This window comes from Aromatoleum buckelii (assembly GCF_012910785.2).
GTDB lineage: Bacteria > Pseudomonadota > Gammaproteobacteria > Burkholderiales > Rhodocyclaceae > Aromatoleum > Aromatoleum buckelii.
The window spans coordinates 57041-113779 of the sequence record NZ_WTVH02000001.1 but is presented as its reverse complement, the minus strand read 5'-3'; the positions used below and the strand labels follow the sequence as shown (position 1 = coordinate 113779).

The window sequence follows — 56739 nt, the reverse complement described above, 5'->3', positions numbered from 1 at the left end:
CCTGAAAATCGACGATGGCTGCTACGAGATTCGCGGCACCGATGCCGGAGGGCGGCGCTTCAAGGCCAAAATCAACCCCCAGACGCTGGAGCCGGTCGAGATGAAAGTCCGCGATCATGACCCTAACCGCGATCGTCATCGTGAACGCTCGCGCTCGAACGAGACCGGTGCTGCACCGCCGCCCGCGGATGCCGCCACTTCAGGCGCCAATCCCTCCATTACCCCTGGCACCGCCCCGGGCGGCCGGACCGAGTGAATTTTCCAAGGAGAACGACCATGTCAAAAGCATTGATGACCGCCCTGCTTGCCGCCACCGTGCTCACCGTCCCCGCGCTGGCTCACAGTCGCCCGCTGACGATATCGACGACGCTGAAGAACTACGGCGGCGATGGTGCCTATCTGGCGGTGTACGTCACCGACCCCAAAGGCGTTCATGTCAGGACCTTGTGGGTCTCCGGGGGCAAGACCAAGTACTACAAGCACCTGAGCGACTGGAACCGCCTGTCAGCCGGCAAGGCCCGGGCGCTGGACGGTATCACCGGGGCCAGCGTCGCGGCCGGAAGCACGCTCAAGGTCACCGCCGACGTGGCCGATACACTGCTGGACGCCGGGTACGAAATCCGTGTCGATGCGGCGGTGGAGAAGATGCGCGACAGCCCCTCGGAAATCCGGGCCCCGCTGACCACGGAGAATGCCGGCAAATCCCATGCCGGTCGCCAGTACATCCAGTCCTTCATCTACGAACTGAAATAAAGGGTCGGAGCGGTCATGTTCTGGAGAGTACTCCACCGCTGGTTGGGTCTTGGGGCGGGCGCCGTGGCGCTTGTGCTGGGCGTCACGGGCATGATCCTGGCGCTCGACCCGATCGTCGATGCCGCCAAATCGGTGCCGGCGCCGGTCAGCCTACCCGTGTCCACCTTGGTCGAGCGAGTCTCGGCCACGATCCCGGGCGCCGAGGAGATTCGCCGTCTGCCCGCGGGCGATGTCGTTGTCTACGGCTTCGATGGCGATCGCGCGCGCGCGTTCTACGTGAATCCGTCCGATGGACGTGTAATCGGGGAATACCAACCTTCGGCGGCATTGCGCTGGATCAGGAACCTGCACCGCTCCTTTCTGCTCGATGACGTCGGCCGCATTGCCGCCGCCGGTATCGCGCTTTCAATGTTGCTGATGTCGATGTCCGGGCTGGTGCTGCTGACGCGCCGCATGGGCGGCTGGCGGCACCTGGCGGGGCGGGTACGCGGCTCTCCGCTGCAGCGCATTCATGTGATCAGCGGGCGGATCCTGGTCGCGGCGCTGCTGCTGAGTTCGATCACCGCCTTGTACATGAGCGCGGCCACCTTCAGCCTAGTACCCGTGGAGCGCGAGCTCGATCCGGATGTGATGTCAAACGTGCAAGTCCAGGCCGAGTTGCCGGGACACGAGTTGCCCCTGCTGCAGAGCCTGCCAGTCGCGGAGCTGCGCAAGCTGAACTTCCCTTACCGCGACGACCCCGAAGACACTTGGAAGGTCACCACGGATCGGGGCGAGGGCTGGATCGATCGGCACACCGGCCAGACGCTGGCCTGGGAAGACGCCCCGGCGACGCAGCGCATCCACGAATGGGCGGTGCTGTTGCACACCGGCGAGGGGACGGTGGTGTGGGCGCTGGTGCTGGCGGTCCTGGGCGCCAGCATCCCGGTGTTCTGGGTGTCGGGTCTGATGCTCTGGCAGCAGGCACGCCGACAGATGCCGAGGATAGAGGACAACAGCGCGCTGCCCCAGGCCGACGTCCTGATCTTCGTCGCCAGCGAAAACGGCTCCACCTGGGGTTTTGCCCAAGCTCTGCATCGGGCCTTGGTGCGTAACGGGCACCGCGTGTACACGAGTGGTCTTGAGCATTTCCAAGCGGGCGCATCGACCCGCCACATCCTCGTGCTGGCGGCGACCTACGGCGACGGGCAGGCGCCCACCCACGCGGCGCGAGCCCTCGAGCGGATCGCCCGCCAACCGGCGGGCTCGGCGCCGGTCGCCGTGCTCGGCTTCGGCGACCGCCAGTTCACCGCCTTCTGCGCCTTTGCCGAAGCGCTCGATCAGGCGCTGCGCTCCCGCGGCTGGCCGCAATTGCTGCCGCTCGAGCGGATCCATCAACAGTCGGTCCAGCAGTTCATGCGCTGGGGCGAAGTCCTGGGGCAGGCGTTGAACGAATCCCTGACGCTGGACTACGTGCCGCAGGTGCCGCCGACCGCTTCGCTGACGCTCGTTTCCCGCCAGGAGTTCGCTGGCGAGATCGGTCAGCCGGCGACGATCCTGCGCTTCACCTGGCCTGCGCAGCACTGGCTGGATCGCCTGCGGGGGCGCGGCCTGCCGCACTTTGAGGGCGGCGACCTGGTCGGCGTTCTGCCGCCGGGTTCCAGCGTGCCACGCTATTACTCGCTGGCCTCCCGCTACCGAGACGGATTCCTGGAGATCTGCGTGCGCAGGTTGCCGGAGGGCCTGTGTTCCACGTATCTGCATGCGCTGCAACCCGGCGACACGATCCGGGCCTTCATCAAGTCCAATCCGGGGTTTGCTCTCGACGGTTCGCGTAAGCCGGTCTTGCTGGTCGGTGCGGGAACGGGTGTCGCACCGCTGGCGGGTCTCATCCGCGGCAATCGCAAGCACCAGCCGATGCATCTGTATTTCGGTATGCGCGATCCGGCCAGGGACTTCTACTTCGGCAGGGAAATTCACGATTGGCTGGCCGACCATCGGCTGTCGACCCTGAACACGGCGTTCTCGCGCACGCCCGACGGTGGAGGGTATGTGCAGGATGCGCTGCGCCGTGACGCCGCGCGAGTGCGGGATCTCGTTTCCAAGGGCGCCATCATTAGGGTCTGCGGCAGCCGGTCCATGGCGCAAGGAGTGGTTGAAACACTCAACGACATTCTGCGCAGCGTCAGCCTGAACGTTCAACAACTCAAAGCTGGGGGGCGTTATGCCGAAGACGTGTTCTAAGTCTATCCCCATCGATGCGGCACAAACTGCATCAGGTCGGCACCCACGACTGATACAGCAGCGGCTGGACATTGAAGTCGAGCGGGTTTGTTTGTAGCTTCCGGCAGCGCCGCTTGAGCAGGCGCTCGGACGGCACCTCCTTGCCGGCTGACAGCCGTGCCAGGGCCGACTCGATCTCGCGGGCCGCACTGCGTGATCTGCTTCTGGTAGAAGTCGTAGAGCGCCACGGGCTGCTTGAGCACGAAGAGATGCTCGGGCGGGTAATTGCCCACCAGTGCGGCTTCGATGGTCTCGATGCTGGAATGGCAGCGCCCATCGCGCAGCGCGGCAAGTACTTTCGGGTCGCGTTCGCCGCCTAGGATGGCCCGGATGATGCGCATCCCGGTTGCGCCGATGATGTCGCTCACCACAGGGTGCAGTTGCAGGTTCATGAAGGTGAGCGCTTTCTGCATGTGCTGGATGTACGAAGCAGCGTACCCGACAGGCCGTTCGCGCAATCGCAGATACTCGCGCAGCGCGGCGATCTCGCGCCCCGGACGGAAAGCTTGCACGCAACAGGCCGCAGGCATGCAGCCGCTGCAGCCACTGGGCATCATTCACATCGCTCTTTCGCCCGGGGACCATGCGCGCATCGCGGGCGTTGCACAGCACCGCTTCAATGCCATGGCTCTCGAGCACCTCATAGGCCGGTACTCAGTAGACACCCGTGGACTCCATCGCTACCGTCACCACGCCGATCGTTTTCAGCCAGTTCGCCATCCGCTCCAGATCTGCCGTAAAGGCCTGGAAGCTCTGCACCGGTTCATCGCTCAGATCGGGTGGCACCGCCACGACGTGGAACCGGGACCCGACGACATCACCTGGGCCCACCATCGGCTGCACAATCAGCAGACCCGCGGCGTTTTGCCGTCGCTTGGCCATGATTTCCTCCATGGTTGAGGTCGTCGATGTGCCGGACGGGGGACTCGGATTCGATCACTTTCCTAAACGGGGTCACATTCGTGCCACCACAACCTGGTCCGCAGCATTCCCTGAACCATGTTTTTTACGGACTCGCGAGCTTCCAAAAATTTGACGGTCACTGTCGGCACAAGGTCACGATGCACGCGCGGGCTGTTTCTGTCCAGAAAGGAGACGGCGCGCCGGATAGATGGTTTTTTAGCAGGCCCCGCTCCAGCTTGACCTCGGCCAGTTCCTTTCTCACGCGGGCCAGTTCCATCTCCAGATCCGTCAGCGGCTTCTGCGCCTGGCCAACCTCGTTGAGCTTGCCCGCCCGGGCCGCATTCACCCAGTTCTTCATGCTGCCAATCGGGATCGACAGCCGCCGGGCGACCTCTCTCATCGACAGACCTTCGCTCTCGACCAGCTTGACCGCCTGCTCTCGAAATTCCTGCGTAGAGACCCCGCGGGGCATCCGTTCCATCTGTGTCCTCCGTTCGGGTAATTCTAAGAAACGTCGGACTCCATTTTTTCCAGCCTACCTCACTGCGCCCCAGGGCGATCGCCTTGGGGCGCGCCAGCGAAAGGCGAAAGCGTGCCTGACGCGCCTCACCGCACTGCCCGAGTCCGTTCGTGCTTCGGCCAGACCTCGGTTCGCACCAAGACCCGTCCGTCACGCCCGTCAGGTATCAGTGGCTGAGTGGCGTGGTCTTGAGGTGAGGGTCCACAGCGGGCACGATGCTGACTCCCACCGTTAGCGGAAGACGCGGCATGGCCTGCGCGGGAAAAGTCCCGCCAAGACTTGTCAGGAAGGCGACTACATCCTTGACTTGCGCGGGGGTCACGTCCTTGTTCAGCTGTGTCTTCGCCATCACCAACACTGCTTCATCGAGCGTCTGCGCCTTGCCGTTGTGGAGATAGGGTGCCGTCAGCGCAATATTGCGCAATGTAGGCACCCGCCACAGATGTCTGTCCGACTCCTGCTTGGTGACTGCGTGGCGTCCCGTATCCAACAACAAGTCATACTGATTGTCATACTTGCTGCCGGCAAAGGTGGGAAATTTCATGAAAAACCCCTGACCGGCTTGCGACGACGGGCCGCTGAAGTTCGCGCCGGAATGACAGGCGGTGCAGCCAAGCTCTGCGAACGTTTGCATGCCGCGGGCCTGTTGTTCGGTAAGTGCCGATTTATCGCCCTTGACGTAACGATCATAAGGCGTGTCCGGAGTGATCAAAGTGCGCTCGTACGACGCGATCGCCTTCGCCAGGTTATCCATATTGATGGGGTCCGGCGAGCCAGGAAAAGCTGCTTTGAACAATGGAAGATACCCGGGAATGCTTTTCAAGCGTTCCATCACCACCTCGGCGCTGCCCATGCCCATTTCGATGGGATTGGTGATGGGTCCCTTGGCCTGCGCTTCCAGCGAGTCCGCGCGACCATCCCAAAACTGCGCCGATTGGAACGCTGCATTCCAAACGGTGGGCGCGCTGCGTCCGCCGCGGGCATCGTGCATGCCGATCGAGTTCGGCCGATTGTCATCCCCGCTCCCCATCACGTTGTGGCAGGAGTTGCACGAAAGCGTGCCGTGCTCGGACAGGCGCGGATCGAAAAACAGAATCTTGCCGAGTTCAACCTTTTGTTCGGTTTGCGGGTTGTCGGCTGGAATTGGCGGTTGTGCGGGCAGAGGCTCCCACTGCTGAGCCTCCGCGGATGCCGTTACACCGATCATCCCGACGAATAAGAGCGATTGAATGGCCTGCTTCATAGTTGATCTCCCGAAGACGCAGAGAATGCCCAGCAGTTGCATTAGTGACGAGCGATTCACACGGGCAACGACTTCAGCGGGGGCGAAAATTTGCTCTGCATACTTGAATTAAGCATATCTCGGGTGGGTTTGCCACGAATGCGTCTCCCTGCAGAAGGCATGACCGAGGAAAGCCTTCAACTTCTTAGGGGGATAGCTCAGATGTAATCGTTTGCAAAATGCGGCGGTTGATAGATGCGCAGGGCAATTCCCCATGATCGTTGCCTTGACGGTGAGGCCCGCCCTGCCCAGCACCGACGGCAGCCCTCAAGGCACGACCTTGATCGGCGTCCAGCCGGCATGATCGAAACGGCGACCGTAGCTATCCAGGGCAGCGATGATGTAACTGACGCCGTGGGTGCGCTGGTTCTCAGCCGTCTTCGCGGTGACCCGGTCGATGCCACTCGACACCTCCCCCAGAACGTCGTGCAATACGCCATCTGCCGCAGGCTCGAGTTTGCAGTTTTTCACGATGTATGCCACCTGCGTTTCGATCGCCTTGCCCAGGGCGTTGTAGCGTTCATCGCCGAATTGGTCTGCCCGAATCTGCGGGAGACTCTGTTCCACGATTGCCCGGATATTCAGCATGCCTTGCTCGAGCGCCGTGTCGGTTTGCAATTTGGCCTCGGCCTGCACGAGCGGTGCCTGAACGTTTCCAGCCACTGCTCCCGTGGTTACGCCGGCAATGCCAGTCAGCGCGAGCGCACAGGCGATAGCCAGTTTTCTTGCAGAGTTCGCTTTCATTTCCTGTCTCCTTTCTGTTGTCACTGAAGGCGGTCCCGCAATTTGGGTCAGCCTCGAAGCGGTCCGGGATGACACGGGCGAGCCGGCGGCCGCAAACCGACCCCCCATTCCTGCCTTTACAGGCGGGTTCATGAGGTTCTCAAATTGGGTGGAATCAGGTTTGAACGTTACGCTGCGCACGCTGAACGCAAAATGAACGGTGAGCACCGGTGCGTGCGCAGGTTTATGCGCCTTCGCGCGCGCTGCGGCTTGCCGCCCTCCAGCAAGCCATACGTGGAGAAATCGGCAAGAATTCAGGAGACGGTTCGATCGTGCGGCGGCTGGTGGGCTACGGCAAGCTGCGGGGACTGCAAGCGACGGAAACGCTGGCGTCCTTGTATCGGGTCTCCCGGCTGTACATCAACTACTTCCAGCCGTCATTCAAGCTGAAGTCGAAGACACGCCAGGGGGCCCGGGTAACGAAGCACTACGAGACGCCGCTGACGCCGCTCGAGCGCGTGCTGCGCTCAACATCGGTGTCGGAGGCGACCCGGCAGCGCCTGCAGGAGGAGTTTCACGCGCTCGATCCGGTCGACCTCCTGCGCCGTATGCGCGAGGCTCAGCGGCAGGTGGCCGAATGCTCGGCGACGGGCTCTGGGGTGACAGGCGTCAGGACGGACAGTGAGGTACCGATTGCGGAGTTCCTGACCAGTTTGAGTACGGCGTGGCAAGCCGGTGAGGTACGCCCGACCCATGGTCGGAAAGCTCGCGCGGTGCATGATTGGCGCTCGCGCCCGGATCCTTTCGCGCACACGTGGCCGAAAATACAGCAGTGGCTCGAAACGGAACCCGGCGGCAGCGCGCAAGATCTGCAGAAACGGCTCACCGAGATGATGCCCGAGCTCTATTCCGGCGCCCAACTGCGCACCCTGCAGCGGCGTGTTAAAGAATGGCGGGCAAATCGCGCCAGGGAACTCGTAACCCGAATACTCGGCGTCAGCCTCCACCGCAGCACAATCCCGAGGCGACGATTACGCCGGAGTAACATCCTTCCGTGAGGCAACACGACCGGAAAAACTAATTGTCGCCAGACACCCGTCACCTTGTGCTGTGGATGACATACGAGGATGTCGTTCGTGTTGCTGAACTGAAACCTCGTCGTTCGCGGATCGATCAGATGCGTGCTGAAGTAGGTGCACGGCCGGGCGAGCCGGTACATGTCACGGAGTTTCTGAAGCCGCGGCTGGAGGAAATCTGCGCGGTGCTGCCAGCGGGCCTTGGGCAGTGGATCGAGCCGATGTTGAAGAGCTCGCGCCTTGCCACTGGCATGGCCTTCCGATTGCGGACAGACGCTTTGTCCAGTTTCGCTCTCTTGGCCCTGCTGCGCTGCTAGAAACCCTTACGGCCGCGAAGCCTGCGCTCTGCCCAGGAGCAGCAGGTAATGGAGCGCTGGCTGGCGGCTGTAGAGCGAGACGCAGATCGTAGTCCATCGTTGGCGCTGGAACTCGTACGCTGCGGCCAATTGATCAAGGGCTACGGCGACACTGCCGAGCGTGGCCAGCGCAGCATGCGCTTGGTCCTCGAACTGCTGGAGCAGAACGGGGGCGACGCCGAGCGGCTGGCCGTTGTCCGTGTCGCCGCACTCACGGACTCGGAAGGTCGCGACCTTGCCCTTGCGCTGGACAAGCCCGTACCGCAACCGCGGGCGGTGCCGGTACGGATCGTCCGCGGTAATATGGCCAGGGGCTTCGTTCCCATATAATCTGTTGTGCGTCAAAATGTTTTATATAAACCTATAACTATTCACCAAAGTGAGGAGACAAGACATGAACAAGCACACATTCGTCTACGGTATCGCCATGGCGTTCGGCGTGGCTGCCGCACTACCGGCGTCGCCGCGGACAAGCAAGTGGAGCTGCGTTTCGCACACTGGTTGCCGGCGCAGCATGCGCTCGTGAAAACCGGCTTTGCGCCCTGGGCGAAATCCGTGGAAGCCGCGTCGGGCGGCAGCATCAAGGTGATGCTCTTTCCCGCCCAGCAACTCGGCAAGGCGGCGGACCACTACGACATCGCGCGCGACGGCATCGCCGACATGAGCTGGGTCAGCCCCGGCTACCAGGTCGGCCGTTTCCCGATCTTCGCCGCAAGCGAACTGCCTTTCATGGCGAGTGCGCCGGGTGCGGGGTCCGCGGCGCTCGACGCCTGGTATCGCAAGTACGCCGCCAAGGAGATGGCCGACGTCAAGCTCTGTTTCGCCCACATGCACATTGGTACGCTGCATTCCAAGGCCCCGATCACCGACCCCGATCAGATCCGCGGCATGAAGATCCGTCCGGCCAACGGCACGGTGGCGCAGATGGTGACGCTGCTCGGCGGCAGCAACGTGCAGGTGTCGGCGCCGGAGTCGCGTGACGCGCTCGACAAAGGGGTGGCCGACGCCATCACCTTCCCGTGGAATTCGCTGATTACCTTCAACGTGCACAAAGCGGCCAAATTCCACACCGACATGCGGCTTTACAACGCTTCCTTTGTGTGGGTGATGAACAAGGGCTGGTACGACCAGCTCTCGACCGCGCAGCGCAAGGTGATCGACGACCACTGCAACAACGAGTGGGCGGCCAAGGTCGGCACCGCGTGGGGCGACGAGGAGGATTCCGGCGCGGCCAAGCTTGCCGAGATGGGGGGTGGCCAGACCATCGTCAAGCTCACCCCGGCCCAACTGGACAAATGGAAGAAGGCAGTGATGCCGGTGTACGACATGTGGGCCAAGGCGACGCCTGCTGGAAGCGCCGATCCGGTCGAAGTGCTCGACGAATATCGGCGGGAGCTGAACGCCCGTAATGCCGCATACTGAGCCGAGGCAGCCATGAAAGCGCTGCTCGCGACGACTGAAACGGTGGCTGCGGTCTTCCTGCTGCTGATCGCGCTACTCACCACCACCAACGTGCTCAGCCGGGAACTGCTGGGCGTGACGATCCCCGACTGGTTCGACGGTTCCCAGCTGTTGCTGGGCATCGCGCTGTTCTGGGGGATGGCGATCCCCAGCTACCGCGGCGGGCACATCTGTGTCGATATCCTCTGGGAGCACCTAGGGCCCGCTAACCGGCGCCGGCTGGACGTTCTCGCCGCTGCGGTCTGTGCGGCGTTCCTGCTACCGCTGGCATGGATGGTATGGGTCAAGGTCGGCGGCGTTGGTACGCAGTCGACCTCGGACCTGCGTCTTCCGCTGCTGGGCCCCTATGCGATCGCCGCCGCTGGCATAAGCTGCGGCGCCCTGCTGGCCTGTGCACGTCTTGTCGAATTGCTGATGAATCACGTTCGTCGCGAGGAGGAACAGCATGGATCGTGATCTCGTCGCCCTCGGGGGGTTCGTTCTGATGTTCGTGCTGATGGTGCTGCGCATCCCCGTCGGCATTGCGATGGGCGTGGTCGGCGTACTCGGCTTTGGCGTCCTGTCTGGCGTGGGGCCGGCACTCAACCTGCTCGCCAACGTGCCGCTGTCCGTCGTGACGGACTACAACCTGTCGGTGATTCCGATGTTCATCCTGATGGGCGCATTTGCGTCGAGTTCGGGCATGAGCCAGGAACTGTTTCATTCTGGCGGAATGTGGTTCGGACACCGCCGCGGCGGCTTGGCGTACACGTCCATTGCCGCTTGCGGCGGGTTCGCGGCGATCAACGGCTCGTCGGTGGCGACCGCCGCGACCATGACTCAGGTTGCTTTGCCCGAGATGCGCAAGGCCGGTTATGCACCAGGCTTCGCTGCAGGACTCATCGCTGCCGGGGGCACATTGGGCATCATGATTCCGCCTTCGGTCATCTTCGTACTGTATGGGATCATGACCGATACCGACATTACGCAGCTCTTCGCGGCCGGGGTCGTGCCAGGCTTGCTGGGCGTCCTCTTCTACTTCCTTCTGGTGCAATACCTCGGTTGGCGCAGTCCGGCCAGCATGCCGGTCGGTGAGCGTCATGGCTGGGGCGAGCGCGTGGGCACTTCAGTCGGCCTGTGGCCCGTGATCCTGCTCTTCGTGTTGGTGCTTGGCGGCATCTACGCGGGCTACTTCACGGTGCAGGAAGGGGCAGGCGTGGGCGCGATGGGCACGTTGGCAATCGGGCTGGCGCGGCGGCGGCTCGGCTGGAGGACGATTCGGCAGTCCCTGATTGATTCGCAACGGATCTCGTCATCGATCATGTTCATCGTCGTCGGCGCCTTCCTGTTCGGCTACTTCCTCACCGTTACGCAGTTCACTCAGAACGCCGTAAAGTTTCTGGTCAATCCGCCGATTGGCGCTTACGGAGTGCTCGCGGTCGTGCTGATCGGCTATTTTCTGCTCGGTGCGGTGATGGATGAACTGGCCATGATCCTGCTCACGGTCCCTATCGTGTTTCCGGCGATGATCGAGCTCGGCTTCGACCCGGTGTGGTTCGGCGTGATCACGGTGATGGCCGTGACCTTCGGGATGATCTGTCCGCCCGTGGGGATCAACGTCTTTGTCATCAATTCGATCGCGCGCGACATTCCGCTGGGCAAGGTTTATTCGGGAGTGATGCCGTTCGCGGCGGTCGATGTGGCAAGGCTGGCCATCCTGTGTGCGTTCCCGGTGCTGTCGCTGTGGCTGCCGCATTTGATTGCATGAGGAGTCCCGCCGGAGCCGTCCGGCGGATCATCCGTCGACTCGGGAAAGCAGATGAAGCTGAATGTTGAAAATCACCGTCGCGCAGCTCGGCGGGCGCTGCCCCGTTTCGCCTTTGATTACGTGGACGGCGCGGCTGAGCGCAACGACTGCCTGCGCCGCAATGCCGACGATCTGTCCCGTCTTGCGCTGCTCCCACGAGTTCTGCGCGACACGGCGACACTCGATACGCGCATCGAAGTCTTCGGCGAGATCTGGCGCCGGCCTTTCGGCATCGCGCCGATGGGGTTAAACGGGCTCACCCGCCCGGGCGGCGACTGCATGCTCGCGCGTGCGGCGGCTGAGGCGGGCGTTCCTTTCGTGCTCTCGACCGCATCGAATGAGCGATTGGAGAAGGTTGCCGAGCCGCAGCGCGCGTTGAACTGGATGCAGCTCTATGTCATGCGCGAACGCAGTATCGCCGAACAGATGGTACGCAGGGCTAAGGCGAGCGGTTATGGCGCCCTGGTGCTCACGGTTGATGTGCCGGTCAGCGGGTACCGCGAGCGCGACGTGCGCAACGGTTTCCAGCTGCCGTTCCGACCGACTCCGGCCACGCTCGCGGACTTGGCCATGCACCCGCGGTGGTTGTGGCGCTTCTTGCGCAGCGGCATGCCGGCTTTCGTCAATCTCGCCGAGCGCGAAGGCGAAGATTCGCTGGCGCTGCAGGCGGCGCTCCTGAGCCGCGAGATGGACCGCAGCCTGTCGTGGGACTGTCTCGGCTGGCTGCGCCGGCTGTGGGACGGCCCGGTGGTGCTGAAGGGCATCTTGCATCCCGAGGATGCGCGAGAAGCGGTCGCACGCGGTATCGACGGAGTGATCGTTTCCAACCATGGCGGCCGACAGCTCGACGGAGCAGCATCGACAATTGGCGCCGTGACACGCGTGCTCGATGCGGTGGAAGGACGCATTCCGGTTTTCGTCGACAGCGGTTTTCGCAGCGGCCTCGATGTCGCGAAGGCCCTTGCGATGGGGGCACGAGCCGTCTTTCTCGGACGCCCATTGTTGTATGGATTGGCCAATGATGGCGAAGCGGGCGCAAGCACCATACTGAGACTGATCGGCACGGAGCTGGAGCGGGCGATGATTCTGTCGGGCGCGAGCCGGGTTGAGGGGCTGGATCGGGGGTGCTTGGTTCGGGTTGATGACTATTGGTGTAACGCGGGATTGTCGCATCCGAACGGAGCAAAGGAGACATGATGATGGAATTTGCGTCACTTCAAGGAGCGGCCAGGGTGGAGCGAGTCGTCGCGTGCACTGATCCACGGGGATATGAGTGGCCCGACCCGATTCGTCTGCTAGGCGGTGACGATCTCAGTGAGAACGAGCTGGCGCTGGTGGACAAACCGGCGCACCGTGAGGATCTCGCCAAGCATATATAAGCATCCGCGAGTCGATCCATACGGCCAGCAGAACCGCTATGCGGCATACTGACACCGTGGGTAAAGTCTTCATGAGTACAGCTATACTTATGCAGTCAGTCAAAGACTTTTAGCGGCTAAAATTAAGAATACGCAGATAAGAGGCCGGAAGCCCTTGTACAACTACATTTTTTTCACGAATATGCTGCGCGTCCTTGACGAACTGCACATGACTAAACAGGAGCTGGCGGATAAGTCGGGCGTGTCCATTTCTTTCCTCTCTGATATCACCACAGGCAAGGGCAACCCTTCATTGAAGGTGATGGAGGACATTGCCAAGGCGCTGCAAACGCCACTTCCCCTGCTGTTGGAGTCGACAGACTTGGACCCGGCTTCCCTGGAAGCCCTGGCCGGTGAAAAGATGCCCAGCAGTCTCCCACCAGGCTATGTGCGGGTAGCGGTGGTACTACCGGAGCATCAAGCGTTCATCGTGAAGAAGTGGGCCGAAACAGCCCGGAAGAAGCTTACGAAGGTGTAACACCAGGAAGGCAAGGCAGCACGAAAGCCAGAAAACGGCATTTTAGCGGCTAAAGCACGCTGGGCGCTCAACCTCCAACCCCACGTCCACAGCCCATCCGGCAGAAATACGCCGCGGCGCCCGCTCGGGTGCTTTGTCGGATTCTACCCTCGTTTTGCCGTAACCATGTCGCGTAAGCTGACAGAGACGATTTCGTCAAATCGTTTCAATTCGTTTCCCTTTCGCAATAAATAAAATTCGATATATCGTCCAGTGCTAGGATTCAGAGAAATGACATTCTAGGCAGGCGGAAACGATGATCGAGCACGGCGAGGCGATCAGCATAAAGGAACGTGCGAAGCGCAAGCTCGAGCGAGATATGGGGCCGGAGCTCCTTGCCGCGCTGAGCGACCCCAAGACCGTCGAAATCATGCTCAATGCCGACGGCAAACTGTGGCAGGAAAAATTGGGTGAGCCGATGCAGTGCATCGGCTCAATGCGGGTGGCGCAGGCGCAGGCGATCATCGAGACCATCGCCGGCTACCACGGCAAGGAAGTCACGCGCCAGAAGCCGATCCTCGAAGGCGAATTGCCCCTCGACGGCTCACGCTTCGCTGGCCAGATCCCTCCAGTAGTCCCGGCGCCGATCTTTGCCATTCGTAAGAAGGCGGTCGCCATCTTCACCCTCGATCAGTACGTCGAAAGCGGCGTGATGACCCCTGGGCAGCGCGACGTGTTGATTGAGGCCGTCCGCGCGCATCGCAACGTCCTCGTGATCGGCGGGACCGGCAGCGGCAAGACCACCTTGGTGAACGCCCTCATCAACCAAATGGTGATCAATGACCCAACAGAGCGGGTTTTCATCATCGAGGACACCGGAGAAATCCAGTGCGCGGCCGAGAACTACGTCCAGTACCACACCAGCCTCGACGTGAGCATGACGGCGCTGCTCAAAACCACCCTGCGTATGCGCCCCGACCGAATCCTGGTCGGAGAGGTACGCGGTCCCGAAGCCCTTGATCTCTTGATGGCCTGGAACACCGGTCATGAAGGAGGTGCCGCCACCCTTCACGCCAACAACGCGAAAGCCGGCCTTGATCGGCTCGCAATGCTCATCAGCATGCATTCCGACTCTCCCAAGCCCATCGAACCGCTCATCGGCCAAGCGGTTCATGTGGTCGTCCACATCGCCCGATCCGAAGGCGGGCGCCGCGTCCAGGAAATTATCGAGGTATCGGGTTTCGACCACGGTCGCTACATCACCAAAGCGCTTTAAAGGAGTAACCCCCATGCAATTCGCAGTGCCCTCGTTTCGCCTCGATCGTAACGCCGTCTTCTATCTCGGTCTGCTCGCTCTTCTGGCCTTCTTCCTGCTGGCGCCGCATTCGGCCTTCGCATCAGAAGGAACGGGCGGTTCGCTCCCGTATGAGAGCTGGCTGACCAACCTGCGCAACTCCGTCACCGGTCCGGTCGCGTTCACGCTGGCCCTCATCGGCATCGTCGTTGCTGGCGGCATCCTGATCTTCGGCGGAGAACTCAACGGCTTCTTCCGCACGTTGATCTTCATCGTCCTGGTCATGGCCCTTTTGGTCGGCGCGCAAAACATGATGAGCACCTTCTTCGGCCGTGGCGCGGAAATCGCGGCTGTGTCCGATGACGCGATCCAGCACGCCAAGCTGACCGCCTCGGTGGTCCTCCCCAGGCAGGCTGGATAAACATGGCCCTGCGCACCATCCCCATTCGTAGGGCCGGCAACCGAGAAAACCTGTTCATGGGCGGGGATCGTGAGCTGGTGATGTTCTCGGGGCTGCTGGCCGGGGCACTGATTTTCAGCGCCCAAGAAGTCAGGGCAACGGTGTTCGGGATCGCCTTGTGGTTCGGCGCGCTCTTCGTCTTGCGCCTCATGGCGAAGGGCGATCCGAAGATGCGCCACATCTACCTGCGGCACCGCCGCTACAAGGCGTATTACCCCCCGCGCTCGACGCCCTTCCGGGAAAACACGACAAGCCAAGGGAAGCAATACAAATGATCGAGGCAATTGCAATCACCATTGCTGGCGTCGGGACCGTCTTGTTGCTCATCCTGTTTGCCCGCATCCGCCAGGTCGATGCTGAATTGCAGCTCAAGAAGCATCGTTCCAAAGACGCGGGCCTGGCCGACTTGCTCAACTACGCTTCTTTGGTCGATGACGGCGTGATCGTGGGCAAGAACGGCTCCTTTATGGCTGCGTGGCTGTACCGGGGGGATGACAACGCCAGCAGCACCGATGAGCAGCGCGAAATGGTGTCCTTCCGGCTCAACCAGGCTCTGGCCGGCCTCGGTTCCGGCTGGATGGTGCACGTCGACGCGGTGCGCCGGCCAGCGCCTAACTATTCGGCAAAGGGGAGCTCGCATTTCCGGGATGCCGTTTCGGCGGCGATAGACAACGAACGGCGCCGGCTGTTCGAGGGCTTGGGCACAATGTACGAGGGGTACTTCGTACTGACGCTGACCTGGTTCCCGCCGCTCCTCGCGCAACGCAAGTTCGTCGAACTGATGTTTGACGATGACGCCATCGCTCCCGATCGCCAGACCCGGACGATGGGGCTCATCGAGCAGTTCAAGCGCGAACTCACTGCCATCGAAAACCGCCTGTCTTCGGCCGTCAAATTAATGCGGATGCGCGGCCAGAAGGTAGTCAACGAAGACGGCTCCACCGTCACGCATGACGACTTCCTGAGCTGGTTGCAGTTTTGCCTCACCGGCCGGCATCACCCAGTCCTGCTGCCCAGCAATCCGGTGTACCTGGATGCTGTGATCGGCGGTCAAGAGCTGTGGGGCGGAGTGGTGCCCAGGATCGGCCGCAACTTCGTCCAGGTCGTTGCCATCGAGGGCTTTCCCCTGGAGTCCACCCCCGGGCTCTTGACCGCCTTGGGCGAGCTGCCGTGCGAATACCGTTGGTCGAGCCGGTTCATCTTCATGGACCCGCACGAGGCCGTGAAGCACCTGGACAAGTTCCGTAAAAAGTGGCGACAGAAGGTACGCGGGTTCTTCGATCAGGTCTTCAACACCCATACCGGCCCGGTCGATCAAGACGCCCTGTCGATGGTGGGCGACGCCGAAGCGGCGATTGCCGAAGTCAATAGCGATCTGGTCGCGGTCGGCTATTTCACGGGCGTGGTGATTCTGATGGACGAGAATCGGGACAAGCTCGAGGAATCGGCCCGACTGGTCGAGAAGTCCATCAATCGCCTAGGCTTCGCAGCGCGCATCGAGACCATCAACACCCTCGATGCCTTTCTCGGCAGCCTCCCCGGTCACGGGGTCGAGAACGTGCGCCGACCCCTCATCAACACGATGAACCTGGCTGATCTGCTCCCGACCTCATCCATTTGGACCGGCCACGCCGACGCGCCGTGCCCGCTCTATCCGCCGCTGTCGCCGGCCCTGATGCATTGCGTTACCCATGGGGCTACACCGTTCCGCCTCAACCTGCATGTGCGCGACCTCGGCCACACATTCATGTTCGGCCCGACCGGCGCCGGCAAGTCCACGCACCTGGCGCTGATCGCCGCCCAGCTCCGGCGCTACCCCGGCATGACCCTCTACGCCTTCGACAAAGGCATGTCCCTGTACCCGCTGACCAAGGCGGTCGGCGGGCTGCACTTCTCAGTCGCGGCCGACGATGACCGCTTGGCCTTCTGCCCGCTCCAGTTCCTCGATTCCAAGGGCGATCGTGCCTGGGCGATGGAGTGGATCGACACCATCCTGGCATTGAACGGGGTTGAAACCACGCCCGCCCAGCGCAACGAAATCGGTCACGCGATCATGAGCATGCATCGCAGCGGCGCACGCACGCTCTCGGAGCTCTCGGTGACGATCCAAGACGAAGCGATCCGCGAGGCGATCAGGCAGTACACGGTGGACGGCACGATGGGACACCTGCTGGACGCCGAAGAGGATGGCTTGTCGCTCGCCGACTTCACCACGTTTGAAATCGAGGAACTGATGGACCTCGGCGAAAAGTACGCGCTCCCGGTCCTGCTGTACCTGTTCCGCCGCATCGAGCGCAGCCTGAAAGGCCAGCCGGCCGTCATCATCCTGGATGAAGCGTGGTTGATGCTCGGTCACCCGGCATTCCGCGCCAAGATCCGCGAATGGCTCAAGGTGCTGCGTAAGGCCAACTGTCTCGTGCTGATGGCGACACAGAGCCTTTCCGACGTGGCGAACAGCGGCATCCTCGACGTGATCGTGGAATCCACCGCGACCAAGATCTTCCTGCCCAACGTCTATGCCCGCGACCAGGACACGGCGGCTCTGTACCGCCGCATGGGCCTCAACACGCGCCAGATCGAAATCCTGGCGACCGCCATTCCGAAACGACAGTACTACTACGTTTCCGAGAGTGGTCGCCGCCTCTATGACCTCGCTCTGGGACCGTTCGCCCTGGCCTTCGTCGGTTCCTCCGACAAGGAATCGGTTACCAGCATCAAGAGCCTTGAAGCCAAGTTCGGCGATCAATGGGTGCATGAGTGGCTGGCGGGGAAGGGCCTGAACCTCAATGACTATCTGGAGGCCGCATGAGCATCGCTGACACGATGAAGGGCTTGATCTTCAAGAAGAAGGCCGAGCTGAACGGCGATCCTCTCGATCCGCGCAACGCCGGCGCCCCGATGGTCGGCGGCCGCCGTGAGGGGGAGGTCGAGAACCCCTACCTGGCCGCTCGCCGCACCTGGAACGATCACGTCGGGTCGATCGTATCCCAGCGCCAGACTTGGCAGGTCATCGGCATCCTGTCGCTGCTCATCGCCCTGGCCGGCGTCGGCGGCGTGATCCACATCGGGAGCCAGTCGAAGTTCATCCCCTATGTGGTGGAAGTCGACAAGCTCGGCCAGACGGTGGCTGCCGGCCCGGTCACCGCAGCGGCTAAAGCCGATCCACGTGTCGTCCACGCGTCGGTGGCCGAGTTCATTGGAGACGCCAGGATCGTGACTCCCGACGTGGCCTTGCAGCGCAAGGCCGTGTTCCGAGTGTACGCGAAGCTCTCTCCGAACGATCCCGCGACCGCGAAGATGAACGAGTGGCTGAACGGCCACCCCCAGGCCAGCCCGTTCAAGCGGGCGGAAAAGGAAATGGTCAACGTCGAAATCAAGACCGTCCTCCAGCAGTCACCTGACACTTGGCAAGTGGATTGGGTGGAAACCAGCCGCGACCGGCAAGGCGCCGTCAAGGGCCAGCCCGTCACGATGCGCGCCCTGGTCACGGTGTACACGGCCGAAGTCTCTAGCCAAACGACAGACGAGCAGTTGCGGAACAACCCCATGAGCGTATTCGTCCGCGACTTTTCTTGGTCACGCATTCTCTGATTTAGGGGTTATCCAAGATGAAAAAACATCTTTCTGCGGTGATCCTGGGCGTCGCGCTGACCGCACCCGTCGTGGCGTCACCGGACGATGACTTGGCCGACAAGTATTTCTCCGGGAAGAACCCCCAGCTGACCGCGCAAGAGCGGGAGGCGTTGAGAATCGCCAAGAAGTGGGGGGCGAACTCGGCGACCGGCATCAAACCGGTGGCCGGCGCTAACGGCGCCGTGCGCTTCATCTACGGCGCACAACAACCCAGCATCGTGTGCGCAGTACTCCAGGTCTGCGACGTAGCTTTGCAGCCCGGCGAACAGGTGAACTCGATCCACCTGGGCGATACCGCCCGCTGGACGGTCGAGCCGGCGATCACGGGCAGCGGCGCCGCCGAAACCCAGCACCTCATCATCAAGCCGATGGATGTCGGGTTGGAAACCAGCCTGATCGTGACGACGAACCGTCGCACCTATCACCTCAAGCTGCGCTCGCATCGCACCGAGTACATGCCGCAAGTGGCCTTCACCTACCCCGAGGACGCCCTTGCCAAGTGGGATGCGATTCGCACCCGCGAAGTGCGCGAGCGCGAAGAGCAAACGATGCCGCAGACCGGCGAATACCTCGGTGATTTGTCGTTCGACTATGACGTATCCGGCGCCACGCGCTGGAAGCCGGTGCGCGTCTACAACGATGGCCGCAAGACCATCATCGAAATGCCATTGACGATGGAACAGACCGAGGCGCCGACCCTGCTGGTCGTGCGCAAGGATGGCGGGCTCTTCACCGACGACGAAACCGTGCTGGTCAATTACCGCGTCCAGGGCGACCGCTACATCGTGGACACGATCTTCGACCAGGCGATCCTGATTGCCGGCGTCGGTAGCAGCCAAGACCGCGTGACCATCACCAGGACCGGGAAATGACCATGAAGAGATTTGCCCTTGTCGCGCTGGTTGCATTCGCCCTGGGCGGATGCGCAACGACAACCCCTTACGGCAATTTCATTCAGCCCTCGGTTACGGCTGACCAGCAACAGCTCGCCGGGGATGCCGCGAAGCAGCTCGTTGCGCTGTGGCCGCCGGCCAAGACGCAGTTCGAACTGCAGCAGCCCACGCCGGACGAGTTCGGCGCAGCACTGGTCAGCAATCTCCGGGCGGCCGGCTATGCCGTCCTGGAGTACGCCCTGGAGAGAACCTCCAGCGCCGACAATGCCGCGCCAGACCAGACAGCCGGCGAGCCGCTTGCGGTCGCACCACCGACCACGGCCGCACTGGCGCTGCGGTACGTCCTGGATCATGACGCCGGCAGCGGGCTTTATCGCCTCACGCTGCTGGTCGGCTCGCAGTCCATCACACGCCCCTACCTCGAACAGAACCGCACGTTGATTCCGGCCGGGTATTGGGCACGCAAGGAGTGACGCTGATGAGCGAAACAGCCGATCAAATGGCACCGGAGGCCTCGCCCGGCCAAGTGTCGAAGAAGTCAGGCGTGCGTCGGGTCAACAATCTGCCCATGTACCTGCTGGGAGGGGTGATGGTTGCTTTTCTGGTGGTCATGATGCTGGTGGCAGCAGACCGCGCCGCCAAGCAGAACGCACCGGCAACCGGTACCGCCGAAAAAGCCGGCAACACGTCGATGTTCGCCAAGGAGATTGCCGGCGAGCAGACGGGCGGGATGATTCAGCCGGCGTCGCAACTGGTCCCGCCGGAGATCGACGCGGCCCCAGCCAGCGAGCCGCTATTGATCGCCCGCCCCGAAAACCTGGACGTCCCACCGAGCCCGCCGGCTGCGAGCGGACGGCTACAGCAGCCCGAGCGCGACGACGAGGCCGACCGCATTCGTATGGCGAAGCTCCAACGGCTCGAGGAAGCGGCCAAGGCGCGAAGCGGGGTGCAGATGGTGGCCCCGCGTAGCGCTGCCTCCGCGCCCGGGGGTGCAGCCGGCATGCCGCAATCGCGCGAAGAAATGCTGGCACGGCTTGCCGGCGTGCGACAGCAGGCGGACGGCGCGCGCAGCGAAGATCCGACTGCCGCGTATCAAGCGCGCCTGGCACAAATTCGCAGCAACCTCAACACCGGGGCGACCAACCCGGCGGCCGGCGGCAGCGATGCGTCGCAACCGGTCCGGACTTCGACAGGTGGTCGCAACAACATCGCGCAATTCGGGAAAGCAGGGCAGGGGGACCGCTGGGCGATGGACTCTCAGCCCGAGGCGCCCCACACGCCGTTCGAGCTGCGGGCCGGGTTCGTCGTGCCCGCCACACTCATTTCCGGGATCAACTCAGACCTGCCGGGCCAGATCATGGCCCAAGTCGTGCAGCATGTTTACGACACCCCGACCGGGCGGCACCTGCTGATCCCGCAAGGCTCGCGCCTGGTCGGGACGTACTCCAGCGATGTTGCCCACGGTCAGGCACGCGTGCTGGTGGCGTGGCAGCGCATTGTCTTCCCCGACGGAAAGGCGATGGATATCGGCGCGATGCCGGGCGCCGACAGCGCCGGCTATGCCGGCTTCAACGACCAGGTGAACAACCACTACTTCCGCACGTTCGCGTCGGCTTTCCTCATGTCGGCCGTAACGGCCGGCTTCACCTTGAGCCAGGACAACGGCAACAGCACCGGTGACTCGCAGCGCGCGAGCGATGCCTTGAGCGAAGCCCTCGGGCAACAGCTCGGCCAAGTCACGGCACAGATGATCGCCAAGAACCTGAACATCGCACCAACGCTGGAAATCCGCCCGGGCTACCGCTTTAACGTCATCGTCACCAGGGACATGACTTTTTCAAAGCCGTACCGATCGTTCGATTACTGACGCGAAGGAGAAGCACCTATGAAGATGAAGTTTTTAGCCGCTAAAGCCACCCTGGTCGTTGCTCTGTCCGCAGGCCCGCTCGCGGCGCACGCCGGGATTCCGGTCATCGACGCCGCGAACCTCTCGCAAACCATCATGACGGCAATCGAGAGCGTTGCCCAGACGCTCAAGCAGATCGAGCAGTATCAAACGCAACTACAGCAGTACGAGAACCAGATTCAAAACACGATGGCACCAGCCGCCTACATTTGGGATCGCGCGCAATCGACCATCAACGGCCTGATGACCGCCGTCGACACGCTGAACTACTACAAGACACAGCTCGGCAGCGTCGATGCCTACTTGGGCAAATTCCAGGACGTCGCCTATTACCGGGGCTCCCCGTGCTTCTCCGGCGCTGGGTGCAGCGATACGGAGCGGACGGCCATGAACGAGAACCGACGCCTGGCCTCCGAATCGCAGAAAAAGGCCAACGACGCGCTTTTCCGTGGCCTCGACAGGCAACAGGAAGCCCTCAAGGCCGACGCCCGCACGCTGGAACAACTGCAATCCAGCGCTCAAGGCGCCAGCGGCCAGATGCAAGCGCTCGGTTATGCCAACCAGCTCGCCAGCCAGCAAGCCCATCAGCTCTTGCAGATACGGGGGCTGTTGATCGCCCAGCAGAACGCAATTGCGACCCGCATGCAGGCCGAGGCCGACCGGGAGGCACAGACTATCGCAGCGGATGAACAATTCCGTCGTGGCAGTTATCGGGCCAGCTCCGGGCAGACCTGGTAAAGGAGCATAGGTGGATGAATCGCAATTTGACCCTGACAGCGGCCGCCCTTGTGGGGGCCCTCGTGACTGGCTGCGCGCCGGATGCCTCGGAAGAACCGAAGAAGGAGGAAATGCCGGTGGTTAACGATGAGAACTGCAAGCTGGAGAACATCAAGAAGATCCAGGACGAGAAAGCACGGCAGGCGTTTGCCGATGCCTGCGCTCGTCGTGGCGACTTCAAGTCTAGCTCCGGAAAGACCTATTGAGGGAATGACCATGAGACTGCCAGTCACCTCCAAAGCCCTTCCTCTGCTATTGCCGCTGTGGCTGGCACTCTTTGCGCTGGATGCTCATGCCGCCATCGACAACGCGGACGTGCTCGATAACGTACTGACGCGCTACCAGACAGCCGCGAGCGGCTGGGCTGCCACCATCATCAATTCCGCGTCATGGTTGTTCTGGCTGTTAGTCGTGATCTCGATGGTTTGGACGTTCGGCATGATGGCGTTGCGCAAGGCCGACATTGGGGAGTTCTTCGCGGAGTTCGTCCGCTTCACGATCTTCACCGGCTTCTTCTGGTGGCTCTTGACCAACGGCCCGAACTTCGCCAAATCGATCATGGATAGCTTGCGGCAGATCGGCGGCAATGCAACTGGACTCAGCATCGGCCTTTCCCCATCCGGGATCGTAGATGTAGGGTTTGAGATCTTCGACAAGGTAATCGACCAATCGTCGCTGTGGTCGCCAGTGAATAGCGCCGTAGGGATCAGCATCGCCGCAGCCATCTTGGTGATCCTCGCTCTAGTCGGCGTCAACATGCTGCTACTGCTGGTCTCCGGCTGGATTCTGGCGTATGCGGGAATCTTCTTCCTAGGCTTCGGCGGCTCCCGGTGGACCTCCGACATGGCGATCAACTACTACAAGACCGTCCTCGGCGTGGCGGCTCAACTGCTCGCGATGGTGCTGATCGTCGGCATCGGTAAAACCTTCCTCGATGACTACTACGGAAGGATGAGCGAAAGCATGACCATCAAGGAAATGGGGGTCATGTTGATTGTTTCCGTAATCCTGCTATCGCTGGTCAACAAGCTCCCAAGCCTCGTATCCGGAATCATCACTGGCGCCAGTGTCGGGCACGCCGGCATTGGCAGCTTCGGAGCTGGCGCTGCGGTCGGCGCCGCGGGCATGGCGGCAGCAGCAGCGGCGACGGGAGGCGCGATGTTGGCTGCAGGTGCCGCGAACGCGGCCGGTGGTGCACAAGCCGTGATGGCGGCCTTCTCCAAGGCCAGCGAGAACGTCCAATCCGGCTCTGACGCGCTCACCAGCATGTGGGGTGGCGGTGGCGGTGGCGTGGGAGGGGCGGAGGCGGAGGTAAGGGTGAGGAAAGCACCGGCAGCACGCCATTCGCCCAAGCGGCCGGCTTCGCATCATCCGGCAGCGTTCAAGCCCTAGGAGGCAACTCGGGAGTGAAGGCCGAGGGGCAGGGTGGGGACGCCAAGGGCAAAGAAGAAGGGAAGTTCGATCAGGAGCAAGGCAAGGCTAGCGAATCCAAGGCCAACGCAGGAACGGGCGGCGCCGGAAAGGCAGAAGGAGGGCCGCAGCGAAGCTCCGGAGGCTTGAGGCCCTCGGCCGGGAAAGCGGGGTTGTTCGCCGCCGATGCAGCCGCGAACTTGGCGAAAGGCACGGCACAGGTAGCAAAGGAAAAGATGGCTGGCATCAGGGATGCCGCGATGGATCGCATCGCCGAAACCACGGGGGGCAAGATCGCCGCCGCCATCCAGGCCGGGAGTGCGAAAGATGAGGCAGGGAGCGCCATCGAATCGATGCCGACGTTCGGGGGAAACAATCTCGCGGGTGCCAGCACCAGCGATGCCGACGTGGCGGCAGAAGTCGCTGCGTTTGCGAACCGAGGCACCAAATTCGCATGAGCAAGGAGAATCGAAGAATGAAGAAGAACCTGTTTGGGATGGCCGCCGTGGTGGCCATGGGCGCAGGGGCCGGCTCGGTCAGTGCCCAAGACGCAGACGTGCTTTCCGGCGATACCCGCCTTGCCTGCGAGGCCATTCTGTGCCTCTCCACCGGGCAGCGGCCGAGCGAGTGCACTCCCTCCTTGGATCACTATTTCCGTATCAAGAAAAAGAAACTGTCGGACACGCTCGAGGCGAGGCTCGGCTTCTTGAACAAGTGCCCGGTCGCCAACCAAACGCCGCAAATGTCGACCCTGGTACGAGCGATCTCGCGCAGCGCCGGCCGATGCGATGCGGCCTCGCTGAACAGCGCGCTGCAGATGTCGACCAGCGGCGACGGCGGCGAGATCTATATCGGCAACAGGATGCCCGACTACTGCGTGATTTACACAGACCACGCCTACACCGACTTCAGCCAGACCAAGCCCATCTATGTCGGGCTGCCGGAGAACGGCGGATATTGGGTTGAAGCGAAGGATTACGAACGTGCCCTGACGGAATATAACGCCCGTCCGGAAGCGGAGCACCGGAACTATTGGTGGGGAGGCACCTAATGGTGCTGCCGTTCGTTGCGGATCTACCCCCGCTGGAGCAAGAGCGCATCGTGTGCTCAGTCTCATCTGCCGTGAAGTATGAAGTGCCCGCCAACATCGTCTTGGCAGTCGCCGAGAAAGAGGGCGGCAAACCGGGCCAGTGGGTTCGCAACACGAACGGCACCCATGACGTAGGCCCGATGCAGTTCAATACCGCGTACCTGCGCGAACTGGAGCGGTACGGCATCACGGCGAACGATGTAGCGGCCGCCGGCTGCTACTCGTTCGATCTGGCCGCCTGGCGGCTGCGGATGCACCTGCACAACGACAAGGGTGACATCTGGACGCGAGCCGCGAACTACCATTCGCGCACACCGCAGTTCAATGCGATCTATCGCGCCGACCTGATGGAGAAGGCGGGGAAATGGGCGGATTGGTTGGAAGCCCGGTTTGTCACCCTCGACGTAACGAAAGAGGGCGTAGCAGCGCCTTCGACACCAACGATGCAGGCGCCGGTCGCTGCGGCCGCGGCGACTCAAGCCGCGCAACCGACCCTGCCACGATCCACGCGCCCATGTGCGTATTTGCCGCGCCAGATCACTTTCACCAGCGCGGCGAACGAATGACGCCGCTGCAACTCTCGGACTGGATCGCCAAATCGCAAGGCAAGTATCGGAGGCTCGTCGACTGTGTCGAGGCGAACATCGGCGAGACTCTCCGCTTCTACCGCTGTCCCGCGTCCACCGCAAGCATTGGGAGAGCACGAACATGCTCGAGCGGCCCAATGAGGAGATCAAGCGACGAACGCACGTCGTGCGCATCTTCCCGAACGTCGAATCCTGCCTGCGCCTCATTCGCGCGCTGTGCGTCGAGACCCACGAGGAGCCGCTCGAGGACAGCCGTTACCTGATCGTGGCTGCGGCAGCAGCGCATGCTCGCAGCTGCCGCACGACGCTCAACACCGTAGACCGGCGGGTCTTCGGTTCATCGAACTGGTGGTATTAAACACTGCCGTCATTCATCGCCTTCGAGGTTCAACGACAGGTTTCCGACTCGAGCAGGCGATCCGAGGGGGCGCCCACAGACAGCAGCTCGGCCTTATGGAAATCTTTCCATAAGCCCGATTATGCAAAGCCCTCGATTATGGAAAGTAGTCGGCGTGGTTGAAGCGAAGAGGCAGGCTGGAAGGGGCCCGCCGGATTTGGAGACGGCCACGGGGTCGACATAATTTCCGCGGTTTCCTGAAGTGGTAGTTCCACTTCAGGAGGCCGTTATGAACCACATTCCCTTGCATGAGGCTGTGCCGAGCGCGCAGCCATCGACCGCGACCCCGGATCATGCCGCCGAGGAATTGCGTCGCTACGACGTGTATTTGTGCGATGTACGCGGACTGGCGGTGGGGACCCGCCGCAATTGTGGCCGCGTCGTCGGACGTCTCTTGCGACAGAAATTTGTAGGGCAGCCGATCGACATTTCCAGGCTGCGCCCAGACGACGTGCGTCGGTTCCTTGCCAAGGAACTGAATCCGCAGCAGTCGCATTCCTACGCATCTCAAGTGACATCGGCGCTGCGGAGTTACTTCCGCTACCGGACGACCTGCGGCGATCAGGTCGGCAAGCTGATGGCGGTCATCTCGACGCCTGTCCACTGGAAACTGGCGTCCTTGCCACGAGCACTCAAGCCGGATGAAGTTTGCCGGCTGCTGACCGCATTTGCCGCCGTCCATCGCTGGCCGAAACGGGGTTATGCGATCGTCCGTTGCGCGCTGGACCTGGGGCTGCGTTCCTGCGAGATCGCCCATCTCATGATCGGCGACATCGACTGGCGCACCGGCACCGTGACCCTGCGGGGCACGAAGTCGCGCCGGCAAGACATCCTGCCCTTGCCGATGGAGACCGGACAGGCGCTGGCGGACTATCTGCAGCATGAACGCCCCGCCAGCAGCCATCCCGCGGTCTTCGTCCGACGCTCGGGTTCGTGCGACCGGCCCATCACGTCGGCCGCCGTTCAGAACGTGATCAAGCGTGCCTGTCGACGAATCGGCCTGCCGTCCTGTGGCGCGCATGCGTTGCGCCACACGCTGGCCTGCCGATTGGTTGAGAACGGCAGCTCCCTCAAGGAGGTTGCCGATGTCCTGCGCCACCGGTCGCTGAACTCCACCCTGATCTACGCCAAGCTCGACACGCCAAAGCTGTTCACCGTGCCACTGCCTTGGCCCGGGAGCCAATCGTGAGCGCGCGCGCCAGCTTGCAGACGAGGATTGACGACTATCTCGCCGAACGCCGGCGCCTCGGGTTCCAGTTGCGATCACGGGGTACGTTTCTGGCCGGGTTTGCGCGCTTCGTTGCCACTCGGCGTCACCATGGTCCGCTGACTGCCGCGCTCATGATCGACTGGGTGCGCCAAGGCAAAGGGGGCAAAGGATCACCGTGGACTTGGTCATGCCGTCTGGCCAGGCTGCTGCACTTCATCCGTTACCTGAAGCAGTTCGAGCCGGCCACCGAGATTCCGGACGCATCGACCTTCGGCCCCGAGCCCGGGCGCGTGGCGCCCCACATCTATCGCGATGAGGAGATCGTCGAACTGCTGGCGGCCGCCCGCAGGCTCGGACCTTGCGGCAGCTTGCGTCCGGTCACCTTCGAGACCCTGTTCGGCCTGATGGCCTCGACCGGGCTGCGCGTTTCCGAAGCGATTCACTTGCGCGATGCCGATGTCGATCTCAAGCACGGCATGCTGACCGTCCGGCAGACGAAGTTTGCCAAGTCGCGCCAGTTGCCCCTGCATCCGAGCACCGTCGAGGCACTGGCACGCTACCGACGTCAGCGCGTGCGGCAGGTTCCGATCACCGCCGAGGCGCCGTTCTTCATCGGCAGCCGTGGCCGGCGATTGGGGCAACCACTTGGGGATCGGCAGGTTCATCGCGTCTTCAATGCCTTGCGCGACAGCCTTGCTTGGGTGAATCGCGGCGCACACGACGCCCCGCGGCTGCACGACCTGCGCCACACCTTCGCTGTCCGTCGTGTGATGCTCTGGCATGCCGAAGGCACCGATGTCGATCAGATGATGCTCGCGCTCTCGACCTACATGGGGCATGCCGAGATCTTCTACACGTACTGGTATCTGACGGCCGTACCCGAGCTGATGGCGCTCGCCGGCAGCAAGTTCGAGCAGTTCGCCGATTTCCCGGGAGTCGGCGATGAGTAGGAGCCAGCCATCCGCAGCGCCACCGTCATTTGCCGCCCTTGTCCAAACCTACTTCGCCGAACATCTGACGCAGCAGCGCGCCCTCAGCCCGCGGACCATCTCGGCCTACCGCGATGCCTTCATGTTGTTTCTGGCGTTTGCGCAGTCCCGGCTGGGCAAGTCTCCGACGGCGATGGCGCTGGCCGACATCACGCCGGATCTGATCGTGACCTTCCTGGATCATCTGGAGCACGAGCGGAACAACTCGGTTCGCAGCCGTAACGCGCGCCTGGCCGCCCTGCGATCGTTCCTGAAGTTTGCCGCCCACCGGGATGTTTCATCGCTGCAGGTGATCGAGCGCGCGCTGGGCGTGCCCGTGAAACGCTTCGAGCGTCCGATGTTCGGCTTCCTGTCCCGCAAGGAAATGCTTGCAGTGATCGGCACGCCCGATGACACATGGCTGAGCCGCCGAGACCACGTGCTGATCCTGATGCTCTACAACACAGGGGCACGCGTCTCGGAGATGCTCCACGTCCAGGTTGGCGATGTCGTGCTCGACGAGGGCGCCGCCTGCGTCCATCTGCATGGCAAGGGGCGCAAGCAACGCAGCGTTCCGCTGTGGCGCTCGACGGTCAAGGCGATCCGGGCCTGGTTGCGGCTGAATCCGCAATTCCAGGCCACGTCGGCGCTACTGCCGAACCGCAACGGGCATGCGATGACGCGCGTCAATGTCGCTCAACGCCTCGCGCTCGCAGTCCAAGCTGCGGCCGCAACTCACCCCGATTTGGCCGGTCGGCGCATCTCGCCCCACACCATTCGCCACACCACCGCAATGCACCTCCTGCAGGCCGGCGTCGATGTCAGCGTGATCGCGCTTTGGCTCGGTCACGAGAGTCCTGTCACCACGCACCATTACGTTGAGGCCGACTTGGCGATGAAGGAACGCGCCCTGGCGCGACTGCAGGAACCGGAGGCCAAGATCCAGCGCTATCGGGCGCCCGACTCACTGATCGACTTCCTTCGAGCACTGTAATTATGCAAACCTCGCGTCGCACGCCTTCCGCTGCCTGTCGGCGGTTGGCGTGTCCGACGGCTCGCTACTTTCCATAATCGTGGACTTTGCATAATCGGCCTGACCTGCCGTTGGCCTTGTGTTCGGTATCGGGCGGCAATGAGCGGGATACCCGTCGCTCAGCCGCCGCCCATGGTCAATGACCGCTTGCCCGCCCGATGAACTCGAACTTCCGACCCGTTGCTGCCGTTGAGCTTTTAGGGAAGCTGTCATTCAACGTTTGACATGAGAGGCGGCGCCCGGCTTGCCGGGTGACGTCCTCTCGCTGGGAGGGTTAGACGGCATTCAGCGCAGACGCTGGGAGACTGCGAGTAGCCGCTGAATGAAATCGGCCTCTTCCGATTTTTCACGCATAGACAGATAGATTGCGTGCAGTGGAATTCCGAATCTGTCTTTGAACTTGGACTCAAGCACACGGCGGTCAACTGCGGCTGTCAAAGCCTGTCCTTCCGGATAGATCACCAATAGATCCACATCAGCCGCGCCCTCGGGAGTGTTCAAGAAAGACCCGTATACGTAGAGTTGGAGAGCTAGGTCTGCGTGGCAGTGAAATAGAAGCCAATCGAAGACTTCAGATGTCCGCGTTGAGTTCATCGAGTCGATGACCAAAAGCCCCGAACTTGTGTACTTCCATGCCGAGGCGCTGTGCTTCGCGAAAGGCGCCTTGCCCGATGTTGTCCCAGTCGTTGTAGACAACGACCTTTGCGCTTGGCGCTTCAGCAGCTTCTCGAATCTCAGCTTCGCCAATGATGTAGTCGCTAGACATGTAAACCACAAAGGACCTGAGACTTGCGAGTCTTACGGTCGCCTTCTTGTCGCCATGCATATCGAAGGATTCGATGCGCTTCTTGTTCTTGTAGCGCATGAGAGAGTGAAACAGTGCCATTGATCCCTCGCTATAGAGATTGACGATGGTTCTCCGCAAGACCCGCGCGCAGCCCAGACCTGCCAGCCTTCACCGCCGAGCTAAAGTCAATTCTGGTGTATGGACCCGTCCGGCATGGCTGATCAGGCGGCGAGCCGCTGCTGTTCGTGCTCTTCGTCTTTCACGGGTTCGCCGTCCTTGAAGACGACGCCGCCCATCAGTTCGGCAATGCGCTCAACGCCGCGAATCCGCCGCCAGGATTTCTCGGCTTCCTGCACGAGCTTGAAGGCGAGACCGAGGAAGCTCGAGCGCGACACGCAGTTCTTCGTGCGGGTAGTGCGGTGACGCACGGTGGCGAAAGTCGACTCGATCGGGTTGGTCGTGCGCAGGTGAATCCAGTGCTCGGCCGGGAAGTCGTAGAAGGCGAGCAGCGCGTCGCGATCCCTGACGAGCTTGTCGGCCGCCTTCGGGTACTTCGCCTGGTAGCTCTCGACGAAGCGCTCGAAGGCGCTCACGGCCGCGGCGCGCGTCGGGGCCATCCAGATCTCGTGGAGCTGCGCCTTCGCCTTGGCCTGCAGGCTCTTGGGCAGCGCGTTGAGCACGTTGGCGCTCTTGTGCACCCAGCAGCGCTGCCGGCGGGTTTCGGGGTAGAGCTCGTCGAGCGCCCCCCAGAAGCCCAGCGCCCCGTCGCCTACTGCCAGGCGCGGACCGACTTCGAGGCCACGAGCCTTGAGGTCGCGCAGCAACTCGAGCCAGGACGCCTTCGATTCGCGGTGCCCGTCGCCGATCGTGACCAGTTCCTTGGTGCCGTCGAGCCGCACGCCGATGACGACCAGCAGACACTGGCGGGCATCGTCCTCGCCGCGCAGGCTGGTGTGCACGCCGTCGGCCCACCAATAGACGTAGCGGCTGCCGGACAAATCCCGCTTCATCCAGCCGGCGTAGTCGCTCGCCCACTCGGCCTTCAGGCGGCTCACCACGTTGGGGGAGAGGCCCTTGGCCTCATCGCCGAGCAGCACGGTGAGCGCCTCGCGCATGTCGCCCGTCGAGATGCCCTTCAGGTACAGCCACGGCAACGCCGCCGACACCCGCGCCGAGCGGCGAACATACGGCGGCACCAAGGCGGAATTGAACTTCACCCCAGCGCCCGAGCGGTCACGCACCTTGGGTACCCGCACCTCGACGTTGCCGACCGCCGTGAGCACCTCGCGTGCCGGCAGGTAGCCATTTCTGACCACCGCTCGGCTCCCGCCCAGCATCCGCACGTTCTCGTACTCGGCCAACAACTGCTGCACCTCCACTTCAATCGCCCGCTCGATGAGATCCCGCGCGCCGCGCCGGATCAGCTCCTCCAGCGACAGCCCCACTTCCGATTGCTCAACCGACTGCTCACTCGTATCCTTCTTCAAGGCGCGCCTCCGTGGTTGCTGAAAATTTGGTCTCGACAACTCAATTCTCAGCAGAGGCACGCCGCCTCATCAAGCCCTTCTATCAGGATCTGGTCATACACCAGTCTTGACTATATCTCTTCACCGCCTCAAAGAAATCTTTTGGAAATGGGAACAGCCGGTACGCCTCGTAGGCACTCTGCTTAAAAACTTGGTACGCATGAGCATGCGTTAGGAATTCAAGATAGATTGCCTCATCATCGGACTCGGCGAGATAGTGCAGATTTGCCTGAATGATTTCGCATATCCGGTTGTTGTTGGGAACGACAACTTCGTTGGAGAGCTTCTGCCAGACCTCTGCGGTCTCCTCGTCATTGAACTTCTGCTCTCCTCGCGCGGGCGACGTTGGGCCGATTCTCTCGAAGATCGATTTGTTGGCCGCGAGAAGCGTGTAGACGGGGTCGTAAAAGCTGGTCAGCTGCTTCAGCCGGTACTCGCGGGCTTCCTTACTGAGGTTTGTGGAATCCGTTAGGCGCGCTGCCAACTTTGCTTGAGAACGCGAGGCGGCAACTGAGATGATGACGCTCACTATGGAGACGAGCGCAGCAAGGCTGGCGGCAATGAGCGTAGCCCACCCTTTGTCAAGAGAGGCAAGGATTGAGGTGAGTGAGGTCGGCATTGATGACGTCTAACTTTGTTTTCTGGCGACAGTTCAGCCGCATAACATCGGAATGCCGGATAGCATGTCCTGCAAGTTACTGTTTAGATATAGGAACCACGCGTAAGGCAAGATAACAAGACAGGAATGGCAGGAGCCAAGAGCTTAGTAGGCTCATGCGGCCCAGCTGGCGCATGGGCAGAGAGCATACCGCCGCGCCCGGATGACCGCTATCCGGATTGGGTGGCTAGGGACGGCTCATGGCCGGCAGCACGAGTTGGCGGCTCTCCCTGTAAGCGGTCGGCCGCTCGGCGGTGAACAATCAGATTCCGATCGACAGCAAAGGAGAATGGAATGGACGCCTCCCGCCTCGTGAGCGCTGAAACCGAGTTACCCACCGCGCCGGTCGCCTTCGGTGATAGAGGGACCTGCGGCGCCCGGCGCCGTGGATAACTCTGCGCCGGTAGTCGAATGAGAGGCGGACCCTCACGGGCCGACGGCATCGAAGTGCCCAAGGTGGAAGATACGAAGATCTTCACAGGCAAACCGGAGGGTCCGAAATGAATGCTAGCAAAAGCGTGGTCGGCATCGACATTGCCAAGCGGGTGTTCCAGTTGCACTGGATCGACGTGGAAACGGGAGAGATCGTGAGTTTGCCGCTCAAGCGCGAGAAGTTTCTCGAGCACTTTGCCAACCGGCAGCCGTGCCTGATCGGCATGGAGGCCTGCGGTGGGGCGCAGCACTGGGCGCGCAAGCTCACGGCGCTAGGGCACCAGGTCAAGCTTCTTCCTGGCAAGGCGGTCAAGCCGTTCGTGACGGGCAACAAGAACGACCGCCACGATGCACGGGCGATCTGGACGGCGGTGCAGCAGCCGCACATCAAGGCCGTCGCCATCAAGACCGAGGAACAGCAAGCGGTCCTGGCGCTGCACCGCATGCGCAGCCAACTGGTCAAGTTTCGCACCGCCCAGATCAACGGCCTGCGTGGATTGCTGACCGAATACGGCGAAGTCATGCCGCAAGGAAAAGCTGCCGTCAGGCAGGGCGTCACGCAAGCCGTGGCACGACTGTCCGATCGCCTACCGGCAATCGTCATCGACACCCTGCGCGAGCAGTGGGCGCGCATCGAGAAGATGGATGCCGAGATCGCCACGATCGAGCGGCGTATCAAAGACTGGCTCAAGCAGGACGATGCCTGCAAACGGCTTGCCGAAATTCCAGGCGTCGGCCCCCTGACCGCTACGGCTGCGATCGCCATCATGGGCGATGCCAGGGCGTTCAAGTCCGGGCGGGAATTTGCCGCCTTTGCCGGCTTGGTGCCACGACAGACGGGCACGGGCGGGCGTATCAAGCTCTTGGGCATCAGCAAGCGGGGCGACACCTATCTGCGCACGCTGCTCATCCACGGCGCTCGGGCAGTGCTCACGACAGCGAAGGATCCGGGCGCTTGGGCAGATGAATTACGCCAACGGCGACCGCTCAACGTAGCGATCGTGGCCTTGGCCAACAAGATGGCGCGCACGATCTGGGCGATGCTCGCTCACGAGCGGACGTACCAAAAGGGATTCGTCAGTCAGCCGGCATAGGCGACTGACGGGGGTATCAACCACTTTGATAAGGAGTGGCCGCCGTAAAGGTTGCGCAAGGTCGATTACCGTGTGATGGCAAACAGGTCAGACCGTGACCCGCCAAGCCTGAATGGCAGACAGGACTTCGAGTCCTCCAGGAGAATGAGGCGCGGGTCAGCGGATTCCATCAGGGCCAGCAGGCAAACCAGTCTGCACCATAGGCCGGATATAGAACTGCAGCCGATCTGTTCCAACACATCAAAACCGACTTTGGCAAACGGGAGGCGTCCATATAGTCTGACATGGAATCCTACGAGCGTCGGGAGCCCTGGAACAAGGGAAAGCTGGTGGGTCAGAAGGCGCCGCTCAAGCCCAAGGACATCTGGGCGATCCGCATCCACCTACAGAACGCGCATCAAGTGCGGGATCTGGCGCTGTTCAACCTCGCCATCGACAGCAAACTACGCGGATGTGACCTCGTCGCCCTGCGCGTTCGTGACGTGACGCATGGCAACCAAGTGCTGTCCCGCACGGCGGTCGTCCAGAAAAAGACGCAGCGGCCGGTCCAGTTCGAACTGACTGAGCCGACGCGAGCTGCAGTGGCGACATGGATCGAGAGGGCAAAGCTAAAGCCGGAGGACTTCCTCTTTCCCAGCAGGCTGCACCGTTCGCCGCACGTCTCCACCCGCCAGTATGCGAGGATCGTCGAACAATGGGTGACAGCGGCCGGCCTGGATCCATCCGCCTACGGCACGCATTCCATGCGACGGACGAAGGCGACCCTGATCTACAAGCGGACGAAGAACTTGCGGGCGGTTCAACTCCTACTGGGTCATTCCAAGCTGGCGTCCACAGTCCGATATCTTGGCATCGAGGTCGACGATGCCCTGGAGATCTCTGAGCAGATCGAAATCTGACCGTGGTTCGGCTGCTCGCCGAAAACCACTGAAGCGACGAGCGGCCGCTAACCGCCGGGAGGGTAGGATCGGCCAACGTCAGCCAGTCGCCCATCAGGCATAGCCGCCATTCAACCGGCGGCTCCACTCTGAAACCTATCGGGTAGCCGACTAAAATTCACCGGCCGACGCCGCGACTTGGCTATTACGCATCATCTAGCAGGTATTTCACCCCAGATGGACACTCGGGGCTACCTGGAAAGGTCCATGCGACTCACATTGATGTTCGCACGGTCGAATGAACCTCATTCAATCTTCATGCCATAATGAAGCGATGGAAAGAGTATTTTGGGGGAGGCAGAGGCGTGTACGAGCTGATCAAGCAGCAGATTGATTCGTCGGAATATTTTCGGCAGAGGTTTTCTAACGACGGCCAACGGTTCGTCGCTTGGTATCTGCGAAACATCCTTTTTCGCGACATGAACGAGACTCGCGACGATATCACCGATGGCGGAAACGATAAACAGATTGACGCCATCGTTATTGACGATGACAGATCGCTCGTTCACATTGTCCAAGGAAAGTTCATCCAGGGCGGCGTAGTGGACGCCGAACCGTTGCGCGAAGTCTTGTCGGCTTGGCTGCAGATCAAGGACTTGGCTCGCCTGCAAAACGTCGCTAATGCAAAGCTGCAAAGGAAACTCGCAGAACTCGCCGCGGCGCTGGATGAGGACTACGAGGTTTCCTTCGAGCTCATTACTACCGGAGTCCTTACGGACGCGGCCAAGCATGACTTGGAAGCGTTTCAACAGGAGCTTGCTCGACTCAGCGAAAAAGACGACTTTGACGCAACAATTCATGTCATCGACCCCGACGAGTTGCGGCGACGCTACGAGTACGCGGTCGAGACGGATAACCCGAGCCTCAACTACGATTTGCAGCTTAAGGGCAGCAAATTCATGTTCCACGAGGTCGCTGGGACACCTGTGGTGATCGCTGCGCTGCCACTAAGTGAGTGCGTCAAACTCCCAGGGATTAAGGACGGTACGTTATTTCAGAAGAATGTTCGTCAGAGCTTGGGATCGAGTAACGCGGTCAACAAGGGGATTCGAAGCACAATCCTCGGCGACAAACGCTCGGACTTCTTCTTCTTCCATAACGGAGTCACGGCGCTCTGCAACAAACTGACGTTGGAGGGGGAAACTCTTAGCCTCAAAGGGTTGAGCGTCGTCAATGGATGTCAATCGCTCAACACGATTTTGTCGTGTAGTGAAACGGTTAAGAAGGTCGATGACGCATTCATTCTTTTCCGTTTCTATGAAATCCCGCAACGTGAGCGCGCGGATAAGATTTCGATTTTCACCAACTCTCAGAGTGCGGTGAAGGCGAGAGATCTCCGTAGCAACGATAAGCGGGTGTTGTCGATCAAGAAGGCGTACGAGCTACGTTACCCGAACGGATATTTCAGTACAAAGCGAGGGGAGACTGCGCCGGCAGAGAAAGACCCCGCCTATGTCGTCGACCTCTCTGGATTCGCCAAGAACTTGGTCGCCTGGCACACGCAACGCCCCAACCTCTCATATGGGGAAACGAAGATTTTTGATAAGTACTTCGAGACCCTGTTTAAGAACAAGGACTACCAGCCAGAGAACGTTTTTTCCCTCAGCAGCTGGATGAGCAAGGTGCTCGAAAACTGGGTTACCACCAACCCCCTGAACTTCAATGAGACGTTGCTGGCGATGAAGGCGTACGCACCGTACCATCATCTCTACGCGATAGGTATGTGCTTCTCGATTGCCAACAATCAGTCTGAGCGCGTGCCGAGTCCGAGCAGGTCCTACCAAGCTGCAGCTAAAGCAGGGATGATCGACGAGATTGTGAGGGTTGCGGGCACGAGTCTAAACATGGCTCTCGAAGCGGCCGCGAACGAACCACAACCGGCCAACCGCGTTTTTAGCCCGCAGAACTGGGTTAAGACAAAGGGATGCCTTGCTGGGATCAACGGCGCCATTCGAAACTACTTCAACATGTTGCCCATGATGCCGGGCGGAGCTGAGATCAAGAACAAGCTCAGTGAAGCGACGGCGCTAAAGGTGGAGGACTTCGAATACCGCTGGTCTGCCGATTGACGGCGAGGGATACCCTACTTCAAGCCCAAAGCCATAACCTACGTCGCCGTTGATTAATTTGTTCATGGCTTGGGGCTCCTTTGGCTCAGTTGCATGCCACGCGTAGGTCGCCTGGCTGTTCTTGGAGCGAACTAGCCGTCCGAATGGCGGCTGTGTCGAATCGACGACCGGCTGGTCGCACTCCGCGTTCGGTCTGCAGTCGGGTCCGGCTGTAGCCCGACGTGACAAGCGGTCAATGAGCTCCCTCAGCAGCTGACCGGCAAGTGACCGTCGCATTGCCGCCCGACACGGACCATCAGGCCAACGGCCGGTCAGGCCGATGACTTGTCTGACTCCGAAGACAGGCAGCCGACCGGTCCAGGATCGGTTACCCGCCATTCGCGTTGGCCGAAATTTCTCAGCCGCTATGTCTCTTGATGGCCGAAATGCATCGGTGAGCCGCCGTAGGTCTGGAAGTTGGCCTCAGCGACCGCTTGGCCCGCCTGGCTACAGCCGGACTCGACCCAATGGCGTCATTGACGTTAAAGGAAAGCTGACGTTCAACGTCACGATGAGGGGCGGGGGCAACGGCCGGGCCGCCTTGTCGTTGGGCCTCGTCTCAACCAAGGTGTTAGCGACGCCCCGAAGTGGCTCACAAGGATTTTTCAATTGCCGCAACGATCTTGACATGCCCCGGCTGCTGCGAATTGCAAACTTTGAGACTGCTGTGCCACGAGTCTATTACCCGCTCCCTTCTGGACAGAATCTATAGCGAGTATCGAAGTCTATCCTGATGCGCGTCAAGAATGGCTATGAGCGACGGGGCGCCATCATTACAACACTGCTTGTCATTGAAATACGTTAGGCAGGAACTCAGTTGTGCCGACTATCGTCCTCGGACGAGTGAGCCAAATCCAAGACAGCTTTGAAGAAGTTAGCATCGCCAACTCGACATGAACTGCCTTCGTACTCTTGAACCATCGGAACCATCGTTTTCACGAAGAAGCTGGTTATGAATGGACTGTAAGTTTGCATGTAGTCTATTGAATCCAGAAACGCCTGCTTTTGAAAGTCCACCGTCTGGCCGGTTTGCAACTGAAGTGATTTAAACACAGCAAAGACATGATCGTAGATCTCTCTTTTTACGATGCCTTGCAGGTACATTCCCGCGACTGCCGCCCGTCTCGCATAACCATAAGCCATCTGAACTTCGGGCGTGCTCTGCATGATCTCCTCGCACGACTTGCCAAGATCATCGTTGATATCCCAGAACAAATACCCGCTCTTTGTCTGTTTTGGTACGACATCAATCAACTTTGGAGCATCTTTTCGTCGAAGTCGCTTGAAAAAGCCAACTTGGTTAAGCGCCTCTACCTCAGCCATTATCTGGCTAAACGGAGTAGACGGTCGTATGGTGAACCACCAAGTTCCGCGATCGCTAAAGCCCGTCTCGGCACCTTCAAATAAATAGTCGTCCTGAAAGGGGTTTTCGCCTTTTCTCCAAGGGGCAAGCGGAAGAACCTCGCCCTGCTCGGGAATCTCTACGAGACCCTGATATGTATCGTTCTGGTAGAGAACCCGAAGAGTGTGAAACGTCTCTGAGTCAACTACAGTGAATCCTGTCTTGGTGGCGTTGTAATTTTTTGTCATGCTTTCCCGTAAAAGTATTATGTTATTTCTTTGAGAGTTTTCTTCGACTGAGGAAAGCGCCGCTATGAGTGTGGAACAACATACGTATCCGGAGGCTTGGTAAAAAATCCTCGCTGTTGGGGGGGCGTATGCAGAGGCACACGAACCTGGCGCTTCGCATCAACAGAGGAATCTGAGGCTGAGTTGGCTATTTTGCGTCGGCTAACGAATTGATTTCGCCGGCGGCCGAAGCCCTTCCGGTGTAGCGAGAGGTTAGTCATTATTGGGATCGATTCCAGCACTGCCGATGAAGTAGAAGTCGCGATCAGCGCATATTCGCTCGAGTTGTCTCATGTTGGCCGGCTCAAGTCGATATAAAGACATACCGTTGAACGAGTCGCCGCGCTGACCTGAATAGCGTGATTTCCGATCTAACGCGATTGCCTTGAAGTAAAACGTTCCGTTATGGCCTGCATCTACCATATATGCCCTGCCATTTTCTGAACGACGTAGTTCAAGGCTCATAGTTTGCCGATCTTGTCTCGCTAGAAACTTAAAGTTCGGCCCGAGCATTCCTCGTCGGTTAATAGCCTCTACAACGAAAAGTCCTGGTGAATAGTAGTTTTCGGGCAGCTCATTTGCGAAAAGAAATAGCTCAGGGTCGTGGGGGCTACGGCAAAGATAGAAGACAGAACGCATCAAACCTTCTTCCGATTGACAGCTGAGCCGTTTAGAAGAGACTCGGCCTTCTCACTTTCAAACTTGTATTGCTCGGCGTCGACTCGAGTTGTACCGACAATCGGCGACGACACGACGTTTCCTTTGAACGTGTGGGTGCGCGTCGCTCCCGCACTCTTGATCTCGTCTCTGTGTTTCAATGCATCGAGACGTGAAAGCAATAGTGGTTCCAAATCAAAAAAATTTCCATCGTCGATCTCAACATGGACCACGGCTCCATTAAGACCATGTCGATTTGCGGCCCAAGACTTTGCTACCCAGAGATATTCCCCTGTGTAGAAGCCCATGCCGAGCTCTCCGCCACCGACTCGGATATCGACCTTTCCATCAACTAGGTCGTCGGCGGTTGCGTCGATCGTGCCGTGATAGCAGTCAATAGGCATATGTGGAATAGCGAACCTTGTCTTTGGAGGCAGTACTGAAGCATAACATTCGGTCTGCTGCATAGCATCGAGCCCGTCCGGAAGTCACAACCAGCTTGCCTGCGTGTAACGAACGGGGAATCCTGTAGCTACTTGAATTCATAACACCCTATGAATTGCGGCACCCAACGGCTCCGTCATTAGCATGACAGCTTAATGACAGAATAAACCTATGTCCACCGGGTACGAACGCACACCGCTTTCGTCCGTCTTGTCGCCGGCGCCCGATGCTGCCTACGAGAGCCGCACACCCCACCTGGGCTCCGACGGGCCGCTTTCCTTCAGTACGCACGAAAGTCCGCTCATGGCCGGGACTTCGCCTTCAGCCTGTAACAAGACCCCCCCCCCGACGTCCCCAACTTCGTTCAAACCGCAGCTCTGACCTTCGCCGACGGGTCGGGCTCGACCCAAAGCCGACCTAGGCTCCGAGTCAGAGCTGACGCCCGAGGCGCAAAGCCGTCTGCGACATCATCGAGCTACAGTAGAGTAGCTACGTCACCAACTATTGAATGGCAGAGGCGAGGTCTTCACCTCAACTTCACTGAGCCCGAAGGAGGCCAGTAACATCTTTACGGATGATTCACAGCGCCTCTGGTTCGGATTTGGGCCAATGATGACTTCGCGTAAAGCGGATTCTGCAGGTTCAGAAAGGACTTCTAACTCGACGTATGGAGCCAAGTAGGACGAAGCAGTGCGAAATTTAGTGGGCTCTTCCGGATGTCTGGCTACGATGCGCCACTCTGCCTCCTCATGAAAGCCTTGGTTCTTAAAAAGCGGCGCAATCTCGGTGATTTCGGCGCAGAGCCGCTCTATAGCGGCGTCAGCCTGGGGTTTTTCTGACCCTTCTGATGTCCGGAGCCGATAGTTGATCTCCGCGTCCACCTTGCTCTTTGAGTCAAGATTTTCAAAGTCGCATCTAGTCAAGCGAGGCTTTGGAAATCCTTCAAAGCACTTGCTCACAAGATCCTCAACCTGCTGAATCTGTTCCCTGTGCTCATAAATACACTGTTCCAGCCTGTACCCTTTGCCTTGGCAGAAAGTCCTTAGCTGATCAACATCGAACCCCAAGCAAAGGCCAGCGCCGGCCGGGCAGTAGCCGCGCCATTGACTAAGAAGGTCGGCCTTCTCGCTAAAGGAGGCAACGTAAAGTTCATCAGCGGAGACTGCTTCAAGGCCGTGACGGACTGCCCATCCAAACGCTGCGAGATAATCATCCTCCATGAAGATGCCGCCAGCCAGCTGCTTCGCAAACGATAAGCCGTGGAAGAACTCGCTCGCGTCGTTCAAATAGGACGCGTGTGTCGCCCAGATGCGGCGACTGCTTAGGATTCCAAGGATGCCGTTTAGGCTCGTGTAGTGGTAGAGGAAATTCATTGTGTGTAGATCAATTGAACATCGCGGTTAGCTTCATGCCAAGGCTCAGCGCTGCGCCTTACTAATTCAAAGTCGTTCTGTCGCCAAAATTCGCGGCCACGAAAGTGCTGAAGCGGCACGCGCCGCCAAGCTTTTCCTACCCAGAAGTCCACGCTGCTTCTGTGCGGTTTCAGGCCGTGCACCGGCACTGCGGTAGATATCGGCGAGACCGACCGGCTCTGGCCACGCGCTCGGCAGCACACGACCCTTGGCGGTCAGTCGGTAAAGCTCGAAGCAGACGCTCAACGACGGCCTTCAGCCGACGGCAAAAGGCGCAGCATTTTGGCGGTCGGCTGCAAGCACTGGATGGGCAGGATTGCGCAGATCATCAGAACGGGATGTCTTGCTCTGATCTTGAATCTGCAGCCCTGCTTGAGGCCACATCAGAAAGCAGCCGTTCTACCTGCTTCGGCGAAAGACGGCGTTTTCGCCGCGGCGGCAGAGCTGACGGATATAGATACGGGGAGAGCACTTTCATTAACGGTCCGCGAAGGGCTTCAACATCCAGAGCAAGCTCTGCACACGAAGAGTTATAGGGTTTGCCTCTAGTCACCGGCTCTGATTCAACTGCGAACTCGTAGAGCACGCCGAACATTGAGTCAAGAACCGCCTGAACTTCGTTACCAAAGAGAAAAGGCGCCTCTCCCACTGACGACGCCCACGAGAAGACATCTTCGGTCGTTAAGGAATCGCCAACTCTCACACGATCAAGGACCCTCATCGCAACCTTGAATATCGCCAGCCGACGGTCGTACAAGACCATTGCTCTCTCGTCTCTCTGAATCCGGTACTGTTGATACGCGATATAGGTCGTCGTAATGGCGACGACGGGAGTGAGCAGCGCTTGCATTAGTTCAATCATGGCAGGCTGACATCCAAGCACAACGCCTGTGTTCAGCGGCACTTGAGACGATGCCTGCTTTTGCGATAGCAAAAGTGGGCGGCGGGTCAAGTGTCCGCTGCAACACGTTGTTGGACGACAATTCCACGGTTACCAATCCATGTTCGCCGAGCGATCCCATTCGCCCACAAGGTGCTCCGCCAAACTTTCCATTTCTTCGCATGATTGCATGGCCCTGGCGTACGTGCCGTCGGCAGCCATCGTCATAATGACCGGCAGGCTGGTTCGCTGAAGGTAAATTCTTGCAGGCTCGCGCTCGTCCGCCCATAGAAATTCCATGAAGCTCAATATGGTCTTTATAGCTTCGGGATCTTCCACTGTTAAAGGTCCGGTGAGAGCGAACTTTTGCGTTCCGCGCATGTGCGGCAACAGTACCGGAGCCGCTCCCGCTCCAGAGTGAAAGGTAAATGCCTCACCTTGTTTCCCAAACGAACCATGAGCAACGAAGTTCCTGTGCTGTCTCCTGATTTCGGTCAGATCATCATAGAAGCGCTTCGCCGTCGAATCCTTTAAATCAAAGACCGCCTTGAACTTAGTAGCCCAATCTGCGCCAGCAAGTGATGCGACTTCATTTCCCGTGGCAATTTTCCCCTGAAGTATGGCGAGATGAATGAATACGTGTTCAGTGAAGCTGAAGAACGCATCGATTACCGCACCGGCCAGCCAAGTAGCTCTTTCCGTTAGCATGTAGGGCTCGGAAGAGAAGGTATTACACCCTGACATCCACTCTTCGGGTGAAAGGTCTTTCCTCCGACCTTCCTCGCTGCGAATTGAATCGACAACGCTCTTATACTCGCTCAGGAAATATTTAAATCGCTCGCCAAGTTCATTTGTGTGGTTCTTGACGTTGAGCTTTGACTCGGCAACTGCCGTTTCGGCGCGCCATTCAAAATAGGGGCGCGCCACCTTGACTGCCTTGTGAATTCGTACCGCAACCTCTGCCGCGGCCTTTTCATGCGCCGCAGGGTCTTCGACAAAGATTCCAAGTCCGAACTTTCGGTGCTCAATGAGAAAAGCCTTGCCGTTGTAGTCAATCGGCACAGACCAGGCCAGCTTCTCGAACCGCCCCAGGTTTCTGAACTCCAGCAGATCAACCAGCAAAAAGTACACCAGATAGTACGGAGGCAGCCCTCGTCCTGCGTCTGTGCGCTGTGATGAAAAAAGCAGGTTTTTCGGAGCGGCAGTCGTTTCGCCGGCAGGACGGATTGGCTGAAGCGCCCTTTTCGCGGCAACCCTAACGCCTTCGAGATGTTCTGGGAGGTTCAAGCTCTTGTCGTCCAACGCCTGAATTAAGCCGAACCGCGAAGCGGCTTCGGCTTGAATGAATTGTTAGCTGCGTGCCGGATTGATGGCAAACAGCAGTTGAGACACCTCGCTGTGCAAGAACTCCTTGTCCTTAATGCCGAGCGACTTGCGAATATCCATGCAGAAGCGTGTGAAAGCCAGAATCTCTTGCTCTGTCTCCAGTGTGGCACCCGCTGTCCAGAATGTGGCGAGCCGCCTAACCACGTGCTCCTCACCGAAGATGCAGATGCGGGCTTTTGTGTGAGTTAACCGAGCGAGCTGATCAAGTTCTCTCTGTTTGTTGCCCATGCGCTGAGCAGTGACAACTTCTGAGACGGCCTCGAGGAAGTCGATGTAGGCGGCATTGCGCGACTCCAAGAGGTGTTTCTCTTGATGTGACTGGCGGGCGAAATGGTTTTGCAGAAGCGCGCCGACCACTACGCCAAGGATAGACAGCAGTGCTGTTATTGCAGTTGCCACGTTGCTCCCCTTAGCAGCTAACTTTTGTTATCGGGAGACGGTTCTGCGCCATAACTCCGGCGGCTGCCTTTTAACTCGGCGTCCGAATGGAGTTGAAGTGCGCTTGCCGCCTGGGTTTCGTGGTCGGTTCATTATGTTCATGTCCCCCTAAATTTCGGCGAAAAGCAGCACCTCGGAATCTAGGTAGGTAGCATACACGCAGAGGGGTCCATTGGCTGCTTTTGGGGTGGCTCATCGAGTGACCGGTTGTGGCCGATCCTACCCTCCCGCCAGTGCGCCTGTTAGCGGCCGCTCGTCGCTTCAGTGGTTTTCGGCGAGCGGCCGAACCGCGCTCAGATCTCGATCTGCTCAGAGATCTCCAAAGCATCATCGACCTCAATGCCGAGATATCGGACCGTCGACTCCAGCCTATGTACTGCGGGACATAGGCTGGACTATCTCCCGCGCCGGACTATGTCCCGAAGCACGTGCAAACACCAATTGCCGGGCATCCACATGCACTTCGCGGGACATAGGTCGTTGCGCTATAAGCCCTTTAGGAATGCGAGTAGCGGATCATTGGGCCGGTACCGCCCGGGTTTGCCCTCTGGTGGTGTCGTCTTGTCGAGAACGGCCTGCTTCATCGCCAAATCGGCATCCAGATAGATCTGCGTCGTCTCGATCGACTCATGCCCGAGCCACATCGCGATCGTCGATTGCTCAACGCCCTCTTGCAGCAAGTCCATGGCAGTCGTGTGACGCAACACGTGTGGGCTCACACGTTTGAGGTTCAGTGACGAGCACTTCGCAGCGGCCGTTTTGACGTGTTTGTTGAGCAGGTAGTGCACGCCGTGAGAACTCAGATTGCCGCCACGTGCGTTGGGGAACAGAGGCTGGTCTTCGGTCAGCAGCGGCTCTCGTGCCCACGCGGCCAGTACAGCGCGCGTATTCTTGCTAAGTGGCGTGCACCGCTCCTTGCGTCCCTTGCCGATAACCCGAACGTGGGCGCCAACGCCGAGGTGCAGATCTTTATGCTGTAGGCTTGTCAGCTCCGACAGCCTCAACCCGGTCTGCACAGCCAGCAGCAGCAATGCGTGATCACGGCGACCCGACCAGCTTCGCTGATCTGGCGCGGCCAGCAGCGCGTCGACCTCCTGTCGGCTGAGGAATGGCACCAGTGCGCGCGTAAACCGCTTGGCCGGAATCGCCAGAACGCGCTGGATCTGCGCCGAGTGCGTCGGTGCCTCGAAGGCCGCAAAGCGGAAGAACGAGTGCACAGCCGTCAAGCGTAGGTTGCGCGTGCGGGCAGTGATGCCGCGTGCCTGCTCCATCTCATCAAGGAACGCCATAACCAGTGGGGCGTCAATGTCGTCCAGCGTCAGTGCCGAGGGCGCCTTGTGCAGGCGCTTCTGCACGAATTGCAGCAGCATCTTGAAGGTGTCCCGGTACGAGGCAATCGTGTGTGCGCTGGCCCGGCGCTGCTGCATCAGGCGCTGGGTGAAGAACCGCTCAAGGAGAACACCGAAGTTGGGTTGGCCACTCATGACGATTCTCCCCAGCGCCGCTCCAACCGGGCCATCGCTTGGGCCATCAACTCGGGATTGGCACTCAGGTACCAGTAGGTGCCGGATACGCAGACGTGCCCGAGGTAGGTCGACAGCAGCGGCATCTCGCGCCCAGGATCCTTGTCAGCCTGGTACCAACGCGTCAGCGTCTGAACGGCAAAGCAATGCCTGAAGTCGTGCAATCGCGGCCCCTTGCTCGCACCAACTGCGCGCAGGCCCGTGCTGCGAGACAGCGTGTAGAAGGTTCGATGGACATGGCCGCTGTCGAGCCGATTGCCTCGGCGCGTGACGAACAGATAGGTGGAGACCGGGTGGTGGAAGAACTGCGCGCGTCGCTCGATGTAATCGGCCAAGATCGCGTTGGTAGACGGATGAATCGGCACCAACCGCCACTGGCCGAACTTTGCGCCACGAATCGTTAGGACTGCCTGCTTGAGGTCGACGTCGGCAAGTTTGAGATTCAGCGCTTCGGACAGGCGCATACCCGTCACACTGAGCAGGCCGATCAGCCCGTGGAAAACCCATGGCCGCAGCGATGTCGACGGCCAGGCCACAGGAAGTTCCAACGCCGCATCCAACAGCCGCCTGATCTCATCCTCGGTGTACAGGTGTGGTCTGGCGCGCGTGGAGTGGTGTGGCAATAGGCCGAGCGGAGGTATCTCCGTGCGGCTGTCGGTGGCGCTGCGATGGCGGGCGAAGCCGCGCACGAAGCAAAGCCGTCGGGCCCACTCGGCGGGTTGTACCGATGCACATTGAGCCCACTCAACCGCTAGTCGGACGCTGATGTGCTCGGCGTACTGCTCTTCCATGAAGCTGACGAACCGCGGCAACAACAGCCCTTCGCAGTGCATCTTGTAGCCCAGACCCCGGCGCAGATCGATATATTCCTGCAAGGCTTCGCGCAAGGTGTTCATTGTGCACTTCCTGGCCAGGCCATGATCACGGTCCGCAGGGCGTCCAGATCCACCTTGGCGTAGATGCTGGTGGTCTGCGGGCTGCGGTGGCGCAGCACTTGGCCGATCTCGGGCAGCGAGGCGCCTTGCCGCAGCATGTGAGCGGCCAATGCATGTCGAAATTGATGCGAGCCACGATGTGGTGCATCGACCTTCGCCCGCTCAAGTGCGGAGCGCACGATCGAGCCCACGCCGTCCGATCCATCCAGCAGACCGCGGATCGGCGCCATGGAGCGAAGGAAGAGGTGCCGGTCCTCACAGGTCGGCCGGCCGTGCTGCAGATATGCGGCAATGGCACTGCCAACATCGGCGGGCAGTGGCAGTAGGCCCTGCCGCCCACCCTTGCCGTGAATGCGCAGTTGCGCCAGGTCCCAGTTGATGTCGTCCAGAGTCAGTCTGATGATCTCGCAAGCGCGTAGCCCGAGGCGCGCCAGAAGTAGCAGCACCGCACGATCACGTAGTCCAATCGCCGTCAATTGGTTGCAGCTGTCGATGGCACGCTGTGCGTGCTCGGCAGCGATTGCCTTCGGAATCGGCGGCGTAGTCGTCCAAGTAGCGACGGACGGTACGCTGGCGGCGAGACCGGCTGGGACATCGCCACGGAACGCGCAGAAGCGCAGGAAAGACCGCACTCCCTTAGCAACACCCTTCACAGCCGGAGGTGCCATGCGCTTCGACTCTTGTCGAATAAACTCGATAGAGTCGCTCGGGCGAAGATCATGCAGGCGGACATCGACTTGCCCGAAGCGCCAGACCAGAAACTGCCGGGCCAACCTGGTGTAGGTGTCAACGGTGGCCACCGCCAGTCCTTGGTTGCGTTGTAGGTGTTGCGCGAAGTCGGTGACGACGCGGTCGGCAGCCGTCGTACATGAAGCGGCGGAAGCGCAGAGCCCTCGCTCGCGTAGAAAGAGCAGCAGCAGTGTCAGCGCTTGTCGCTCCTGTCGGCGCGTCTCAGGGCGTCGTGAGCGGCGCCGAGCCCGACTGCGCTGGAATCGTTCGATGTCGTCGTCAGTCAGCGCCTCAACGTCTATGCCGCGTCCCTCGCACCATCGGGAAAAGGCCAATGCGTGCCTCGCTACGATGCAGGCGTAGCCAGCACAGTATTGCTGGCTGCCCAGCCAGGTGACGAATGAGCCGAGGTGCTCAGCAGACGTGCCACCGATCGCGCGAACCCGCGCATCGGCTATCTCATAGGAATGCTCCAAGATGATCTCCTCGCGGGCGGAATTGCCCGACAAAGAGGAAGACAATGTCCCGCGGAATCGTCGCCTGACCCTGGCAGATCAGGGCGTTAAGAAGGGACGATACATAGTCCGGCGCGGGAGATAGTCGAGCTTGGAATGGCCCAGCAGGAGTTGAACGGCCCGTAGGTTCTTCGTCCGCTTGTAGATCAGCGTCGCCTTCGTCCGCCGCATCGAATGAGTGCCGTAGGCGGATGGATCCAGCCCCGCCGCGGTCACCCATTGTTCGACGATCCTCGCGTACTGCCGTGTGAATACGTGCGGCGAGCGGTGCAGCCGACTTGGAAAGAGGAAGTCCTCCGGCTTCAGCTTTGCCTTCTCGATCCATGTCGCCACCGTGGTTCGCGTCGGCTCGGTCAGTTCGAACTGGACCGGCCGTTGCGTCTTTCTCTGGACGACCGCGGTGCGGGACAGCACTTGGCTGCCGTGGGTCACGTCACGAACGCGCAGGGCGACGAGGTCGCAGCCGCGCAGCTTGCTGTCGATGGCCAGATTGAACAGTGCCAGATCCCGCACTTGGTGGCCGTTCTGAAGGTGGATGCGGATCGCCCAGATGTCCTTAGGCTTGAGGGGCGCCTTCTGACCGACCAGCTTTCCCTTGTTCCAGGGTTCCCGATGCTCGTAGGATTCCATCATGGACTCCATTGCTGTTGATCGGAACCTGATTGTCGCCGGTCGGCAGCGCCTATTGCTCCCGGCCATTCCACGAGAGATTCGAGGCTGATGAACTACTCCGAAATCCTAATGCAACTGAAGGCTGCCTCCGCCTTCGACTTGTATCGGCTGCGCGCGGCGATCGATCGCACGCTCGACGAGCCGAATTGGATGTTTGCAGTCCAGTCGCGCCTGCGCGTCGGGCAGACCGTCGAGTACTTCGACCCGCAGACCAACGCTTCACATACCGGGCAGTTGCTGGAATTGCGGCGCAAGCAGGCGGTCGTGCTCGACAAGACGACCGGCCAGCGGTGGCTGATCTCCTATGCCGCTATCAATCTCGATGGGGCTGACGTCGACATTCGGGAACGGTCACGACAAGGACTCGGCCGCAACGAGGTCGCCGTCGGTGATCGGGTCGGTTTCGTCGCCCGCGACGACAAGGAGCGATGCGGCCGCATCATCCCCCTCAATGATAAGACCGTGACCCTGGAGTGCGATCAGCAGCAATGGCGAGTCTCGTACAGCCTACTTCATCGAGTGGTCGACTTGGATGCGAAGGTCGTCGAGGGAGTAGAGATACTCGGCCCGCCGGGGGGACGCACGGTATCGGGTAAGCGTTGAGGGACATCCGATTCGACGTGGCAGCGCGATCGCAGCCCTTCCAGACCCAACGGCAGCTTCCCCGCAGGGGCGTGTGGGCGCGCTGCCGGCCATGAGCGGTCCGTCGCTGTTACACTTCATCTGTTCGACATAGAAGTTTGCAGGTCCATCGAAGCTACTGTAATCCTCTGCCGAGTTTCGCGGTTGATTTAGGGCCATGTATAAATTGATATGCAAAAAAATGTTATATAAACAGGGTAATATCGACATATGATTTTCTGAGTTATAACGCACCCACCACTGATGAATCCGCACCTCCGCGGAAGAAAACACGTTAGCTCTATAAAGAATAAGGAACCAGCATCCATGTCTGTGGATTGGGCTGAAAGGCAAAGGCACACAAACCGCTTGGTTAGAGCTCTGGCTAATTACTTGTTCTCACAAAAAGCAGTCACTGCGCGGCAAATCTATGGGCTGTCGAAGCTGGCCTGGATTACCAATAGTTACGAAGGGGAATCCGCTGCATATATTGCAAGTACCAAAATCCCCGCATTAGGTGATGTGATAGGAGCGGACTTTTCAAATAGCTCTTTAAAGCAAGTGGCAGAAGTAATTTCAAGGCAATATGGAGATGCCTCCTTAGTCGACTTGGTTGTAGGTCATTCCGGGTTTACCAATTTCTACAAGGCCTATAGGAATAGTGTTTTACTGTGGATTGAAGCAAATATTGTTAAGTTAGTCCCTCTCTATAGGGCGGCCCACGCTGCTAATAGCGAAGAAGAAAGATTAAAAATTGTAAAATCAATGGCCGGATTGCCAGGCATACCCAAGGCGAATCACCCAGAGCAGTTGATGAAGCCAGAGTACTTTCTAACGCCCGCGTTCTTTATGCTTGATCCGGAAATCCGTTTCCCGCTAATTAACGGTAATGAGGGGGTTCAAAATCTACTCAATACACTCGAAGTCGCAGATTCTGGACTCGTGACGCAATACAGAGCGATGGTGGCACTATATGGGCAAGGAGGGATCGTAGATGCTGCTGACCTCGACCAAGTTGGTAGAGATCTTCCAGACTTTTTAAATACAAACAAGCGCAATGCTACCAAAAAGCTTCTTGAGCACAAGGGCACAGAATCTGATGGCGAGCTTCCGTTAAAAGATGAAGCTGATGTCGAGGCAATAAAGAAAGCAGGAACGATAACTCAGAGACGCGTACATAATCAGCTCACGAACAAGCTAAGAGTCTTGTTGACGAAATTCACTCTCCTTGAGGGGAGGAGTGAATCATGCATGTTTGACGTCCTCGTAAAGAACTATGATAGCGATAACAATGACTTGTTAATAGAGGTCAAAAGCTCCGTCGAATCAGCGCATGTAAGGATGGCTATCGGTCAACTGTTCGACTATTGGTACAAGTTAAAGGGCGACGAAGAACCCTACTTAGCCGTCCTGCTCCCGGAACGTCCCACGAAGGAAATGTCAATCTTTTTGGAATGGTTGGGTGTCGGGTTGATGTGGTTTCAAAATGAGCGGCTATGTACCACAAACAAATGGCTTAATCCTATAGCATGTTTGAGCTAACAATCGCATGCATTCGGACAACAAAAAAAGCCGCTCGTCCCTCGCTCTGCTTTTTGTTGCCGGTGATGCGGAACGTTGAGCGGCAGCTTACTTTCATAGTCACTGGCGCCTTTGGGTTGCGGATTCAACCGGTGGATGCAACACACTAGAGCCTGCGCGAGCAGGGGGAGTGTTGCAGATGAAGCAGAGACCCCGGATCTACTACACCGAGAGCCAGAAGGCGTTGATGTGGGAGCGTTGGAGGCAGGGTGATTCGCTCCAACAGATCGCGCAGCTCTTTGATCGAGGGCATTCGTCCGTCCAAGGGGTCTTGGCTGCGAGCGGCGGGATACAGCCGGCGCCAAGGTGCCGATCGCGTTTGGCGCTGACGCTTGCCGAACGCGAAGAGATCTCGCGGGGACTGGTTGCGGGGTGTTCGATCCGCTCGATCGCAACACGCCTGCGACGTGCCCCATCGACCGTCAGCCGCGAAATCAATCGCAATGACGACCAAGGGCGCTATCGGGCTAACTTGGCCGACCAAGCGGCGTGGGAGCGGGCGCGTCGTCCGAAGACCTGTAGACTCGTCGAGAACCGGACGCTGGCGCATGTTGTAACCAGCAAACTTCAGTTGCAGTGGTCGCCGGAGCAGATCGCCGGATGGCTGAAGCGTGTTTACCCGGGTAACGAGGACTACCAGGTGTCGCACGAGACCATCTATCGCAGCCTCTTCATTCAGGCGCGCGGGGCGCTGAAGAAGGAGTTGCTCGAGCACTTGCGTCGCACGCGCGCCATGCGCCGTTTGCGCCACCACACGCAGAAGACCGACAACCACGGGAAAATTCTTGACGCGGTGTCGATCAGCGAGCGACCCGCCACCGCCGAAGACCGGGCAGTGCCGGGACACTGGGAGGGTGACCTGCTGTGCGGCAGTGGCAACAGCCAGATTGCCACGCTCGTGGAGCGCCAGTCCCGTTACGTGATGCTGGTGAAGGTTGTCCGCAAGGACACGGAAACGGTCGTCAAAGCGTTGATCAAGCACGCCCGCAAATTGCCCCACGAGCTCTACCAATCACTGACGTGGGATCGGGGCAAGGAGATGGCCGATCACAAGCACTTCACGGTGGCAACCACCATCCAGGTCTATTTCTGCGACCCGCGCAATCCGTGGCAACGTGGAACGAATGAGAACACCAATGGACTATTGCGACAGTATTTCCCGAAGGGAACCGATCTATCTGGCTACTCGCAGGCCAAACTGAATGCCGTAGCGAGGCGATTGAACGAGCGACCACGGAAGACTCTCAATTACCAGACACCAGCGGAACGGTTTCACCGAGCTGTTGCATCCAACGGTTGAATCCGCAGTCGAAAGTTCGAGTTCATCGGTCGGGCAAGCGGTCATTGACCATGGGCGGGCGTGAGCGACGGGAATCCGGCGCATTGCCGCCCGATTCCGACCACGAGGCCAACGGCGGGTCAGGCCGAGGGGCCGCCTGTCAATTGCCGCTCTGGGTGACAGCTATGCTCAGGGACCTGCCATCGGACCATCCGAACGTCGAATGACAGCAGGGGGTCGCGAGGGTGAGTTCGCACTTCCGCAGAGGTGCCGTTGGGGCGCCCCCTGTGAAGGTAACACCTGACAGCCATCGCTGATCGGTTTGAGGGGCGGCTTCGCCCCCTTTTTCCTTATATTTTGAGAATGATAAAGGACGTTATCATTCATGAAACAGGGGATAAAGGGACGAGAAGGGAGGCGACGATGCCAGCCGAGATGGCAGGTTCAACGAGGCCGCGGGCGCATTGTGGCTAAAGTACCGCGCAACCTGTTCCTTGCCTACAATACCAATATTTGGTATATATAAATATTGGAAAGGAGAGCCCCGCCATGGCAAAGAACACCAGCGTGACGCTCGGCGAGCATTTCGAAGGCTTCATTACCAGCCAGATTGCCCAAGGCCGCTACGGTTCGGCAAGCGAAGTCATCCGCGCATCCTTGCGTCTGCTCGAAGAACATGAGCAGAAGGTGGAAGCCTTGCGCCGCGCCCTGATCGAGGGCGAGGAAAGCGGCGAGGACTCGCCCCTCGATTTGCAGGAGATCAAACGGGCCGCGCGGCGGCAAGCCGGTCTGGATGCGTAGGATCGTCAAACGCCCTCTCGCCAGACAGGACCTGATCGGAATCTGGCGCTACACCTACGAGGAATGGGGCGAGCAACACGCCGACAGATACCTGGACGAGCTCGAAGCCGGCATCGCCCGGTTGCAGGATTATCCCGGGCTCGGTCGCGTGCGGGATGAGGTCAGGCAAGGCTATCGCTCACTCTTCGATCATGGCCAACGATTCGACGACAAGGTGGACGGTGACGGTTTCCAGGGAAACCGATTTCGCACTGCGCGCTTTTCTGGAGGCTCAGGGGATGCGCAAGGGCGACATCTCCCGCTTCATCGAGGACGCCGTGCACTGGCGGATGTTTGATCAGAACGTGCAGGCCATCAAGGCGCGCAACGCCGATATCCCCACCGATGAACTGCAGGCGGCCATAGACGAGGCCTGCGCCGCCGCGCGCGCGGATCGTTTCTGTGCGCGAATTCACGGTCCCGAAAGGAATGGCACGTGATGACTGATGGCGGCAGACGGTCGGTAGACAAAAACGCGGAGCATGAGCCGGGTGAACCCGAGGCCCTCCGTGCGGGTATCAGCCAAGAGATGACGGCCCTGACGGCGGGCCCGATCACCGATTTTGACATAGACAGGATCGTCAAACGTGGGAGAGTGCTCCTTACGGAAAGAGGAGGCTTCGACGCATGAGCGAAGGTCTGGACCAGCCGGCAGGGACGGCGAAGCTGCCTGCTCGGCAAGCGGCAGGAGGATTGGTCCTCCCCGCCCTGTTCTGTCCAAATGAGTCGGCCAGCCGGCGCTTCATTGAATTCTTCACCGCCAACATCCGTAACCCCAACACGCGCCGCGCCTATGGGCGGGCCGTGGTCGGGTTCGCCGCCTGGTGCGAGCAGGAAGCCCAGATCACAGTGCTGCGCGACATTGAGCCGGTGCATGTCGCCGCCTATGTCGAGACGCTGCAGACGCGCCTGTCGGCCCCCTCGGTCAAGCAGCACCTGGCCGCCATCCGCATGTTGTTCGACTGGCTGGTGGTCGGCCAGGTCGTCGCGATCAATCCGGCGAGCGCTGTGCGCGGCCCGAAGCACTCCGTCAAAAAAGGCAAGACGCCGGTGCTCGCCGCCGACGAGGCGCGCGCTCTGCTCGACGCGATCGATGTCAGCACCGCCGTAGGCCTGCGCGATCGCGCCCTCATCGGCCTGATGGTCTACACCTTCGCCCGTATCGGCGCGGCGCTCAAGATGCGGATCGAGGATGTCTATGTGCAGGGCCGGCGCAGCTGGGTGCGGCTGCACGAGAAAGGCGGCAAGCGGCACGAGATGCCCTGTCATCACAATCTCGAGGAGTATCTGCACGCCTATATTGAGGGCGCGCAACTCGCCGGTGCGGGCAAGGCCTTCCTCTTCCGCACCGCCATCGGCCACACCGGCAGACTCTCCGAGCGCCCGATGTCCCAGGCCGACGCCTACCGGATGATCGGCCGCCGCGCGGCGGACGCCGGCATCCTCACCCGCATCGGCAATCACTCCTTCCGCGCCACGGGCATCACCGAATACCTGCGCAACGGCGGCAAGCTCGAGATCGCGCAACAGATGGCCAACCACGAGAGCGCCCGCACTACCGGCCTTTACGACCGCCGCAATGACCAGCTCACCCTTGATGAGGTCGAGCGGATCGTGGTCTAAATCTTCGCGGCGCAACTCCTATGCCATAATTATTTACATGCTAAAGCACTACATGGCACATCGAATAGCCCGAAGTTTTCAGCAAATCCAGCGAAATAATGCGGAACTGCGGGTGGTGTTCGGTCCGCTCTCTAAGCGTTTTGCGGGCATACAAGTGACCAGAGGCGGCCTCGTCCAGCGGGAGCAACTAGGCGGCACCAAGCTCGCCAGCGCCGACAACAGCCAGACGGATCCGCCCTTCTTGAACCACAGCCAGGGCAGGTAGCAGCGGACGATTCCGGCGATCGCGGTGACGAAATAGCGCAGCAAGGTCCTCACGTTCTTTGCGCAGACCGCCTTGGCGGAAAGAACGCGGCAGACCAAACCGGCTGGCGGGAGCAATAATCCACAGGAACCCCAGCACTTATCCACAAAAAATGGGGGTAACTTTCCATCCCCGAATACCGCGCCTACAAAACCGGCACGATCCTCGCGATCGTCGAGCACATCCACGAACAGGTGAATCGCGCGCACTGGCCGATATGGACCGTGGCATGGACGCTGGCCGCCATACCTTCGTGCTCGACATCCCGCCCGGCTTCGAGCGCGACGTGCTCGCCGGCCGCAGCCCGGCAGCGCAGCTCAATGTCGACGCCACACCCGCCAGAGCCAGGCGCAGACCGGCGCCGCGCTGATCCGCGAACGTGAGCACGGCACGATCGAACACCTGCTGGTGATGCCGGTCACGCCGCTCGAGATCATGCTGTCGAAGATCTGGTCGATGGGCGTGGTGGTGCTCGTGGCGTTATCCTTCTCACTGCAGGTGATGGTCAAGGGTTTCCTCGGCATCAGCGTGGCCGGCTCCACCACCGCGCAAGCGGCCCCGTACTTGAGGATGTCCATCACCAGTTCACGGTCGTCCGCGTAGGGCACCTTCAGCTCGTAGCGTCCATCCTCGAGCAGGCGCCCCTGCTGGCTCGGGTGCCAGCGCTCGGCCAGGATCATGCTGTGCGCCTGGTCGGACCGGCTCGTGGAAGCCTTCCGCATCGGCGAATCCGCCCGCGCCGACCTCGCCGTGATGCCCCCCTACGTCGCCGGCCTGATCCACAATACTCTCGCCTACGAAGCGATCACGCTGGGCCGCGACGTCGCGGCCATGCAGGAGATCGCTGCGGCGAAGCGCCTGCTCGAACCCATCGGCGCCGTCCATGCCCCCAACTACACCGTCACCTTCGAAGGCGCCATCGCCCTGCTGCAGGGCGAGGCGAAAGCCGCACGGGCGCGCTTCGAAGGCACGCTCGAGGCGATCATTGCCGGGGGCCACCGCTACACCACGTCAAGCGCGATCGTCGCCGCCCACCTCGCCGAGGCACTCTACGAACTCAGCGACATCGACGCCGCCGAAACGCTGCTCATCGATTATTTGCCAGTCATACACGACGGCTGCCTGCCCGACCACATCATCGTCGCGTATCGAGTGCTGGCGCGTATCCAGGCTCAGCGTGGACAATATGCGAAAGCCCTGGTGACCCTCGACACGCTGCAGGACGAGGCCATGCGCCTGAGCCCCAAGGAAGTTGACATCCTCCCCCGCCTGAAGGCGGGGGATTCCTACGGCGCTCAGGCGCGGCATTGAGCCGCCCCTGAGTCGCTTCGGCGGGTTCCTGCTGCTGGCGGCCTTACCTCACCGCTCACTTCACAGGCGCAACGGGCGTGCCCCGCCCTGAGAACGTTGATCGCGCCGACCACATCGGCGTTCTCCTCGAAGCCGCATTCGACGCACCGAAACCGCGCCTGCGTCGGGCGATTGTCCGCCGACACATGCCCGCACGGACAAGTGCGACTGGTGTTGCGGGGCGGCACGGCGATGAGGTGTCCGCCGTTCCACGCCAGCTTGTAGTCCAGTTGTCGTCGGAACTCGGCCCAGCCTTGATCGAGGATGGTTTTGTTCAGGCCGGATTTGGCCCGAACCTGTTTTCCCGGTTGCTCGCTACTGCCTGCCGCCGACCGGGACATGTTCCGTACCTGCAAGTCCTCGATGCACACCATCGCGTGGTTTTGGCTGATCGTGGTCGTGGCTTTGTGCAGGTAGTCGCGGCGGGCATTGCCGATGCGGGAATGGATGCGCTGGACGCGGGCTTGCGCCTTCTTCCAGTTGTTGCTGAACTTGGTCTTGCGGCTCATCGCTTGGCTAGCACGGCGCAGCGCGGCCTCATGCCGCTTGAAGCTGTTGAGCGGCGCGTAGAACGTGCCGTCCGAGAGCGTGGCAAAGCGCGCCACGCCCATGTCGATGCCGACCGCGCCGCCGTGCGGAAGGGGCTGCTCGAGCTCGCGTTCGGTCTGAATACTGACGAACCATTTGCCGCAGGACTGGCTGAGGGTGACGTTTTTCACCGTGCCCAGCACGTCACGGCTGTGGCGGAGCCGCAGCCAGCCCAGCTTCGGCAGGAACAGGCGGAAATTGGCCTGATCGAGCTTGATCTGTTTCGGGTCGGGATAGCGAAAGCGGTCCTGCTGCCCCTTCTTCTTGAAACGCGGGAAATCCGCCCGCTTGGCGAAGAAGTTGGCGTAGGCGCGCTCCAGGTCCTTGAGCATCTGTTGCAGCGGGTGCGTCGGCGCATCCTTGAGCCAAGGCGTCTCGGCACTGTTGCGCCATTCGGTGAGCAGCTTGCACAGCCCGGCGTAGCCGAGCTTCTTCTCGCCTTGCGCGTGGCGCGTCTTCTGCAACGCCAGCGCCTTGTTGAACACGAACCGGCACGAGCCCGCGAAGCGGCGCATCTGGCGCTGCTGGCCGCCGTCCGGCATGAGTTCGTATTTGAAGGCTTGGAGGCGTTGCATGTGGATAATATAGTTTGGTCTATGAGCAACGACAACGATGTTCGGCACGGAAGACATTGCGTCTTCCTGATGCATGTGCACTTGGTCTTCGTAACCAAATATCGCCGCGAAGTGTTCACCCACGAGATCCTCGATGACCTCTGCGCCATCTTCGCCAGCGTTTGCGCCGACTTCGAGGCGGAACTGGTGGAGTTCGACGGCGAGGACGATCACGTCCACCTGCGGGTGAACTACCCGCCGAAGGTGGCCGTCTCGGCGCTGGTGAACAGCCTGAAAGGCGTCTCTAGCCGGATGATCCGCAAGAAGAACCACCCGAGCCTCCGCAAGAAGCTGTGGCGCGGTGCGCTGTGGTCGCCGTCCTACTTCGCCGGAAGCTGCGGCGGCGCACCCATGGAGATCATCCGCCACTACATCGAACAGCAGCAAACGCCGTACTGACCGCCCAAAGGACGCCTAGGGCGTCCGCGCTATCCTTCCCCGCCCTGAAGGGCGAGGCTTGCCGCGCACCGGGTCAGGCGTCGAGCCGTGCAGCCCCCGCCAGCCGCGGACTTCCGTCTTCA

54 protein-coding genes and 9 pseudogenes (1 of these 63 running past the window's edge) are annotated in these 56739 nt (G+C 60.4%); 40 read left to right on the top strand and 23 right to left on the bottom strand.

Translation table 11 applies throughout. From position 1 onward, the window contains the following. The 3 genes in view from GO608_RS00580 to GO608_RS00570 are tightly spaced (at most 20 nt apart) and all read left to right on the top strand, a layout consistent with a single transcriptional unit that may run on beyond the window. Positions 1-256: the 3' portion of a PepSY domain-containing protein gene (locus tag GO608_RS00580; RefSeq protein ID WP_169199888.1), read on the top strand. 164 nt of this gene lie to the left of the window's left edge; only the last 256 of its 420 coding nucleotides appear in the window; its start codon lies off the left edge, out of view; the stop codon is at positions 254-256. Positions 257-276: 20 nt separating this feature from the next. Beyond that, the gene (locus tag GO608_RS00575) at positions 277-753 is read left to right on the top strand and encodes a DUF2271 domain-containing protein (RefSeq protein ID WP_169199887.1); all 477 of its coding nucleotides are present in this window, start codon (positions 277-279) and stop codon (positions 751-753) included. Between the two features lie 15 nt (positions 754-768). Next, positions 769-2976, top strand: a complete 2208-nt coding sequence (locus tag GO608_RS00570) for a PepSY domain-containing protein (RefSeq protein ID WP_169199886.1) — start codon at positions 769-771, stop codon at positions 2974-2976. Positions 2977-3025: 49 nt separating this feature from the next. Here the strand turns inward: GO608_RS00570 and GO608_RS00565 are convergent. The 4 genes and pseudogenes from GO608_RS00565 to GO608_RS00550 all read right to left on the bottom strand — a co-directional run. Further along, positions 3026-3849, bottom strand: a pseudogene (locus tag GO608_RS00565) (IS110 family RNA-guided transposase); the annotation flags it as partial. 283 nt (positions 3850-4132) lie between these two features. Next, a pseudogene (locus tag GO608_RS00560) lies at positions 4133-4399 on the bottom strand (transposase); the annotation flags it as partial. A gap of 205 nt (positions 4400-4604) precedes the next feature. After that, a complete protein-coding gene (locus GO608_RS00555) occupies positions 4605-5681 on the bottom strand; it encodes a cytochrome-c peroxidase (RefSeq protein WP_169199882.1) in 1077 nt (358 codons plus the stop codon). Positions 5682-5987: 306 nt separating this feature from the next. Continuing rightward, positions 5988-6464, bottom strand: a complete 477-nt coding sequence (locus GO608_RS00550; RefSeq protein ID WP_169199881.1) for a hypothetical protein — start codon at positions 6462-6464, stop codon at positions 5988-5990. A gap of 209 nt (positions 6465-6673) precedes the next feature. On the opposite strand from GO608_RS00550, the gene GO608_RS00545 reads away from it, so the two are divergent. The 24 genes and pseudogenes from GO608_RS00545 (at position 6674) to GO608_RS00425 (ending at position 28616) form a co-directional block, all read left to right on the top strand. Then, positions 6674-7501 carry a hypothetical protein gene (locus GO608_RS00545; RefSeq protein ID WP_211159534.1) on the top strand — a complete coding sequence of 276 codons (828 nt, stop codon included), beginning with the start codon at positions 6674-6676 and terminating at the stop codon, positions 7499-7501. Between the two features lie 47 nt (positions 7502-7548). Then, a pseudogene (locus GO608_RS19605) lies at positions 7549-8205 on the top strand (DUF6537 domain-containing protein). A 147-nt stretch (positions 8206-8352) separates the two neighbouring features. Continuing rightward, positions 8353-9297, top strand: a complete 945-nt coding sequence (locus tag GO608_RS00530) for a TRAP transporter substrate-binding protein (RefSeq protein WP_211159533.1) — start codon at positions 8353-8355, stop codon at positions 9295-9297. Between the two features lie 12 nt (positions 9298-9309). Further along, the gene (locus GO608_RS00525) at positions 9310-9792 is read left to right on the top strand and encodes a TRAP transporter small permease (protein WP_169199878.1); all 483 of its coding nucleotides are present in this window, start codon (positions 9310-9312) and stop codon (positions 9790-9792) included. Further along, entirely contained in the window at positions 9782-11083 is a 1302-nt protein-coding gene (locus GO608_RS00520; RefSeq protein ID WP_169199877.1) for a TRAP transporter large permease, read from the top strand. Before GO608_RS00525 ends, GO608_RS00520 begins: the two co-directional genes overlap by 11 nt. Before the next feature lie 51 nt (positions 11084-11134). Then, the gene (locus GO608_RS00515; protein ID WP_169199876.1) at positions 11135-12319 is read left to right on the top strand and encodes an alpha-hydroxy acid oxidase; all 1185 of its coding nucleotides are present in this window, start codon (positions 11135-11137) and stop codon (positions 12317-12319) included. 336 nt (positions 12320-12655) lie between these two features. After that, on the top strand, positions 12656-13018 hold the full coding sequence (locus GO608_RS00510) for a transcriptional regulator (protein WP_169199875.1): 363 nt from the start codon (positions 12656-12658) through the stop codon (positions 13016-13018). A gap of 295 nt (positions 13019-13313) precedes the next feature. Beyond that, positions 13314-14273, top strand: a complete 960-nt coding sequence (trbB, locus tag GO608_RS00505) for a P-type conjugative transfer ATPase TrbB (protein ID WP_169199874.1) — start codon at positions 13314-13316, stop codon at positions 14271-14273. A 13-nt stretch (positions 14274-14286) separates the two neighbouring features. Continuing rightward, complete coding sequence (gene trbC, locus GO608_RS00500; protein ID WP_169199873.1) at positions 14287-14712, top strand: conjugal transfer system pilin TrbC; 426 nt, start codon at positions 14287-14289, stop codon at positions 14710-14712. Positions 14713-14714: 2 nt separating this feature from the next. Next, positions 14715-15026: a conjugal transfer protein TrbD gene (locus GO608_RS00495; RefSeq protein WP_169199872.1), complete on the top strand. Its 312-nt coding sequence runs from the start codon at positions 14715-14717 to the stop codon at positions 15024-15026. Continuing rightward, entirely contained in the window at positions 15023-17560 is a 2538-nt protein-coding gene (locus GO608_RS00490; protein ID WP_169199871.1) for a VirB4 family type IV secretion/conjugal transfer ATPase, read from the top strand. Before GO608_RS00495 ends, GO608_RS00490 begins: the two co-directional genes overlap by 4 nt. Then, a complete protein-coding gene (locus GO608_RS00485) occupies positions 17557-18342 on the top strand; it encodes a conjugal transfer protein TrbF (protein WP_169199870.1) in 786 nt (261 codons plus the stop codon). Before GO608_RS00490 ends, GO608_RS00485 begins: the two co-directional genes overlap by 4 nt. 17 nt (positions 18343-18359) lie before the next feature. After that, the gene (trbG, locus tag GO608_RS00480; protein WP_169199869.1) at positions 18360-19256 is read left to right on the top strand and encodes a P-type conjugative transfer protein TrbG; all 897 of its coding nucleotides are present in this window, start codon (positions 18360-18362) and stop codon (positions 19254-19256) included. 2 nt (positions 19257-19258) lie between these two features. Then, positions 19259-19750 carry a conjugal transfer protein TrbH gene (locus GO608_RS00475; RefSeq protein ID WP_169199910.1) on the top strand — a complete coding sequence of 164 codons (492 nt, stop codon included), beginning with the start codon at positions 19259-19261 and terminating at the stop codon, positions 19748-19750. Positions 19751-19755: 5 nt separating this feature from the next. Further along, positions 19756-21144 (top strand): TrbI/VirB10 family protein, encoded by a 1389-nt coding sequence (locus tag GO608_RS00470; RefSeq protein ID WP_169199868.1) that lies wholly within the window; start codon positions 19756-19758, stop codon positions 21142-21144. 18 nt (positions 21145-21162) lie between these two features. After that, positions 21163-21921, top strand: a complete 759-nt coding sequence (gene trbJ / locus GO608_RS00465) for a P-type conjugative transfer protein TrbJ (RefSeq protein WP_169199867.1) — start codon at positions 21163-21165, stop codon at positions 21919-21921. A 14-nt stretch (positions 21922-21935) separates the two neighbouring features. Further along, complete coding sequence (gene trbK, locus GO608_RS00460; protein WP_169199866.1) at positions 21936-22166, top strand: entry exclusion lipoprotein TrbK; 231 nt, start codon at positions 21936-21938, stop codon at positions 22164-22166. Positions 22167-22176: 10 nt separating this feature from the next. Next, positions 22177-23828, top strand: a pseudogene (gene trbL, locus GO608_RS00455) (P-type conjugative transfer protein TrbL). Between the two features lie 17 nt (positions 23829-23845). Continuing rightward, positions 23846-24421, top strand: coding sequence for a TrbM/KikA/MpfK family conjugal transfer protein (locus GO608_RS00450; protein ID WP_169200549.1), 576 nt, complete (start codon positions 23846-23848; stop codon positions 24419-24421). A gap of 5 nt (positions 24422-24426) precedes the next feature. Next, positions 24427-25026, top strand: a complete 600-nt coding sequence (locus tag GO608_RS00445) for a lysozyme family protein (RefSeq protein ID WP_247002723.1) — start codon at positions 24427-24429, stop codon at positions 25024-25026. Then, positions 24977-25282, top strand: a pseudogene (locus tag GO608_RS19600) (transposase); the annotation flags it as partial. The gene GO608_RS00445 and the pseudogene GO608_RS19600, both read left to right, overlap by 50 nt. A 391-nt stretch (positions 25283-25673) precedes the next feature. Next, positions 25674-26633, top strand: coding sequence for a site-specific integrase (locus GO608_RS00435; RefSeq protein WP_169200551.1), 960 nt, complete (start codon positions 25674-25676; stop codon positions 26631-26633). Then, the gene (locus GO608_RS00430; protein ID WP_169200552.1) at positions 26630-27604 is read left to right on the top strand and encodes a tyrosine-type recombinase/integrase; all 975 of its coding nucleotides are present in this window, start codon (positions 26630-26632) and stop codon (positions 27602-27604) included. The genes GO608_RS00435 and GO608_RS00430 overlap by 4 nt, the downstream gene beginning before the upstream one ends. Then, positions 27597-28616, top strand: coding sequence for a tyrosine-type recombinase/integrase (locus GO608_RS00425; RefSeq protein WP_169200553.1), 1020 nt, complete (start codon positions 27597-27599; stop codon positions 28614-28616). The genes GO608_RS00430 and GO608_RS00425 overlap by 8 nt, the downstream gene beginning before the upstream one ends. A gap of 324 nt (positions 28617-28940) precedes the next feature. Here the strand turns inward: GO608_RS00425 and GO608_RS00420 are convergent, their stop codons facing one another. The 4 genes from GO608_RS00420 to GO608_RS00405 form a co-directional block, all read right to left on the bottom strand. After that, the gene (locus tag GO608_RS00420) at positions 28941-29156 is read right to left on the bottom strand and encodes a hypothetical protein (protein ID WP_169200554.1); all 216 of its coding nucleotides are present in this window, start codon (positions 29154-29156) and stop codon (positions 28941-28943) included. 70 nt (positions 29157-29226) lie between these two features. Continuing rightward, on the bottom strand, positions 29227-29541 hold the full coding sequence (locus tag GO608_RS00415) for a hypothetical protein (protein ID WP_169200555.1): 315 nt from the start codon (positions 29539-29541) through the stop codon (positions 29227-29229). A gap of 122 nt (positions 29542-29663) precedes the next feature. Next, positions 29664-30929 (bottom strand): IS256-like element ISAzo34 family transposase, encoded by a 1266-nt coding sequence (locus GO608_RS00410; RefSeq protein WP_169200659.1) that lies wholly within the window; start codon positions 30927-30929, stop codon positions 29664-29666. 82 nt (positions 30930-31011) lie between these two features. After that, complete coding sequence (locus tag GO608_RS00405; protein ID WP_169200466.1) at positions 31012-31587, bottom strand: hypothetical protein; 576 nt, start codon at positions 31585-31587, stop codon at positions 31012-31014. 539 nt (positions 31588-32126) lie between these two features. On the opposite strand from GO608_RS00405, the gene GO608_RS00400 reads away from it, so the two are divergent. The 3 genes from GO608_RS00400 (at position 32127) to GO608_RS00390 (ending at position 36159) form a co-directional block, all read left to right on the top strand. Next, positions 32127-33152 (top strand): IS110 family RNA-guided transposase, encoded by a 1026-nt coding sequence (locus GO608_RS00400; RefSeq protein WP_169200465.1) that lies wholly within the window; start codon positions 32127-32129, stop codon positions 33150-33152. A 284-nt stretch (positions 33153-33436) separates the two neighbouring features. Beyond that, entirely contained in the window at positions 33437-34051 is a 615-nt protein-coding gene (locus GO608_RS00395; protein WP_169200464.1) for a tyrosine-type recombinase/integrase, read from the top strand. Positions 34052-34395: 344 nt separating this feature from the next. Then, on the top strand, positions 34396-36159 hold the full coding sequence (locus tag GO608_RS00390; RefSeq protein WP_211159627.1) for an AIPR family protein: 1764 nt from the start codon (positions 34396-34398) through the stop codon (positions 36157-36159). Positions 36160-37011: 852 nt separating this feature from the next. On the opposite strand, the gene GO608_RS00385 is transcribed toward GO608_RS00390, so the two are convergent. The 12 genes and pseudogenes from GO608_RS00385 to GO608_RS00330 all read right to left on the bottom strand — a co-directional run bounded on the left by GO608_RS00385 (position 37012) and on the right by GO608_RS00330 (position 47376). Next, positions 37012-37788 (bottom strand): hypothetical protein, encoded by a 777-nt coding sequence (locus GO608_RS00385; RefSeq protein WP_169200462.1) that lies wholly within the window; start codon positions 37786-37788, stop codon positions 37012-37014. Between the two features lie 252 nt (positions 37789-38040). Beyond that, positions 38041-38466 (bottom strand): hypothetical protein, encoded by a 426-nt coding sequence (locus GO608_RS00380; RefSeq protein ID WP_169200461.1) that lies wholly within the window; start codon positions 38464-38466, stop codon positions 38041-38043. Then, complete coding sequence (locus GO608_RS00375) at positions 38466-38951, bottom strand: hypothetical protein (RefSeq protein ID WP_169200460.1); 486 nt, start codon at positions 38949-38951, stop codon at positions 38466-38468. Before GO608_RS00375 ends, GO608_RS00380 begins: the two co-directional genes overlap by 1 nt. A gap of 471 nt (positions 38952-39422) precedes the next feature. After that, positions 39423-40301, bottom strand: coding sequence for a DUF2971 domain-containing protein (locus tag GO608_RS00370; RefSeq protein ID WP_169200459.1), 879 nt, complete (start codon positions 40299-40301; stop codon positions 39423-39425). A 367-nt stretch (positions 40302-40668) separates the two neighbouring features. Continuing rightward, entirely contained in the window at positions 40669-41190 is a 522-nt protein-coding gene (locus tag GO608_RS00365; protein ID WP_169200458.1) for a hypothetical protein, read from the bottom strand. A 141-nt stretch (positions 41191-41331) separates the two neighbouring features. Then, on the bottom strand, positions 41332-42522 hold the full coding sequence (locus GO608_RS00360; RefSeq protein ID WP_247002705.1) for a hypothetical protein: 1191 nt from the start codon (positions 42520-42522) through the stop codon (positions 41332-41334). A 48-nt stretch (positions 42523-42570) separates the two neighbouring features. Beyond that, complete coding sequence (locus GO608_RS00355) at positions 42571-43005, bottom strand: hypothetical protein (protein ID WP_169200457.1); 435 nt, start codon at positions 43003-43005, stop codon at positions 42571-42573. Positions 43006-43337: 332 nt separating this feature from the next. Then, positions 43338-43415: pseudogene (locus GO608_RS00350) on the bottom strand (tyrosine-type recombinase/integrase); the annotation flags it as partial. A 114-nt stretch (positions 43416-43529) separates the two neighbouring features. Beyond that, on the bottom strand, positions 43530-44528 hold the full coding sequence (locus tag GO608_RS00345; RefSeq protein ID WP_169200618.1) for a site-specific integrase: 999 nt from the start codon (positions 44526-44528) through the stop codon (positions 43530-43532). After that, positions 44525-45463: a tyrosine-type recombinase/integrase gene (locus GO608_RS00340; RefSeq protein WP_169200619.1), complete on the bottom strand. Its 939-nt coding sequence runs from the start codon at positions 45461-45463 to the stop codon at positions 44525-44527. Before GO608_RS00340 ends, GO608_RS00345 begins: the two co-directional genes overlap by 4 nt. After that, entirely contained in the window at positions 45460-46707 is a 1248-nt protein-coding gene (locus tag GO608_RS00335) for a site-specific integrase (RefSeq protein ID WP_169200620.1), read from the bottom strand. The genes GO608_RS00340 and GO608_RS00335 overlap by 4 nt, the downstream gene beginning before the upstream one ends. Positions 46708-46785: 78 nt before the next feature. Further along, complete coding sequence (locus GO608_RS00330) at positions 46786-47376, bottom strand: tyrosine-type recombinase/integrase (RefSeq protein ID WP_169200531.1); 591 nt, start codon at positions 47374-47376, stop codon at positions 46786-46788. Between the two features lie 90 nt (positions 47377-47466). On the opposite strand from GO608_RS00330, the gene GO608_RS00325 reads away from it, so the two are divergent. The 7 genes from GO608_RS00325 to GO608_RS00295 all read left to right on the top strand — a co-directional run bounded on the left by GO608_RS00325 (position 47467) and on the right by GO608_RS00295 (position 53362). Beyond that, on the top strand, positions 47467-48021 hold the full coding sequence (locus GO608_RS00325; protein WP_169200532.1) for a hypothetical protein: 555 nt from the start codon (positions 47467-47469) through the stop codon (positions 48019-48021). Between the two features lie 345 nt (positions 48022-48366). Beyond that, complete coding sequence (locus GO608_RS00320) at positions 48367-49581, top strand: hypothetical protein (RefSeq protein ID WP_169200533.1); 1215 nt, start codon at positions 48367-48369, stop codon at positions 49579-49581. Positions 49582-49759: 178 nt separating this feature from the next. Continuing rightward, positions 49760-50920 (top strand): IS30 family transposase, encoded by a 1161-nt coding sequence (locus tag GO608_RS00315; protein WP_169200534.1) that lies wholly within the window; start codon positions 49760-49762, stop codon positions 50918-50920. A 528-nt stretch (positions 50921-51448) separates the two neighbouring features. Beyond that, entirely contained in the window at positions 51449-51700 is a 252-nt protein-coding gene (locus GO608_RS00310) for a type II toxin-antitoxin system ParD family antitoxin (protein WP_053419356.1), read from the top strand. Then, complete coding sequence (locus GO608_RS00305; RefSeq protein ID WP_247002703.1) at positions 51693-52037, top strand: type II toxin-antitoxin system RelE/ParE family toxin; 345 nt, start codon at positions 51693-51695, stop codon at positions 52035-52037. The genes GO608_RS00310 and GO608_RS00305 overlap by 8 nt, the downstream gene beginning before the upstream one ends. After that, the gene (locus tag GO608_RS00300) at positions 51922-52179 is read left to right on the top strand and encodes a ribbon-helix-helix domain-containing protein (RefSeq protein ID WP_247002701.1); all 258 of its coding nucleotides are present in this window, start codon (positions 51922-51924) and stop codon (positions 52177-52179) included. Before GO608_RS00305 ends, GO608_RS00300 begins: the two co-directional genes overlap by 116 nt. 187 nt (positions 52180-52366) lie before the next feature. Continuing rightward, entirely contained in the window at positions 52367-53362 is a 996-nt protein-coding gene (locus GO608_RS00295) for a tyrosine-type recombinase/integrase (RefSeq protein ID WP_247002698.1), read from the top strand. A gap of 198 nt (positions 53363-53560) precedes the next feature. Here GO608_RS00295 and GO608_RS00290 read toward each other — a convergent pair. Continuing rightward, a pseudogene (locus tag GO608_RS00290) lies at positions 53561-53680 on the bottom strand (YnfA family protein); the annotation flags it as partial. A 182-nt stretch (positions 53681-53862) separates the two neighbouring features. Here GO608_RS00290 and GO608_RS00285 point away from each other — a divergent pair. Beyond that, positions 53863-54206: pseudogene (locus GO608_RS00285) on the top strand (ABC transporter permease); the annotation flags it as partial. On the opposite strand, the pseudogene GO608_RS00280 reads toward GO608_RS00285, so the two are convergent. Then, positions 54191-54334: pseudogene (locus GO608_RS00280) on the bottom strand (WCX domain-containing protein); the annotation flags it as partial. The pseudogenes GO608_RS00285 and GO608_RS00280 overlap by 16 nt on opposite strands. A 10-nt stretch (positions 54335-54344) precedes the next feature. On the opposite strand from GO608_RS00280, the gene GO608_RS00275 reads away from it, so the two are divergent. Continuing rightward, positions 54345-54977 carry a tetratricopeptide repeat protein gene (locus GO608_RS00275; RefSeq protein ID WP_169200537.1) on the top strand — a complete coding sequence of 211 codons (633 nt, stop codon included), beginning with the start codon at positions 54345-54347 and terminating at the stop codon, positions 54975-54977. Here GO608_RS00275 and GO608_RS00270 read toward each other — a convergent pair. Continuing rightward, a complete protein-coding gene (locus GO608_RS00270; RefSeq protein ID WP_169200651.1) occupies positions 54962-56179 on the bottom strand; it encodes an RNA-guided endonuclease InsQ/TnpB family protein in 1218 nt (405 codons plus the stop codon). The two genes, GO608_RS00275 and GO608_RS00270, sit on opposite strands and share 16 nt — an antisense overlap. A gap of 21 nt (positions 56180-56200) precedes the next feature. Here GO608_RS00270 and tnpA point away from each other — a divergent pair, with 21 nt between their 5' ends. Next, positions 56201-56617: an IS200/IS605 family transposase gene (gene tnpA, locus GO608_RS00265; RefSeq protein WP_169200650.1), complete on the top strand. Its 417-nt coding sequence runs from the start codon at positions 56201-56203 to the stop codon at positions 56615-56617. The last annotated feature ends 122 nt before the right edge of the window (positions 56618-56739 follow it).

What these genes read in the sequence shown, in the direction of transcription:
- GO608_RS00575 (WP_169199887.1), top strand. Translation starts at nt 277, where the DNA reads ATGTCAAAAGCATTGATGACCGCCCTGCTTGCCGCCACCGTGCTCACC.
- GO608_RS00570 (WP_169199886.1), top strand. Translation starts at nt 769, where the DNA reads ATGTTCTGGAGAGTACTCCACCGCTGGTTGGGTCTTGGGGCGGGCGCC.
- GO608_RS00555 (WP_169199882.1), bottom strand. Translation starts at nt 5,681, where the DNA reads ATGAAGCAGGCCATTCAATCGCTCTTATTCGTCGGGATGATCGGTGTA.
- GO608_RS00550 (WP_169199881.1), bottom strand. Translation starts at nt 6,464, where the DNA reads ATGAAAGCGAACTCTGCAAGAAAACTGGCTATCGCCTGTGCGCTCGCG.
- GO608_RS00525 (WP_169199878.1), top strand. Translation starts at nt 9,310, where the DNA reads ATGAAAGCGCTGCTCGCGACGACTGAAACGGTGGCTGCGGTCTTCCTG.
- GO608_RS00520 (WP_169199877.1), top strand. Translation starts at nt 9,782, where the DNA reads ATGGATCGTGATCTCGTCGCCCTCGGGGGGTTCGTTCTGATGTTCGTG.
- GO608_RS00515 (WP_169199876.1), top strand. Translation starts at nt 11,135, where the DNA reads ATGAAGCTGAATGTTGAAAATCACCGTCGCGCAGCTCGGCGGGCGCTG.
- trbB (WP_169199874.1), top strand. Translation starts at nt 13,314, where the DNA reads ATGATCGAGCACGGCGAGGCGATCAGCATAAAGGAACGTGCGAAGCGC.
- trbC (WP_169199873.1), top strand. Translation starts at nt 14,287, where the DNA reads ATGCAATTCGCAGTGCCCTCGTTTCGCCTCGATCGTAACGCCGTCTTC.
- GO608_RS00495 (WP_169199872.1), top strand. Translation starts at nt 14,715, where the DNA reads ATGGCCCTGCGCACCATCCCCATTCGTAGGGCCGGCAACCGAGAAAAC.
- GO608_RS00490 (WP_169199871.1), top strand. Translation starts at nt 15,023, where the DNA reads ATGATCGAGGCAATTGCAATCACCATTGCTGGCGTCGGGACCGTCTTG.
- GO608_RS00485 (WP_169199870.1), top strand. Translation starts at nt 17,557, where the DNA reads ATGAGCATCGCTGACACGATGAAGGGCTTGATCTTCAAGAAGAAGGCC.
- trbG (WP_169199869.1), top strand. Translation starts at nt 18,360, where the DNA reads ATGAAAAAACATCTTTCTGCGGTGATCCTGGGCGTCGCGCTGACCGCA.
- GO608_RS00475 (WP_169199910.1), top strand. Translation starts at nt 19,259, where the DNA reads ATGAAGAGATTTGCCCTTGTCGCGCTGGTTGCATTCGCCCTGGGCGGA.
- GO608_RS00470 (WP_169199868.1), top strand. Translation starts at nt 19,756, where the DNA reads ATGAGCGAAACAGCCGATCAAATGGCACCGGAGGCCTCGCCCGGCCAA.
- trbJ (WP_169199867.1), top strand. Translation starts at nt 21,163, where the DNA reads ATGAAGATGAAGTTTTTAGCCGCTAAAGCCACCCTGGTCGTTGCTCTG.
- trbK (WP_169199866.1), top strand. Translation starts at nt 21,936, where the DNA reads ATGAATCGCAATTTGACCCTGACAGCGGCCGCCCTTGTGGGGGCCCTC.
- GO608_RS00450 (WP_169200549.1), top strand. Translation starts at nt 23,846, where the DNA reads ATGAAGAAGAACCTGTTTGGGATGGCCGCCGTGGTGGCCATGGGCGCA.
- GO608_RS00435 (WP_169200551.1), top strand. Translation starts at nt 25,674, where the DNA reads ATGAACCACATTCCCTTGCATGAGGCTGTGCCGAGCGCGCAGCCATCG.
- GO608_RS00425 (WP_169200553.1), top strand. Translation starts at nt 27,597, where the DNA reads ATGAGTAGGAGCCAGCCATCCGCAGCGCCACCGTCATTTGCCGCCCTT.
- GO608_RS00415 (WP_169200555.1), bottom strand. Translation starts at nt 29,541, where the DNA reads ATGGCACTGTTTCACTCTCTCATGCGCTACAAGAACAAGAAGCGCATC.
- GO608_RS00405 (WP_169200466.1), bottom strand. Translation starts at nt 31,587, where the DNA reads ATGCCGACCTCACTCACCTCAATCCTTGCCTCTCTTGACAAAGGGTGG.
- GO608_RS00400 (WP_169200465.1), top strand. Translation starts at nt 32,127, where the DNA reads ATGAATGCTAGCAAAAGCGTGGTCGGCATCGACATTGCCAAGCGGGTG.
- GO608_RS00395 (WP_169200464.1), top strand. Translation starts at nt 33,437, where the DNA reads ATGGAATCCTACGAGCGTCGGGAGCCCTGGAACAAGGGAAAGCTGGTG.
- GO608_RS00385 (WP_169200462.1), bottom strand. Translation starts at nt 37,788, where the DNA reads ATGACAAAAAATTACAACGCCACCAAGACAGGATTCACTGTAGTTGAC.
- GO608_RS00380 (WP_169200461.1), bottom strand. Translation starts at nt 38,466, where the DNA reads ATGCGTTCTGTCTTCTATCTTTGCCGTAGCCCCCACGACCCTGAGCTA.
- GO608_RS00375 (WP_169200460.1), bottom strand. Translation starts at nt 38,951, where the DNA reads ATGCAGCAGACCGAATGTTATGCTTCAGTACTGCCTCCAAAGACAAGG.
- GO608_RS00370 (WP_169200459.1), bottom strand. Translation starts at nt 40,301, where the DNA reads ATGAATTTCCTCTACCACTACACGAGCCTAAACGGCATCCTTGGAATC.
- GO608_RS00365 (WP_169200458.1), bottom strand. Translation starts at nt 41,190, where the DNA reads ATGCAAGCGCTGCTCACTCCCGTCGTCGCCATTACGACGACCTATATC.
- GO608_RS00345 (WP_169200618.1), bottom strand. Translation starts at nt 44,528, where the DNA reads ATGAGTGGCCAACCCAACTTCGGTGTTCTCCTTGAGCGGTTCTTCACC.
- GO608_RS00340 (WP_169200619.1), bottom strand. Translation starts at nt 45,463, where the DNA reads ATGAACACCTTGCGCGAAGCCTTGCAGGAATATATCGATCTGCGCCGG.
- GO608_RS00330 (WP_169200531.1), bottom strand. Translation starts at nt 47,376, where the DNA reads ATGGAATCCTACGAGCATCGGGAACCCTGGAACAAGGGAAAGCTGGTC.
- GO608_RS00325 (WP_169200532.1), top strand. Translation starts at nt 47,467, where the DNA reads ATGAACTACTCCGAAATCCTAATGCAACTGAAGGCTGCCTCCGCCTTC.
- GO608_RS00320 (WP_169200533.1), top strand. Translation starts at nt 48,367, where the DNA reads ATGTCTGTGGATTGGGCTGAAAGGCAAAGGCACACAAACCGCTTGGTT.
- GO608_RS00315 (WP_169200534.1), top strand. Translation starts at nt 49,760, where the DNA reads ATGAAGCAGAGACCCCGGATCTACTACACCGAGAGCCAGAAGGCGTTG.
- GO608_RS00310 (WP_053419356.1), top strand. Translation starts at nt 51,449, where the DNA reads ATGGCAAAGAACACCAGCGTGACGCTCGGCGAGCATTTCGAAGGCTTC.
- GO608_RS00305 (WP_247002703.1), top strand. Translation starts at nt 51,693, where the DNA reads ATGCGTAGGATCGTCAAACGCCCTCTCGCCAGACAGGACCTGATCGGA.
- GO608_RS00295 (WP_247002698.1), top strand. Translation starts at nt 52,367, where the DNA reads ATGAGCGAAGGTCTGGACCAGCCGGCAGGGACGGCGAAGCTGCCTGCT.
- GO608_RS00275 (WP_169200537.1), top strand. Translation starts at nt 54,345, where the DNA reads ATGCTGTGCGCCTGGTCGGACCGGCTCGTGGAAGCCTTCCGCATCGGC.
- GO608_RS00270 (WP_169200651.1), bottom strand. Translation starts at nt 56,179, where the DNA reads ATGCAACGCCTCCAAGCCTTCAAATACGAACTCATGCCGGACGGCGGC.
- tnpA (WP_169200650.1), top strand. Translation starts at nt 56,201, where the DNA reads ATGAGCAACGACAACGATGTTCGGCACGGAAGACATTGCGTCTTCCTG.